57 protein-coding genes (1 of these 57 cut by a window edge) are annotated in these 54,795 nt (G+C 57.6%); 28 read left to right on the top strand and 29 right to left on the bottom strand.

What is annotated here, in order from left to right; genetic code table 11:
• The 4 genes from ffh to ACSQ3H_RS04620 all read left to right on the top strand — a co-directional run.
• A protein-coding gene (gene ffh, locus ACSQ3H_RS04635) for a signal recognition particle protein (RefSeq protein WP_436115963.1) crosses the window boundary here: on the top strand, positions 1-1,406 show its 3' portion. The gene continues 178 nt to the left of window position 1, outside the view; 1,406 of the gene's 1,584 nt are visible here — the last part of the coding sequence; its start codon lies off the left edge, out of view; it ends in the stop codon at positions 1,404-1,406.
• A gap of 2 nt (positions 1,407-1,408) precedes the next feature.
• The gene (locus ACSQ3H_RS04630) at positions 1,409-1,714 is read left to right on the top strand and encodes a chorismate mutase (RefSeq protein ID WP_436115962.1); all 306 of its coding nucleotides are present in this window, start codon (positions 1,409-1,411) and stop codon (positions 1,712-1,714) included.
• An 80-nt stretch (positions 1,715-1,794) separates the two neighbouring features.
• Positions 1,795-2,256 (top strand): 30S ribosomal protein S16, encoded by a 462-nt coding sequence (rpsP, locus tag ACSQ3H_RS04625; RefSeq protein WP_436115961.1) that lies wholly within the window; start codon positions 1,795-1,797, stop codon positions 2,254-2,256.
• Between the two features lie 202 nt (positions 2,257-2,458).
• A complete protein-coding gene (locus ACSQ3H_RS04620) occupies positions 2,459-4,036 on the top strand; it encodes an alkaline phosphatase D family protein (RefSeq protein WP_436115960.1) in 1,578 nt (525 codons plus the stop codon).
• Between the two features lie 118 nt (positions 4,037-4,154).
• Here ACSQ3H_RS04620 and ACSQ3H_RS04615 read toward each other — a convergent pair whose 3' ends face one another.
• The gene (locus ACSQ3H_RS04615) at positions 4,155-4,760 is read right to left on the bottom strand and encodes a TetR/AcrR family transcriptional regulator (protein WP_436115959.1); all 606 of its coding nucleotides are present in this window, start codon (positions 4,758-4,760) and stop codon (positions 4,155-4,157) included.
• A gap of 94 nt (positions 4,761-4,854) precedes the next feature.
• Here ACSQ3H_RS04615 and ACSQ3H_RS04610 point away from each other — a divergent pair, with 94 nt between their 5' ends.
• Complete coding sequence (locus ACSQ3H_RS04610; RefSeq protein ID WP_436115958.1) at positions 4,855-5,601, top strand: SDR family oxidoreductase; 747 nt, start codon at positions 4,855-4,857, stop codon at positions 5,599-5,601.
• 22 nt (positions 5,602-5,623) lie between these two features.
• On the opposite strand, the gene ACSQ3H_RS04605 is transcribed toward ACSQ3H_RS04610, so the two are convergent.
• Positions 5,624-6,013 carry a DUF983 domain-containing protein gene (locus ACSQ3H_RS04605; RefSeq protein ID WP_436115957.1) on the bottom strand — a complete coding sequence of 130 codons (390 nt, stop codon included), beginning with the start codon at positions 6,011-6,013 and terminating at the stop codon, positions 5,624-5,626.
• 199 nt (positions 6,014-6,212) lie between these two features.
• Between ACSQ3H_RS04605 and ACSQ3H_RS04600 the strand changes: the two genes are divergently transcribed.
• Positions 6,213-7,592, top strand: a complete 1,380-nt coding sequence (locus ACSQ3H_RS04600; protein ID WP_436115956.1) for a PLP-dependent aminotransferase family protein — start codon at positions 6,213-6,215, stop codon at positions 7,590-7,592.
• Here the strand turns inward: ACSQ3H_RS04600 and ACSQ3H_RS04595 are convergent.
• Both ACSQ3H_RS04595 and ACSQ3H_RS04590 read right to left on the bottom strand, forming a co-directional pair.
• Positions 7,589-8,155 carry a methylated-DNA--[protein]-cysteine S-methyltransferase gene (locus ACSQ3H_RS04595; protein ID WP_436119348.1) on the bottom strand — a complete coding sequence of 189 codons (567 nt, stop codon included), beginning with the start codon at positions 8,153-8,155 and terminating at the stop codon, positions 7,589-7,591. The two genes, ACSQ3H_RS04600 and ACSQ3H_RS04595, sit on opposite strands and share 4 nt — an antisense overlap.
• Positions 8,156-8,214: 59 nt before the next feature.
• Positions 8,215-8,982, bottom strand: a complete 768-nt coding sequence (locus ACSQ3H_RS04590; RefSeq protein ID WP_436115955.1) for a DeoR/GlpR family DNA-binding transcription regulator — start codon at positions 8,980-8,982, stop codon at positions 8,215-8,217.
• 324 nt (positions 8,983-9,306) lie between these two features.
• Between ACSQ3H_RS04590 and ACSQ3H_RS04585 the strand changes: the two genes are divergently transcribed.
• The 6 genes from ACSQ3H_RS04585 to ppa all read left to right on the top strand — a co-directional run bounded on the left by ACSQ3H_RS04585 (position 9,307) and on the right by ppa (position 17,794).
• A complete protein-coding gene (locus ACSQ3H_RS04585; RefSeq protein ID WP_436115954.1) occupies positions 9,307-10,206 on the top strand; it encodes a phosphotransferase in 900 nt (299 codons plus the stop codon).
• Positions 10,203-12,644, top strand: a complete 2,442-nt coding sequence (locus ACSQ3H_RS04580) for a GcvT family protein (RefSeq protein WP_436115953.1) — start codon at positions 10,203-10,205, stop codon at positions 12,642-12,644. Before ACSQ3H_RS04585 ends, ACSQ3H_RS04580 begins: the two co-directional genes overlap by 4 nt.
• A gap of 449 nt (positions 12,645-13,093) precedes the next feature.
• Positions 13,094-14,479, top strand: a complete 1,386-nt coding sequence (gene mgtE / locus ACSQ3H_RS04575; RefSeq protein ID WP_436115952.1) for a magnesium transporter — start codon at positions 13,094-13,096, stop codon at positions 14,477-14,479.
• Between the two features lie 148 nt (positions 14,480-14,627).
• Complete coding sequence (gene typA / locus ACSQ3H_RS04570) at positions 14,628-16,457, top strand: translational GTPase TypA (RefSeq protein WP_436115951.1); 1,830 nt, start codon at positions 14,628-14,630, stop codon at positions 16,455-16,457.
• A 126-nt stretch (positions 16,458-16,583) separates the two neighbouring features.
• Positions 16,584-17,090: an N-acetyltransferase family protein gene (locus ACSQ3H_RS04565; RefSeq protein WP_436115950.1), complete on the top strand. Its 507-nt coding sequence runs from the start codon at positions 16,584-16,586 to the stop codon at positions 17,088-17,090.
• A 167-nt stretch (positions 17,091-17,257) separates the two neighbouring features.
• Complete coding sequence (gene ppa, locus ACSQ3H_RS04560) at positions 17,258-17,794, top strand: inorganic diphosphatase (RefSeq protein ID WP_436115949.1); 537 nt, start codon at positions 17,258-17,260, stop codon at positions 17,792-17,794.
• Positions 17,795-17,797: 3 nt separating this feature from the next.
• Here the strand turns inward: ppa and ACSQ3H_RS04555 are convergent, their stop codons facing one another.
• Positions 17,798-18,112 (bottom strand): DUF167 family protein, encoded by a 315-nt coding sequence (locus ACSQ3H_RS04555; RefSeq protein WP_436115948.1) that lies wholly within the window; start codon positions 18,110-18,112, stop codon positions 17,798-17,800.
• A gap of 11 nt (positions 18,113-18,123) precedes the next feature.
• Positions 18,124-18,414 (bottom strand): YggT family protein, encoded by a 291-nt coding sequence (locus ACSQ3H_RS04550; protein WP_436115947.1) that lies wholly within the window; start codon positions 18,412-18,414, stop codon positions 18,124-18,126.
• 258 nt (positions 18,415-18,672) lie between these two features.
• On the opposite strand from ACSQ3H_RS04550, the gene aqpZ reads away from it, so the two are divergent.
• Together aqpZ and ACSQ3H_RS04540 are read left to right on the top strand one after the other, a co-directional pair.
• Entirely contained in the window at positions 18,673-19,395 is a 723-nt protein-coding gene (gene aqpZ / locus ACSQ3H_RS04545) for an aquaporin Z (RefSeq protein WP_436115946.1), read from the top strand.
• Between the two features lie 127 nt (positions 19,396-19,522).
• Positions 19,523-20,764 (top strand): MFS transporter, encoded by a 1,242-nt coding sequence (locus tag ACSQ3H_RS04540; RefSeq protein WP_436115945.1) that lies wholly within the window; start codon positions 19,523-19,525, stop codon positions 20,762-20,764.
• A 10-nt stretch (positions 20,765-20,774) separates the two neighbouring features.
• Here the strand turns inward: ACSQ3H_RS04540 and ACSQ3H_RS04535 are convergent, their stop codons facing one another.
• The 6 genes from ACSQ3H_RS04535 to hemC form a co-directional block, all read right to left on the bottom strand.
• Positions 20,775-21,509, bottom strand: coding sequence for a glutamine amidotransferase (locus ACSQ3H_RS04535; protein ID WP_436115944.1), 735 nt, complete (start codon positions 21,507-21,509; stop codon positions 20,775-20,777).
• Positions 21,510-21,520: 11 nt separating this feature from the next.
• Entirely contained in the window at positions 21,521-21,997 is a 477-nt protein-coding gene (locus ACSQ3H_RS04530; protein WP_436115943.1) for a TerB family tellurite resistance protein, read from the bottom strand.
• Between the two features lie 117 nt (positions 21,998-22,114).
• Positions 22,115-23,797: a heme biosynthesis protein HemY gene (locus ACSQ3H_RS04525; protein WP_436115942.1), complete on the bottom strand. Its 1,683-nt coding sequence runs from the start codon at positions 23,795-23,797 to the stop codon at positions 22,115-22,117.
• Positions 23,798-23,807: 10 nt separating this feature from the next.
• Complete coding sequence (locus tag ACSQ3H_RS04520; protein WP_436115941.1) at positions 23,808-25,082, bottom strand: COG4223 family protein; 1,275 nt, start codon at positions 25,080-25,082, stop codon at positions 23,808-23,810.
• Positions 25,083-25,186: 104 nt separating this feature from the next.
• The gene (locus ACSQ3H_RS04515) at positions 25,187-25,897 is read right to left on the bottom strand and encodes a uroporphyrinogen-III synthase (protein WP_436115940.1); all 711 of its coding nucleotides are present in this window, start codon (positions 25,895-25,897) and stop codon (positions 25,187-25,189) included.
• Complete coding sequence (gene hemC / locus ACSQ3H_RS04510) at positions 25,897-26,826, bottom strand: hydroxymethylbilane synthase (RefSeq protein ID WP_436115939.1); 930 nt, start codon at positions 26,824-26,826, stop codon at positions 25,897-25,899. Before hemC ends, ACSQ3H_RS04515 begins: the two co-directional genes overlap by 1 nt.
• A gap of 94 nt (positions 26,827-26,920) precedes the next feature.
• Here hemC and tsaD point away from each other — a divergent pair, with 94 nt between their 5' ends.
• The 5 genes from tsaD to ACSQ3H_RS04485 are packed head-to-tail and all read left to right on the top strand — an operon-like array spanning position 26,921 to position 30,407.
• Positions 26,921-28,000 (top strand): tRNA (adenosine(37)-N6)-threonylcarbamoyltransferase complex transferase subunit TsaD, encoded by a 1,080-nt coding sequence (gene tsaD / locus ACSQ3H_RS04505; protein ID WP_436115938.1) that lies wholly within the window; start codon positions 26,921-26,923, stop codon positions 27,998-28,000.
• Entirely contained in the window at positions 27,997-28,983 is a 987-nt protein-coding gene (locus tag ACSQ3H_RS04500; protein ID WP_436115937.1) for an NAD(P)H-dependent glycerol-3-phosphate dehydrogenase, read from the top strand. Before tsaD ends, ACSQ3H_RS04500 begins: the two co-directional genes overlap by 4 nt.
• A 15-nt stretch (positions 28,984-28,998) precedes the next feature.
• Positions 28,999-29,289, top strand: coding sequence for a YciI-like protein (locus ACSQ3H_RS04495; RefSeq protein WP_436115936.1), 291 nt, complete (start codon positions 28,999-29,001; stop codon positions 29,287-29,289).
• A gap of 8 nt (positions 29,290-29,297) precedes the next feature.
• Entirely contained in the window at positions 29,298-29,726 is a 429-nt protein-coding gene (locus ACSQ3H_RS04490) for an EVE domain-containing protein (RefSeq protein ID WP_436115935.1), read from the top strand.
• A gap of 9 nt (positions 29,727-29,735) precedes the next feature.
• Entirely contained in the window at positions 29,736-30,407 is a 672-nt protein-coding gene (locus ACSQ3H_RS04485) for a class I SAM-dependent methyltransferase (protein ID WP_436115934.1), read from the top strand.
• On the opposite strand, the gene ACSQ3H_RS04480 is transcribed toward ACSQ3H_RS04485, so the two are convergent.
• On the bottom strand, positions 30,404-30,856 hold the full coding sequence (locus tag ACSQ3H_RS04480; RefSeq protein WP_436115933.1) for a L,D-transpeptidase family protein: 453 nt from the start codon (positions 30,854-30,856) through the stop codon (positions 30,404-30,406). The genes ACSQ3H_RS04485 and ACSQ3H_RS04480 overlap by 4 nt on opposite strands.
• A gap of 210 nt (positions 30,857-31,066) precedes the next feature.
• On the opposite strand from ACSQ3H_RS04480, the gene ACSQ3H_RS04475 reads away from it, so the two are divergent.
• The gene (locus ACSQ3H_RS04475; RefSeq protein ID WP_436115932.1) at positions 31,067-31,750 is read left to right on the top strand and encodes a response regulator transcription factor; all 684 of its coding nucleotides are present in this window, start codon (positions 31,067-31,069) and stop codon (positions 31,748-31,750) included.
• Positions 31,751-31,890: 140 nt separating this feature from the next.
• On the top strand, positions 31,891-32,349 hold the full coding sequence (locus tag ACSQ3H_RS04470; protein WP_436115931.1) for a cyclic nucleotide-binding domain-containing protein: 459 nt from the start codon (positions 31,891-31,893) through the stop codon (positions 32,347-32,349).
• Positions 32,350-32,481: 132 nt separating this feature from the next.
• On the opposite strand, the gene ACSQ3H_RS04465 is transcribed toward ACSQ3H_RS04470, so the two are convergent.
• The 6 genes from ACSQ3H_RS04465 to tesB all read right to left on the bottom strand — a co-directional run bounded on the left by ACSQ3H_RS04465 (position 32,482) and on the right by tesB (position 40,497).
• Positions 32,482-33,288: an exodeoxyribonuclease III gene (locus ACSQ3H_RS04465; protein ID WP_436115930.1), complete on the bottom strand. Its 807-nt coding sequence runs from the start codon at positions 33,286-33,288 to the stop codon at positions 32,482-32,484.
• Between the two features lie 200 nt (positions 33,289-33,488).
• On the bottom strand, positions 33,489-34,163 hold the full coding sequence (locus tag ACSQ3H_RS04460) for an outer membrane lipoprotein carrier protein LolA (RefSeq protein ID WP_436115929.1): 675 nt from the start codon (positions 34,161-34,163) through the stop codon (positions 33,489-33,491).
• A gap of 176 nt (positions 34,164-34,339) precedes the next feature.
• Complete coding sequence (locus ACSQ3H_RS04455) at positions 34,340-36,964, bottom strand: DNA translocase FtsK (protein WP_436115928.1); 2,625 nt, start codon at positions 36,962-36,964, stop codon at positions 34,340-34,342.
• A gap of 618 nt (positions 36,965-37,582) precedes the next feature.
• On the bottom strand, positions 37,583-39,007 hold the full coding sequence (locus tag ACSQ3H_RS04450) for an ammonium transporter (RefSeq protein ID WP_436115927.1): 1,425 nt from the start codon (positions 39,005-39,007) through the stop codon (positions 37,583-37,585).
• A gap of 26 nt (positions 39,008-39,033) precedes the next feature.
• Positions 39,034-39,372 carry a P-II family nitrogen regulator gene (locus tag ACSQ3H_RS04445; protein WP_100000921.1) on the bottom strand — a complete coding sequence of 113 codons (339 nt, stop codon included), beginning with the start codon at positions 39,370-39,372 and terminating at the stop codon, positions 39,034-39,036.
• Positions 39,373-39,627: 255 nt separating this feature from the next.
• The gene (gene tesB / locus ACSQ3H_RS04440; protein ID WP_436115926.1) at positions 39,628-40,497 is read right to left on the bottom strand and encodes an acyl-CoA thioesterase II; all 870 of its coding nucleotides are present in this window, start codon (positions 40,495-40,497) and stop codon (positions 39,628-39,630) included.
• 88 nt (positions 40,498-40,585) lie between these two features.
• Here tesB and ACSQ3H_RS04435 point away from each other — a divergent pair, with 88 nt between their 5' ends.
• Complete coding sequence (locus ACSQ3H_RS04435; protein WP_436115925.1) at positions 40,586-41,824, top strand: ubiquinone biosynthesis hydroxylase; 1,239 nt, start codon at positions 40,586-40,588, stop codon at positions 41,822-41,824.
• Here the strand turns inward: ACSQ3H_RS04435 and ACSQ3H_RS04430 are convergent.
• Positions 41,821-42,861 (bottom strand): aldo/keto reductase, encoded by a 1,041-nt coding sequence (locus ACSQ3H_RS04430; RefSeq protein ID WP_436115924.1) that lies wholly within the window; start codon positions 42,859-42,861, stop codon positions 41,821-41,823. The two genes, ACSQ3H_RS04435 and ACSQ3H_RS04430, sit on opposite strands and share 4 nt — an antisense overlap.
• Positions 42,862-43,105: 244 nt before the next feature.
• Between ACSQ3H_RS04430 and ACSQ3H_RS04425 the strand changes: the two genes are divergently transcribed.
• Positions 43,106-43,534 (top strand): OsmC family protein, encoded by a 429-nt coding sequence (locus tag ACSQ3H_RS04425; RefSeq protein ID WP_436115923.1) that lies wholly within the window; start codon positions 43,106-43,108, stop codon positions 43,532-43,534.
• 220 nt (positions 43,535-43,754) lie between these two features.
• Here the strand turns inward: ACSQ3H_RS04425 and ACSQ3H_RS04420 are convergent, their stop codons facing one another.
• The 6 genes from ACSQ3H_RS04420 to ACSQ3H_RS04395 all read right to left on the bottom strand — a co-directional run bounded on the left by ACSQ3H_RS04420 (position 43,755) and on the right by ACSQ3H_RS04395 (position 48,294).
• Complete coding sequence (locus ACSQ3H_RS04420; protein WP_436115922.1) at positions 43,755-44,534, bottom strand: succinate dehydrogenase iron-sulfur subunit; 780 nt, start codon at positions 44,532-44,534, stop codon at positions 43,755-43,757.
• 18 nt (positions 44,535-44,552) lie between these two features.
• Positions 44,553-46,385 carry a succinate dehydrogenase flavoprotein subunit gene (sdhA, locus tag ACSQ3H_RS04415; protein ID WP_436115921.1) on the bottom strand — a complete coding sequence of 611 codons (1,833 nt, stop codon included), beginning with the start codon at positions 46,383-46,385 and terminating at the stop codon, positions 44,553-44,555.
• Positions 46,386-46,387: 2 nt separating this feature from the next.
• A complete protein-coding gene (locus ACSQ3H_RS04410; protein ID WP_436115920.1) occupies positions 46,388-46,615 on the bottom strand; it encodes a hypothetical protein in 228 nt (75 codons plus the stop codon).
• A 43-nt stretch (positions 46,616-46,658) separates the two neighbouring features.
• Positions 46,659-47,042: a succinate dehydrogenase, hydrophobic membrane anchor protein gene (sdhD, locus tag ACSQ3H_RS04405; protein WP_436115919.1), complete on the bottom strand. Its 384-nt coding sequence runs from the start codon at positions 47,040-47,042 to the stop codon at positions 46,659-46,661.
• A gap of 17 nt (positions 47,043-47,059) precedes the next feature.
• Positions 47,060-47,458 carry a succinate dehydrogenase, cytochrome b556 subunit gene (sdhC, locus tag ACSQ3H_RS04400; protein WP_436115918.1) on the bottom strand — a complete coding sequence of 133 codons (399 nt, stop codon included), beginning with the start codon at positions 47,456-47,458 and terminating at the stop codon, positions 47,060-47,062.
• A 362-nt stretch (positions 47,459-47,820) separates the two neighbouring features.
• Positions 47,821-48,294, bottom strand: a complete 474-nt coding sequence (locus ACSQ3H_RS04395) for a GNAT family N-acetyltransferase (RefSeq protein ID WP_436115917.1) — start codon at positions 48,292-48,294, stop codon at positions 47,821-47,823.
• A 190-nt stretch (positions 48,295-48,484) separates the two neighbouring features.
• Between ACSQ3H_RS04395 and ACSQ3H_RS04390 the strand changes: the two genes are divergently transcribed.
• The 5 genes from ACSQ3H_RS04390 (at position 48,485) to queF (ending at position 51,223) form a co-directional block, all read left to right on the top strand.
• Entirely contained in the window at positions 48,485-48,898 is a 414-nt protein-coding gene (locus ACSQ3H_RS04390) for a hypothetical protein (protein ID WP_436115916.1), read from the top strand.
• Between the two features lie 79 nt (positions 48,899-48,977).
• A complete protein-coding gene (queC, locus tag ACSQ3H_RS04385) occupies positions 48,978-49,688 on the top strand; it encodes a 7-cyano-7-deazaguanine synthase QueC (RefSeq protein ID WP_436115915.1) in 711 nt (236 codons plus the stop codon).
• Entirely contained in the window at positions 49,685-50,332 is a 648-nt protein-coding gene (gene queE, locus ACSQ3H_RS04380) for a 7-carboxy-7-deazaguanine synthase (RefSeq protein ID WP_436115914.1), read from the top strand. The genes queC and queE overlap by 4 nt, the downstream gene beginning before the upstream one ends.
• Before the next feature lie 49 nt (positions 50,333-50,381).
• Complete coding sequence (locus ACSQ3H_RS04375; protein WP_436115913.1) at positions 50,382-50,768, top strand: 6-pyruvoyl trahydropterin synthase family protein; 387 nt, start codon at positions 50,382-50,384, stop codon at positions 50,766-50,768.
• 23 nt (positions 50,769-50,791) lie between these two features.
• The gene (gene queF, locus ACSQ3H_RS04370) at positions 50,792-51,223 is read left to right on the top strand and encodes a preQ(1) synthase (RefSeq protein ID WP_436119347.1); all 432 of its coding nucleotides are present in this window, start codon (positions 50,792-50,794) and stop codon (positions 51,221-51,223) included.
• Positions 51,224-51,424: 201 nt separating this feature from the next.
• Here the strand turns inward: queF and leuC are convergent, their stop codons facing one another.
• The 3 genes from leuC to ACSQ3H_RS04355 form a co-directional block, all read right to left on the bottom strand.
• Positions 51,425-52,834, bottom strand: coding sequence for a 3-isopropylmalate dehydratase large subunit (gene leuC / locus ACSQ3H_RS04365; protein WP_436115912.1), 1,410 nt, complete (start codon positions 52,832-52,834; stop codon positions 51,425-51,427).
• Between the two features lie 117 nt (positions 52,835-52,951).
• The gene (locus tag ACSQ3H_RS04360; protein WP_436119346.1) at positions 52,952-53,695 is read right to left on the bottom strand and encodes an amino acid ABC transporter permease; all 744 of its coding nucleotides are present in this window, start codon (positions 53,693-53,695) and stop codon (positions 52,952-52,954) included.
• A gap of 280 nt (positions 53,696-53,975) precedes the next feature.
• Positions 53,976-54,770, bottom strand: coding sequence for a basic amino acid ABC transporter substrate-binding protein (locus ACSQ3H_RS04355; protein WP_436115911.1), 795 nt, complete (start codon positions 54,768-54,770; stop codon positions 53,976-53,978).
• Between the last annotated feature and the right edge of the window lie 25 nt (positions 54,771-54,795).

Genomic DNA, 54,795 nt, shown 5'->3' with positions numbered 1-54,795 from the left:
TTGGCGCTGACATTGTCAAAAGCATCAAGCCCGGCCAGATGGTCGTCAAGATCGTCCATGACGAGTTGGTCGACATGCTCGGCGCCGAGGGCGTCACCATCGATCTGAATGCGCCCGCACCGGTCGTCATCATGATGGTCGGTCTGCAGGGTTCGGGTAAAACCACCACCACCGGCAAGATCGGCAAGCGCCTGACGGAGCGGTCGAGGAAGAAGGTGCTGCTCGCCTCTCTCGATACGCGCCGCCCCGCGGCACAGGAACAATTGCGTCAGCTCGGCGTGCAGACCGGCGTTGATACTTTGCCGATCATCGCGGGCCAGACGCCAGTCGAGATAGCCGCACGCGCCGTGCAAGCGGCCAAGCTTGGCGGCCATGACGTGGTCATCCTCGATACGGCCGGCCGCACCCATATCGACGAGCCGTTGATGATCGAAATGGCCGACATCAAGAAAAAGGCCAATCCGCACGAAATTCTGCTCGTCGCCGATGCGCTGACTGGCCAGGATGCCGTCAATCTTGCGCGCTCCTTCGATGAGCGCGTCGGCATTACCGGCCTTGTCCTTACCCGTATGGACGGCGACGGCCGCGGCGGTGCCGCCCTTTCCATGCGTGCCGTCACCGGCAAGCCGATCAAGCTGATCGCTACCGGCGAAAAAATGGATGCGCTGGAGGAGTTCTACCCCCGCCGTATCGCTGACCGTATCCTCGGCATGGGCGACATCGTTTCGCTGGTCGAAAAGGCAGCCGAAAACATCGATGCGGAAAAAGCCGCGGCGATGGCGAAGAAGATGCAGTCCGGCAAGTTCGATCTCAACGATCTGGCCGACCAGATCGGACAGATGCAGAAGATGGGCGGCATGGGCGGTATCATGGGCATGATGCCCGGCATGGGCAAGATGAAGGACCAGATGGCTGCGGCCGGTCTGGACGATTCCATTTTCAAACGCCAGCTCGCGATCATCTCGTCGATGACCAAAGCCGAGCGCGGCAATCCCGATTTGCTCAAGCACTCCCGCAAGCAGCGTATCGCCAAGGGCTCCGGCACCAATGCCGCCGACATCAACAAGCTTCTCAAGATGCACCGCCAGATGGCGGACATGATGAAGGCGATGGGCGGCAAGGGCAAAGGCGGCATGATGAAACAGATGATGGGCGGCCTTGGCGCGAAGATGGGTCTTGGTGGCCTGGGCGGCGGCATGGGTGGCATGCCTGACCTGTCCAAGATGGACCCGAAGCAGCTCGAAGCCCTGCAGAAACAGGCGGAAGCCGCCGGTTTCGGCAAGGGCGGCGGCTTGCCGGGCGGCCTCGGTGGTCTGCCTGGTGGACTAGGTGGCCTCGGCGGCGGCATGCCGCGCCTGCCTGGCCTCGGTGGTGGCCTTCCCGGCCTGCCTAAGAAGAAAGGGTGAATATGTCGTCCTCGTCCCTCCCCAAGGAATTGCTCCAGCTGCGCGCCTCCATCGACAATATCGATGCAGCGCTGATCCACATGCTCGCCGAACGTTTCCGCTGCACCAAGGCAGTGGGCGTGTTGAAGGCGAAGAACGGTCTCGCACCAGCCGATCCGGACCGCGAAAAACATCAGGTCGAACGTCTGCGCTCCCTTGCCCAGTCGTCCGGCCTCGACCCTGATTTTGCCGAGAAGTTCCTGAACTTCATCGTCAAGGAAGTGATCAGGCATCACGAAACAACAGCCGCCAAGGAAAACGGCGATTAAAGCAATTCCAGGAAAAGTGTAATGCGGTTTTCCGTCCGGAATTGCGCAAACAAAAAAGATCAACTTTAAGGAGAATACCAATGTCACTGAAAATCCGTCTGGCCCGCGCAGGGTCAAAGAAGCGTCCTTACTACCACGTCGTCATTGCTGACGTTCGTTCACCGCGTGATGGCCGTTTCATCGAAAACGTCGGCTCATGGAACCCGATGCTCCCCAAAGACGGCGACCGCGTCAAGCTCGACGCTGACCGCATCAATTACTGGATCGGCCACGGCGCACAGCCGACAGATCGCGTTCTGCGTTTCCTCGATCAGGCCGGTATCGCCAAGCGCGACACCCGCAGTAATCCTGAAAAGGCATTGCCGGGCAAGAAGGCGCAGGAGCGCGTTGCTCTGGCCAAGCAGGCTGAAGAAGATGCGAAGGCCAAGGTTATTGCCGATGCCGAAGCTGCTGCCGCTGCTGCTGAAGCCGCCAAGGCCGCTGCCGCTGAAGCTGCCGCAGCCCCTGCGGAAGAAGCTCCGGCTGAAGAAACTGCAAGCTGATAATCAGCTTCTGCTATTGACGACGAAACGGGTGGCTTTGCCGCCCGTTTTCGTTTTGAGCAAACTTCACAGAACTGCAAAAAAACTGAAACGTTCTCCGCGCAAAGAAGGAGCAGCCAGCCACTTTGAATCGGCGCATAATCCTTCCTAAAACCGGTTCCGGTTTTGGGGTTATGCGTCAGCCAGCCCGGAGAGAACATTCATGACCAGATCGGCTCCCTTCACCCGCCGCAACTTCCTCGTTTCAACCGGAGCCGTTGCGCTGACCGCCGCATCAGGTCTTGCCCTGCCGTCCTTCTCACGCGCAAGTTCCCGCCCGGTCTTTACCCATGGTGTTCAGTCCGGCGACGTCGACGCGACGACGGGCATGATTTGGACGCGTACCGACCGGCCTGCCCGTGTCAATATCGAAGTATCCACCACTGAAAGCTTTGCAAACGCCTACTCATTACCGCCACTCAACGCGTTTCCCGACAGTGATCTTGCGGTAAAGCAGCTGTTGACGGACCTCGTTTCGGATCAGGATATTTTCTACCGCCTGACTGCAGTTGATCTCAGCGACCTCAATGCCGTTTCGGAACCGATTGTCGGCCGTTTCAAAACCGCCCCTATGGAAAAGCGCAATATCCGCTTTGCCTGGTCCGGCGATACGGTGGGCCAGGGCTGGGGTATCGACGAGACTGGCATGAAGACCTATGCGACCATTGCTCGCCACACGCCGGATTTCTTCCTGCACTCGGGCGATACGATCTATGCCGACGGGCCTCTGGTCGAAGAGACCACCTTGAAGGACGGCACCAAGTGGAAGAACCGCATCATCACCGATGAAAAGCGCAAAGTGGCCGAAACGCTGGACGAATATCGCGGCCAGTGGAAATACAATCTGCTGGACGATCACGTCCGGGCCCTGAATGCCATCTGCCCGACTTTCCTCCAGTGGGACGACCATGAGGTACTCAACAACTGGTCTTCCTCCAAAGACCTGACCGCCGACGATCGCTACACGGAAAAGTCCATCGCGCTCCTGTCTGCCCGGGCCGGCCGTGCCTTTCACGAGATGACGCCGATCCGCTACACTCCTGCTGAACCTGGGCGGGTGTATCGCAAGATCGCCTATGGCCCGCTTCTCGACGTTTTCTTCCTTGATTTGCGTTCCTATCGCGGCCCGAATGGTCCGGACATGGAAGATACGATTACGCCGGAATCCTCCATCCTCGGCGAACGGCAGGTTCGGTGGCTGAAACGCGAATTGCTCAATTCCAAGGCGACGTGGAAAGTCATCGCTGCGGACATGCCGCTGGGATTGATCGTCTGGGATAATGGCAAAGACAAGAAAGGCGCGGAAGCCGTCGCCAATGGCGACAATGGTCCGGCAAAGGGCCGGGAGCTCGAGATCGCCGATCTACTGCGCTTCATCAAATCCGCCGGCATCCGCAACACCGTCTGGTTCACCGCCGATGTGCATTACACGGCTGCGCACTATTACAATCCGGACAAGGCGCAGTTCCAGGATTTCGAGCCATTCTGGGAATTCGTTTCGGGCCCAATTCATGCCGGAACCTTCGGCCCCAACGATCTCGATCAGACCTTCGGGCCGGAACTCAAATTCATCAAGGCACCGACAGCCGAACAGGGACAGAACCTGCCGCCCTCAGCCGGGCTGCAATTCTTCGGCCTTGTCGATATCGATGCGACCAGCGAACAGATGACCGTGCGCCTGATGGACCGTGAGGATGCCGAACTTTACAAGGTGACGCTCGATCCGGTCCGCTCGATCTGATGCTGCCACATCTGAATTCAGTCTGATGAGTCAGCTGGTGTGATTTTCGAGAACCGGAGCGCAGTGGACTTTTTCGTCCATGAGCACCGGAAGCGCAGAAAATTGCATCAGATGCCCATCAGGGTGAAGTCAGCCCACCCCAGGCGGCCATAGCGGCATTGGCCGTCTTCATCAATTGCTCCAGCGACGCGCCGTCGCGCGCCGTGATAGACATGCCATGCTGCACGGTCGCGTAGAATTCGGCAACCTGCTGGAGATCGACCTTCTCCGAAAGCTCACCCTCCCTTACCCCGCGCTCCAACCGCTCGCGTAAGAGCGTCACATTGTCGAGGCGCCGTTCACGCAGCAACGAGCACGGCGTATCCGAGCCTTCCTCGCCGTGCAGCGCGCCAAGCACCACCATACATCCGTGCGGCTGATCCGGACTCGTATGCGACAAGGCCGTCTGCATGAGGAAATCTGTAACGCCCTCTTTTGCTGTCGCCGCCATCGGCAGGGCGTGCTTGATGCGCTGCCCGACCTTGTTCGTATAGAGTTCGACAGCTTCCTTGAACAAACCTGCCTTGCTGCCGAACGCAGCATAAAGACTTGGCGCATTGATCTGCATCGCCTCGGTCAAATCGGCCAAGGAAGCGCTCTCGTAGCCTTTCTGCCAAAAAACCCGCATGGCGCGTTCAAGCGCTGCATCGCGATCGAATGCACGTGGGCGGCCCTTCGGCGACATGGATGTTCCTTTCTGTAGCAATCAGTTCATAAATCACTTGACGGCTTGATGCAAGCATTCTAGGGAGTTCTGTATCGATCATTACAAAAAAGGAATGAGCATGTCTGATCTCGCAAACAAGGTGGCTCTGATCACTGGCGGCAGTCGCGGCATCGGCGCCGCGATCGCATTGAAACTGGCGCAGGATGGCGCCGATATCGCTGTCACTTACACAAGCGCCGCCGCCAAGGCAGAAGAGACCGTCAGGGCTATCGAGAAGCTTGGCCGCCGCGCCATCGCCATCAAGGCGGACAATCTCGATGCAGCCGCTGTCGAAGCGGCTGTCAATGAGACCCACGCGAGGCTCGGCAGGCTGGATATTCTGGTCAACAGCGCCGGTGTCTACTCGATGGATACCGTCGATGCGCTGACGCTCGATGAGTTCGACCGTGTCATGTCGATCCACGTCCGGGCGAGCTTCGTCGCTTCGAAGGCTGCAGCGGCGCTGATGGGCGCAGGCGGGCGCATCATCACCATCGGCAGCAATCTCGGCGAGATCGTGCCATTCCCCGGTCTCATCGCCTATTCAACCAGCAAGGCCGCCCTCACGGGTCTGACCAAGGCGCTGGCACGGGACCTTGGCCCGAGGGAAATCACAGCCAACATTGTCCAGCCGGGCTCGACCGATACGGACATGAACCCCGCCAATGGCGATCACGCCGATGGCCAGCGCGCCCGCATGGCGATACCGCGTTTCGGCCAGGCAAGGGATATTGCCGGTCTTGTCGCGTTCCTGGCTGGTGAGGAAGGCCGTTTCGTCACCGGCGCGTCGCTCACCATCGATGGCGGCGCCAACGCCTGATCAACCTGTGCGCGAGGGTGGATCAGATATCACCCTTGCGCACGAGCTTGCCTTCTTCGGCCTTGTGGAAATATTGCGAGCAGACCAGCCAGCCCTTCAGAGGCCGCAACAGCAGCAGGCTGCCGAGCAGTGTCAAGGGTAGCGTCGTGATGAGATGCACCCAGATCGGCACTTCATACGTCGTTTGCAGCCACAGCGCGAACACCAGAGCCGGGACGGCGACGATCGTCATGGCAAAGAAAGCCGGACCGTCGGCAGGATCGGCAAAGGAATAATCAAGCTCGCAAACCTCGCAGGATGGCGCCAGTTTCAAGAAACCGTTGAACAGGTGCCCCTGCTGGCATCGTGGACAGTGCCCCAGGATCCCGGTCTTCATCGGGTTTTCAGTAGGATGATAGTGAACATGTGACATGATTTCTGCCTTTCAACCCGATTGCAACCGTATGGTTCTCAGAAATCCATATCCATACAATCAGTAATCTCGCCCCAAATACATACTCCTTGTAGGGAGGAAACGAAAGAGAATTCGCTTTATCAGCGACAATTCGACTTGCCATCGCCTGAACTCGCCTGTAATTGTATGGATACTTACCCATACAACGAGTCAGACTATGGCCCTCTGGAAGCCTCGCATCGCCGCCACTTCGAGATACAAGCACCAAGGTATCGTCGATGCTTTGAATGCCGATATCGCCGCTCGCCTGCTGACCTCAGGCGATATGCTGCCGTCACAACGTGAGATTGCGCGCCAGCTCGGAATTGACCTTACCACAGTTACGCGGGCGCTGAACGAGGCGCGGCGTCTTGATCTGATCGAAGCGAGGACAGGCTCCGGCACCTTCGTCAAGACATGGCCCACTCAACCAACTCCGGCTGCCCCGGCGGCCGAACTCGACCTCAGCATGAATATACCGCCGCAACCGGCCGAGGCCGATTTGCATAACCGCATCGCCGGAGGCGTCAGTTCATTGCTCGCCGGCACCTCCAGCCAATTTCTTTCCTATCAGGAAACAACCGGAACGGAAGCCGCCCGCCACGCCGCTGCGCAATGGCTCGCCCCGCGCTTTGGCGGCACACCCTCGACCGATAGGCTCCTCGTTGCATGCGGCGCGCAAAGCGCACTCTTTGCCATTTGCAGTCTCGTCGCCGCCAAGGGCTCGATCTGCGCCGGAACGCTTACCTATCCGGGCCTGAAATCAGTCGCCGCGATCCTCGGGCTCACGCTGCAGCCGCTCGCCATGGACGAACACGGCATCGTGCCGGAGGCATTCGAAGAGTGCTGCCGGAGCCATGCACCCAAGGCGCTCTATGTCGTCCCGTCGATCGACAATCCGACCACCGCTACCATGCCGCTGCCACGGCGCCAGGCCATTGCTGAAATTGCCAGCCGATGCAAGATCGCGATCATCGAGGACGACCCCTATGCGGAGCTCCTCGACCAGCCGTTGCCGGCTATCGCATCATTGGCACCTGACCTTACCTGGCACATCGCTACCCTGTCGAAATGCGCGACGCCCGCCCTGCGCATCGCCTATGTCGTCTGTCCGTCGGCGCTGGACGTTTTGAAGCTGGCCTCCAGCCTGCGTGCCAGCAATCCGGGTGCGTCGCCGCTCTTGGCCGCGCTGGCAACAAGCTGGATCGAAAGCGGCACGCTGCAGCAGATCGCCCGTGCCATACGGGAGGAAAGCCGCGCGCGGCAATCGCTGGCGGCCTCCATTCTCAAGGACTGGACCTATGCCGCCGAGCCGGCGGGACACCATCTCTGGCTCACCCTTCCCGCACAACGGAATGCCGCCGAGTTCGCCGCACTTGCCCGCCGTTCCGGTCTTGGCATCGTGCCTGCACCGGCCTTCAGTGTCGGAAGCTCGTCAGACGAGGCGGTTCGCGTCTCACTCGGCGCAGCACCGGATCGTGCGCGTCTCGAACAGGGATTGCGGCTGCTGGACCGGCTGCTGCATGAACCGCAGTTCAGTACAGGCCTGATTGTCTAGAAGAAGCTTCCCTGTGCCGTGATTGGATGGAAGACCGGCCGGTTCGCCATGCTGGCAAAGACCCGGTGTTCGAGATCGAGCAGAAAGCGTTTGCGCCGCTGCCCGCCGCCATAGCCTGTCAGCGAGCCATCCGCACCAATGACGCGGTGGCAAGGGACCACAATGGCGACGCGGTTTTGCCCGTTGGCCGCGCCGACGGCACGGCTCGAACCCGGTTTGCCAAGATCCCGGGCTATGCTGCCGTAGGTGCGTGTTTCACCATAGGGAATTGCCTGCAGCTTCGACCATATCTGCCGTTGAAACGGCATGCCCGGCAGCACAAGCGGTGTTTCGAACTCGGTGAGCTTACCGGCGAAATAGGCGTTCATCTCCGCCTGGATCTGGTCAAGAATGGCGTTGCGACCGGGTTCGATCGAATAGCCGTAGCGTTTGTCGAGCTCCTCTACCTCACCCGGCAAAGCTGGCCGGTCGTCAAACTCCAGCAATGACAATCCTTCATCGCTCGCCATGGCGATCATTGAACCAAGTGGCGTCTGGATGGACCTCCGCAGCAAAATCTTCATCACGTCAATCTCCGATTCACGCGTGATTCTAGCACTCCGGCGCGCGACGCCCACCCGTTTCAGGAATTCTTGCCGGCAATGTTCACAACCGTACCCGCAGCGTGAAGCGCCTGCATGATATCTGCCGGCGGTTCCTGGTCGGTCACCAGTTCACCGAACCCGCCAAAACCGCAGACCTGAACCAGGCCACGCTTGCCGAATTTCGCCGCGTCTGTGATGGCGATCGAGCGTGCACCGCGCGACAGAACCGTGCGGGCAAATTCCGCCTCTTCCAGGTCGTAGTCGGTCAGTCCGCCAACCGCATCCATCGCACCAACGGAAATGACAGAATGGGCGACACTGAAACGGTTGACATACTCGATAGCCGAGACCCCGAAGGCCGCTCCGCTATCGCTGCGCAACTCGCCTCCCGCCATGAAAACCCTGTTGCCATTTACTGTCGCCAGCGTTCGGGCAATATCGGATGAATTGGTTATAACCGTGAGGTTTCGGTGCTGCAGCAACTCGCGGGCGAGAAAGCTCGTGGTTGTACCAGTGTCCAGCATGATGGATTCGCCGTCCTGGATCGTCCGCGCCACCCATTGCGCAATCATGCGCTTGGCGGTGGCGTTTTCGCGCATGCGGATCTCGAACGGCGCCTCGCCCAGGTGCTGCGGCAGGCCGATGGCACCGTGGATTTTGACGATTATGCCTTCATCGGTCATGGGCTTTACGTCGCGCCGGATCGTCTCGAGCGATACGCCGAGTTTGTGCGCCAGGTCCGCGATCGAGATCGTTCCCTCGTCCTGCAGCAGCCGCTTGATCTCACCGTGTCTTTTGGAATTCATGCCCGAAACCCTAAGCAAGAGTAAATTTTCAACAACATTACCACACGATTCATTCAAATCGGTCACCAAAGCCACAAATCACCACAAAAACCTGTTGACATAGGTGAAATAAAGGCAGAATATCACATTATTAGATAAATGCGTGGTTCGACAGGCTCATCATGAGGGGGAAGTATCCCTGCAAAATAACCAAGAAGCAGATATGGGGATGCATAATAGAAGTCTTTGCCACAGACGGATTCCTGTTCTTGGAGAGCCCACAACCCTCCTTAAACAGACCAGCTTCGTCATGGTGAGTCTGTCGAACCACGCATTTATCAGCCGATGACACCACCTTCCGCTATCAAACAGCGCATCGCCGCCCTGCCTCTCTGGCAAGGCGATATTCATATTGCGCTGTTGAAAGGCGGGATCAGCAATGAGAGCTATGTGGTAGAGGATGCACGGCGCAAATATGTCGTGCGCTTCGGGACGGACTATCCGTTTCACCATGTATTCCGCGACCGCGAGGCGATGACGGCCAAGGCGGCCCATCGCGCCGGTTTTGCCCCCGAACTGTTCCATGCAGGCGACGGCGTCATGGTTACCGCCTTCCTTGGCGCGAGAACCTACGATGCCAGCGATGTCCGCTCCAATATTCCGCGTATCGCCGAAATGATCCGGCAATTCCACACGACCATGCCCGAACATATTCTCGGGCCCGGCTTCATGTTCTGGGTCTTCCACGTCATCCGTGATTATGCCCGGACACTGCAGGCGGGCAACAGCCGCATGGTGCCACATCTCGCCACCTATCTCGCCATCGCGGCGGAAATGGAGGCGGTGCAAAGGCCGCTGCCGATCATCTTCAGCCATAACGATCTCTTGCCCGCCAATATACTCGACGACGGAAACCGCCTCTGGCTGATCGATTTCGAATATGCCGGCTTTTCCACCGGCATGTTCGATCTTGCAGGCCTCAGCTCCAATGCCGGACTCAGCGAGGACGAATCCGAAGCGCTGCTTGAAGCCTATTTTCAAGGCGCCCCCGACCGGGAACTCAAACGCGCCCACGCCGCCATGCAATGTGCCTCGTTGCTGCGCGAAGCCATGTGGAGCATGGTTTCTGAACTCTACCTCGAAGCACCGGGCGTCGATTACGTCGCCTATACCACCGAGAACCTGCAGCGGCTGGATCAGGCGCTTGATCACTATAGAACCACCTACGGAAAGACTGCCCTATGACATTGCCTTCCCATGCCCAGATCGTCGTCATTGGCGGCGGTATTATCGGCTGCTCGACTGCCTACCACCTTGCCAAGGACCACAAGGCCGATGTGGTCCTCCTGGAGATGGGGCAGCTCACCTCCGGTTCTACCTGGCACGCGGCGGGTCTGGTCGGGCAGTTGCGTTCCTCCGCTTCGATTACCCGCGTGCTCAAATATTCCGTTGATCTCTACAAACGCCTCGACGAGGAAACCGGCCTTGCCACAGGCTGGAAGATGACCGGCTGTTTGCGCCTTGCCACCAACCAGGACCGCTGGACCGAGTTCCGCCGCCTCGCAACCACTGCGGGAAGTTTCGGCATGGAAATGCACCTCCTGTCGCCGCAGGAGGTCAAGGCCATGTGGCCGCTGATGCGCGTCGACGATCTCGTCGGCGCGAGCTGGCTGCCAACCGATGGACAGGCCAGCCCCTCTGACATCACACAATCCTTGGCGCGCGGCGCCCGCATGCATGGCGCGAAACTCATCGAGAACATCCGCGTCACCGGCTTCGAGATAGATGGCGACAGGATCGTCAAGGTGAAGACCGATCAGGGCGACATTGCCTGCGAAAAAGTCGTCAACTGCGCCGGGCAATGGGCACGGCAGGTCGGCGAGATGGCTGGCATCAATGTGCCGCTGCAGCCGGTCAAGCATCAATATATCATCACCGAAAAGATCGACGGCCTGTCCTCGAATGCGCCGACCATCCGCGATCCCGACCGGCGCACCTATTTCAAGGAAGAAGTCGGTGGTCTGGTCATGGGCGGTTACGAGCCCAATCCGCAGGGCTGGATGACCGGCGACGTACCCAATGACTGGCAGTTCCGCCTGTTCGACGATGATTTCGACCATTTCGAACAGCACATGCTGCAGGCGATCGAACGTATTCCGGCGCTGGAAACCGCCGGTGTCAAGCAGATGATCAACGGCCCGGAAAGCTTTACGCCCGATGGCAATTTCATTCTCGGCGTCGCGCCGGAGTGTTCCAACATGTTCGTCGGCGCGGGCTTCAACGCTTTCGGCATTGCTTCCGGTGGCGGTGCAGGCTGGGTACTGGCACAATGGGTCGTCGATGGCGAAGCGCCGCTGGATCTCTGGACCGTCGATATCAGGCGCTTTTCCAATTTGCATCGGGACCGCGAATGGGTGCGTGATCGCACGCTGGAAGCCTATGGCAAACACTACACTATCGGCTTTCCGCACGAAGAATATGTGTCAGGCCGTCCAGCCATCGTCTCGCCGCTCTATGAACGGCTTAAAAAGCATCGCGCCGTCTTTGGTTCGAAGCTTGGCTGGGAGCGCCCGAACTGGTTTGCACCGGAAGGCACGCCAGCGGAAGACGTCTATTCCATGGGCCGCCAGAACTGGTTCGACGCGGTCGGCGGGGAACACCGGCAGGTGCGCGAAAAGGTCGGCATTTTCGACCAGTCGTCCTTCGCCAAATTCGAACTGACCGGCAAGGATGCAGGCAAGGCGCTGGACTATATTTGCGCCAATGATGTGGCGAAACCATCGGGTCGCCTCACCTATACGCAGCTCCTCAACACGCGTGGCGGCATCGAGTGCGACCTGACTGTGGCGCGACTTGCCGATGAGAAATTCTACATCGTCACCGGCACCGGCTTCCGCACTCACGACTTCGCCTGGATCCGGGACCATATCGCCAAAGGCCTCGAGGCTAAACTGACCGACATAACCGAGGACTTCGGCACACTGTCGCTGATGGGGCCGAAAGCCCGCGATGTCTTGCGCCAAGTCACCAACACCGATGTCGGCAATAACGCTTTTCCTTTCGGCCATGTCCGCGACATCGAGATCGCCGGGACCGTCGTCCGTGCGTTACGCGTCACCTATGTCGGCGAACTCGGCTGGGAGTTGCATGTGCCAATCGTTGCAACCGGAGCGGTCTTCGACGCCCTGATGCTGGCCGGCGAAGAATTCGGCATCAGGCCGGTCGGCTACCGCGCCCTTGAGTCGTTACGTCTGGAGAAGGGCTACCGCGCCTGGGGTTCCGACATCACGCCGAATGACTCACCTTTCGAGGCAGGGCTCGGCTGGGCGATGAAGCTGCGCAAGGACACTGATTTCCTTGGACGTCAGGCGAGCGAGGCCATCCATGCCGCTCCGCTCAAAAAACGCCTCGCAACATTCACGGTCGTGGACAAGGACGTTGTCCTGCTCGGCCGCGAGACCATCCTGCGCAATGGCCAGCCTGTTGGATATCTCACCAGCGGCGGCTACGGCTATACGATCGATAGCCCCCTCGGATTAGGCTATGTACGCAACGCCGACGGAGTCAGCGATGCGTTCCTCGCCGACGGCAAATATGAGCTCATCGTCGCCAATGAACGCTACGCCGCCGAGATACATCTGGAGCCGCTTTATGATCCCGAAAATGCAAGGGTAAAATCCTAGGGAACTGCCGATCAGCGTACCGGCCGTTACACTTGACCGCATTGAACGTGGAATGAAGCTCTTCATCTGGAGACTTTGAACACACGATCGCGATCCCTCCGCGATTTTTGCGCAAGATGAGTCGAATCTTGTATAAGAATCGGCAAAACCCACACAACAATTGGCGATTCTGGTGCAAGTTTATCAACCGGAACGCGAATTTTACGTGCACGAAGTTGTGTTTTAACGAGCGAATCAAAGGGCTTGACTTTGGCTTTCGACAGGACCAAATGACATCACGCAGACCTGTGTTTACAAGTCCGTGTATCTTCAACCGGAGTTTAATCTCTCATGCCCAACGACGACAGTAGTAGTCGATTGTTTGCGCCGTCAACGGCGATCGTGGCCTGATCTGAGATCAGCTCGCCTCGATCCCCTGTGACGGCGGATCGATAGAAAGGCGAGCTAAAATGAACGATCTTCGCTTCCGTGATGTTGCGGTCAACGCCGAGCCGGCGCCCGCACCAACCATCGCAAAACAGCTTGCAATCATGCATGCTGCCGATGCAATCGAGCTTCTCAACGAGCTCGAACTCCCTGAATCCATTGAGATTCTTGCCGAGATGCCGCATGAGCCCGCCGTCTTGATCCTTGATCAGCCGGAGCTGCATGAGGCTGCCAATATCATAAAGGGCCTGCCCGCTGCCACCGCACGGGAACTGCTCGACGCCATGTCGATCGACCGCGTCACCGACATCTTCCAGCAGTTCGATGCGCAAACGCGTGTCCGGCTTGGCGTCGGTCTCGGGCCCGAGACAACGGCAGCCCTGCGCAAGCTCCTGCGCTATCCGCCACATACGGCAGGCAGCCTGATGACGACCGAATTTGTCAGCGTACCGTCCAACTGGACCGTCGCGCAGACGCTGCAGCACATTCGCGAAGTCGAGCGTTCGCGCGAAACCATTTATGCCATCTATGTCATTGATCCAGCAACGAAAAACCTGCTGCGAGCTGTTGCCCTGCGCCGCCTGATCACCAGCGAACCGGACGCCTCGATCATGAGTGTTGGTCGCGATGTCGCACCGGTAACGGTCGGTCCATTGACCGACCAGGAAGACGTGGCACGGCTCTTCCGCAAGCACGATCTGCTTGCCGTTCCGGTGGTCAATGACAGCAACCAGATCATCGGTATCGTCACCGTCGATGATGTGATCGACGCCATGACCCAGGAGATGACTGAGGATACGCTGAAGTTCGGCGGTATGGAGGCTTTGAACAAGCCTTATATGCAGATCGGCTTCGTGCAGATGCTGCGCAAGCGGGCCGGCTGGCTCGGCGTATTATTTTTGAGCGAAATGCTGACCGCCAGCGCCATGCAGCATTTCGAGGGTGAACTCGAAAAAGCGGTCGTTTTGACCCTTTTCATCCCGCTGATTATGAGTTCCGGCGGTAATTCCGGCTCTCAAGCCACATCTTTGCTCATCCGCGCCCTGGCCTTGCAGGAATTGCGGTTGAAGGATTGGTGGCGCGTTGCCTTGCGCGAAATACCAACCGGCCTCGTGCTCGGCTCTTTCCTCGGGCTGATTGGCGTTGTTCGCATCACGACCTGGCAGATGCTTGGTCTCTTTGATTATGGCCAGCATTGGCCGTTGGTCGCGGTAACTGTCGGCACGGCGCTGGTCGGCATCGTGACGTTCGGATCTCTTGCCGGCTCGATGTTGCCATTTGCCATGCAGAAGCTCGGCTTCGATCCGGCCAGCGCCTCGGCCCCGTTTGTGGCGACACTTGTTGATGTCACGGGGCTGGTGATTTATTTCAGTATCGCCCTGGTGATCCTGTCGGGGACTTTGCTCTGACTTTGCTTCTCAGCCAGAGGCCTGCATGGCTGCCATGCAGGCCAAAACGCTTTGCCCCCTTTCGCAATTGCGAAAAAACATGTATGGAGCGCGCAAATGTAAAGCGGCGCAGCTCAAGTGGCGTCCACAATCCTCCAAAGAGAACCTTATGAAACTGCGCAATATCGCGATCATCGCACACGTTGACCATGGCAAAACCACGCTTGTTGACGAACTATTGAAACAGTCCGGCAACTTCCGTGATAACCAGCGCGTCGGCGAACGGATGATGGATTCCAATGATATCGAACGCGAGCGCGGGATCACGATCCTTGCCAAGGCAACTTCGGTCATATGGAAAGACACCCGTATCAATATCGTCGATACCCCGGGTCACGCCGATTTCGGCGGGGAAGTCGAGCGTATCCTTTCCATGGTCGATGGCGCTATTGTTCTCGTCGATGCAGCCGAAGGCCCTATGCCCCAGACGAAATTCGTTGTCGGCAAAGCACTGAAGGTTGGCCTTCGTCCGATCGTTGCGATCAACAAGATCGATCGTCCCGACGCCCGCCACGAAGAAGTCGTGAACGAGGTCTTCGACCTCTTCGCCGCTCTCGACGCGACTGACGAACAGCTTGATTTCCCGATCCTTTATGGTTCCGGCCGTAATGGCTGGATGGCAACGAACCCGGAAGGTCCGAAGGATCAGGGTCTGGCAGCGCTTTTCGACATGGTTCTCGATCATGTCCCTGCGCCGACCGTTGGTGAAGGTCCATTCAAGATGATCGGCACGATCCTGGAAGCCGATCCTTTCCTTGGCCGCATCATTACTGGCCGTATTCATTCCGGTACCGTCAAGTCGAACCAACAGGTCAAAGTGTTGCACGGAGATGGCGCCCAGCTCGAAACGGGCCGTATCTCCAAGATTTTGGCATTCCGCGGTCTTGAACGCCAGCCAATCGAGGAAGCTCATGCCGGTGACATCGTTGCTATCGCAGGGCTGCAGAAGGGCACCGTCGCCGACACATTCTGCGCGCTTGAAGTGACCGAAGCTCTGCACGCCCAGCCCATCGATCCGCCGACCGTTACCATGTCCTTTATCGTTAATGACAGCCCGCTTGCCGGTACTGAGGGGGACAAGGTAACGAGCCGCGTTATCCGCGACCGCCTGATGAAGGAGGCCGAAGGCAATGTCGCTCTAAAGGTTGAAGAATCCGACGACAAGGATTCGTTCTTCGTCTCCGGACGCGGCGAATTGCAGCTTGCGGTTCTCATAGAAAACATGCGCCGTGAAGGTTTTGAGCTTAGCATATCGCGCCCCCGCGTCGTTCTGAAGAGAGACGAGACCGGTACTTTGCTCGAGCCGATCGAGGAAGTGCTGATTGACGTCGACGAGGAATATTCCGGCACCGTTGTGCAGAAGATGTCCGAACGCAAGGCTGAAATGGTCGAGCTTCGTCCGTCCGGTGGCAATCGCGTCCGCATGGTATTCTACGCCCCGACACGTGGTCTCATTGGCTATCAGTCTGAGCTTTTGACCGATACGCGCGGTACGGCTATCATGAACCGCCTGTTCCGTGCGTACGAGCCCTTTAAAGGCGAAATTGCCGGCCGTACCAATGGCGTTCTGATTTCCAACGACCAGGGCGAGTCCGTAGCCTTCGCCATGTGGAACCTCGAAGATCGTGGCGCAATGATTATCGAAGCTGGTATCAAGGTGTATGCCGGCATGATCATCGGCATCCATTCGCGCGACAACGATCTCGAAGTGAACATCCTGAAAGGCAAGAAGCTGACGAACATTCGTGCCGCAGGCAAGGATGAAGCTGTCAAGCTGACCCCGCCGATCCGCATGACACTTGAACGTGCTCTTGCCTGGATTCAGGACGATGAGCTGATGGAAGTAACGCCGAAATCCATTCGCCTTCGCAAGCTCTACCTCGATCCGAATGAACGCAAGCGCTTCGAAAAGAGCAGCAAAACCGCGGGCGCAGCCTAAATTCAACTGCTATACGTGAAGAAAAAGCGGCGGTCTTCGCCGCTTTTGTTTTTTCGTGCACACCATAAAAAACGTTTCCAATCATAGTTGCGAAACCGCCGGTTGCGGGTCTATGGTTAAAGGACCATGAACACCCATGTGATCGAGATAAGACGAGCCGAATTGGCCGACGCTGTGGCGATCTCAGCCATTCATCTGGCTGCGTGGAAGGGCGCTTATACGGGTATTATCCCGCACCGCGCTCTCAATACCATGTTGGAGCGCCGGAGCGCCAATTGGTGGGCCAAAGCCATCCAGCGCTCGACCCAGATCCTCGTTGCCGATGTCGGCGGCGTCGTTGCCGGTTATGCCACTCTCGGACCCAACCGGGCTCGCCAGTTGCCACAAAAAGGTGAAATCTATGAGCTTTATATCAGGCCGGAGTATCAGGGCTTTGGCCTTGGTTCGCGACTTCTCGGTGCTGCCCGCCGCAACCTTGGTGATCAGGGCCTGAAAGGTATGGTCGTCTGGGCACTAGAAGACAATGATCTCGCTGTTTCATTCTATCAGGGTGCAGGTGGCCGCGACGTTGCCGAGGGCGTCGAGTGTTTTGAAGGCAAGACTCTGAAGAAGATCGCTTTTGTCTGGAACTGATGCCGTATCAGATTCTTGATTCACTGCTCAAGTCGAGAGTTGTGTTTTGCCATTCGCACTCAATGAGCCTATCAATCGCTTCCCTGAACCCCAAGAAGCGACGGCATTGTTGCGCCGCGGCATAAAAATCAGTACAGGACTTCCATACTAACAAGGACACTGAAAATATGCGCATCGATGCCATTTCTGTCGGCAACAATCCCCCTGAAGATGTCAACGTAATCATCGAGGTTCCGGTCGGTGGTCAACCGATCAAGTACGAGCTCGACAAGGATTCGGGCGCGCTGTTCGTAGATCGCTTCCTGCACACGCCCATGACCTATCCAGGCAATTACGGCTTCGTGCCGCATACCCTGTCGGATGACGGCGATCCCATCGATGTGCTGATCTGCAATACCCGCGCGCTCATGCCTACCAGCGTAATCAATGTGCGCCCGATCGGCGTTCTTGTCATGGAAGACAACAAAGGACAGGACGAAAAGATCATTGCCGTTCCTTCGCCTCACCTGACGTTGCGCTACGAAAAGGTGCACAACTACACCGATCTGCCGGACATCACCCTGAAACAGATCCAGCATTTCTTTGAGCACTATAAGGATCTGGAGCCCGGCAAATGGGTGAAGATCGGGGATTGGGGCGATGAAGATGCCGCCCGCCAGCTCATCACCGAAGCAATCGAACGTCACAACGCCAAGAAGGTCTGATAATCAGACTTCGGGCGGTGCGAGAATCGCAAGCTTCAAAGCCAGTTCCTCCGGATCGCCCGAAATTCTTACCTGCTTCAGCCGCGAAGTTGCTCCGGTGGCAATCATTACGTCTCGCGGCGCAAGACCCAGCCATTTTGCCAGCAACTTTACCAGCGCGGCATTGGCCTTTCCGTCTTCGGGAACCGCACGCACCCGTGCTTTCAGGTGACCGCGCCCGTCGTCCGTCGCTTCCACCCCTTCAATCGCATCCTTTGCAGATTTCGGTGTCAGGCGCACAAGGAGCGTGATCCCGTCACGCTCCTTGCGAAAATACAATGGCGTTCTCGTCAAACCAGAATCGGTGCGATCGTGGTCCAGAGAAACTGGCGAACGAAGAAGATAATCAGTAATAGGACTATCGGAGAAATATCGATCCCGCCGAGATCAGGAAGAAAGCGGCGGATGGGCCGAAGGGCCGGCTCGGTGACGCGATAAAGGAAGTCCCCTACAGAAGCAACAAACCGGTTGCTCGAATTGATCACGTTGAACGCGTAGAGCCATGAGAAGATCGCGCTGGCGATAAGGATCCAGGTATAAATGTCGAGGGCCAGATCGATGGTGCGGATGAGGGCGAGCATACAGGTCTCCTAAGATTTCCACGACATGTAGCGATTGGCTGGCTCACGAGCAAGAGGGCGTGATAAACGCGGGCGCTAAACACCCCATCCAGATGCTATCACGACAGTATTCGTTGTTTGACTATTCAGGCTATCGACGGTGCCTATGGTATTACGATCTGTTGATCTTGACCGATATTGTTGAATTTAAAAAACAGGAATAAATTTGCGTTTGTGATTCGGGCTATCCCGGCCTGCTCTCCATCCTAGGGGGTTTCCATGCTCAATAAACTGTCGGCCGAATTCTTCGGCACATTCTGGCTTGTCTTGGGCGGCTGCGGCAGCGCTGTTATTGCCGCTGCATTTCCGGACGTCGGTATCGGTTTGCTTGGTGTTTCCTTTGCGTTTGGTCTTACGGTTCTAACCATGGCCTATGCGGTCGGCGGAATTTCCGGCGGCCATTTCAATCCCGCTGTTTCGCTCGGCCTTGCCGTTGCGGGACGCTTCGACTTCAAGGATCTCATTCCCTACTGGATCGCGCAGGTTGTCGGCGCCATTGTTGCTGCTGCCGTTCTATATCTGATTGCATCAGGCAAGGCCGATTTTACAGCGGGTGGCTTTGCTTCCAATGGTTATGGCGACCTTTCGCCCGGCAAGTATGGCTTGACCGCTGCGCTTGTCGCGGAAATCGTGTTCACTGCCTTCTTCATCATCATCATTCTCGGCGCGACGTCTGCTTCAGTTCCGGCTGGCTTTGCGCCAATCCCCATCGGTCTTGGCCTGACGCTGATCCATCTGGTTTCGATTCCGGTGACAAATACCTCCGTTAATCCGGCTCGTTCCACAGGCGTCGCTCTTTTTGCCGAAACCGCCGCGCTCGGCCAGCTTTGGCTGTTCTGGGTTGCCCCGCTCATTGGCGCGGCACTCGGCGCTATCATCTGGAAATCCCTGCTCGGTAAAGATTCGGAAACTTCTGTTACAGCAGCTGCAAGCGCAGCTTGATAAAAATGGGCCGGTTAAAACCGGCCCATTTCATTTGCCCAATCGTATAATATTTCTGATTTGCTTATCCCTTTTCACGGCAAACTCGTCTAAAAGAAGCCTCCCGATTCCGGAGCCTTTCAACGAAATGACCATCTCCGAAACGAATGCGGCTCACGATCGTTATGCCGCGTTTCGCCATTCGTCCTTTACCCGCTATTGGCTGGCACGCTTCTTCGGCTCCTTTGCCATACAGATCATCAGCGTTTCCGTCGGCTGGCAAATCTATGATTTGACGCGCGATCCCTTCTATCTTGGCATCGTCGGGCTCGTACAATTTGCGCCATCGCTGCTGCTGGTGCTCGTTACCGGTGCGGCTTCCGACCGGTTCGGGCGGCGATTGATCATGGGGCTTTCGTTGTGCGTCGAGGTGATCTGTGCCGCTCTGCTGCTCCTATTGACAACAACCCACCTGTTTGCGCCGGGGCTCGTTTTCATCATTCTGGCGGGCTTTGGCATTGGCAGAGCGTTCCTTGGACCCGCATCCTCGTCGTTAGTCGTCAATCTCGTGCCAACGGAGACATTTTCCAACGCCGTGTCGTGGAATTCCTCAGCCTGGCAGATTGCAACGATCGTCGGCCCGGTTGCGGGCGGCCTTCTCTATGGCGTTTCACCCATCGCCGCCTATGGGGTGGCCTGTGTCATGCTCATTACTGCTGCCATCAGCACGTTTTCCATTCCAAAACCGGCCCAGCACACGCTACACGAAAAGAGGTCGCTCCGGACTCTGTTGGCGGGCTTCCACTACATCTGGAAAGAAAAAGTGGTCCTCGGTGCGATCTCGCTCGATCTGTTTGCTGTGCTTTTGGGCGGAGCCGTGGCACTCCTGCCGGTCTATGCGCGCGATGTATTGCAGCTCGGCCCATGGGGGCTTGGCATGCTGCGTGCTGCGCCTGGCATCGGTGCCATCCTGACTGCCGTCTGGCTGACCGGCCATCCCATTCGCGACCATGCGGGTATTATCATGTTCGCGTTCGTCGCTCTTTTCGGTTTGCTGACGGTAATGTTCGGCATATCCGATATTGCCTGGTTGTCGATCATGGTGCTTGCGTTGATGGGTGCGGCCGACATGATCAGTGTCTATATCCGCGAAACGCTGCTGCAATTGTGGACGCCCGACCACGTGCGGGGCCGTGTCAACGCCGTGAACATGGTTTTTGTCGGCGCCTCCAATGAGCTTGGCGAATTCCGTGCTGGCGTCATGGCTTCGCTCATTGGAACCGTGCCGGCAGTCGTCTTCGGTGGTCTGGGAACAGTGGCTGTTGCCGGCCTTTGGGCCTATTGGTTTCCGCAATTGCGCAAGGCGCGCAATTTGCAGGGCAGGACCTGAGTGGTCCATCTCAAACCAGTACAGGCTCTCCAAAAATCGTCGCTAGGAAGCGATGCAGCCACGCCTTGAGAACCGCGTCATGGATCATCCTGCCGTCCAGATGATCCCGGCCCTGCTGCGCGCCGCATAAGGTAAATCGTTCCGAGCCTCGCACGACCCAACGATGCATCATGGCGCGTGTCAGTTCCGCATGGAACTGGACGCCCCAGGCATTCTTGCCATAACGGAACGCCTGGTTGGGATAGGAACTGCCGGTCGCGAGCAAAGTTGCAGTCTGCGGCAGCTCAAAGCCTTCGCGATGGAAATGATAGACCATCGACGGCCAGTCCATTAGGGCGCGACCGGCTTCCGTCGGTTCGAGGGGATACCAGCCGATTTCGACAAGACCATCCGGATGAGGACCAACGCGGCCGCCGAGGTGGTTGGCAAGCATTTGAGCACCGAGGCAAATGCCGAGAAAGGGCTTGTCCTCGGCAAGAGGCACGGACAGCCAATCTGTTTCCGCTTGCACAAAATCTTCGGGATCATTGGCGCTCATCGGACCACCGAAGATGATGGCTCCTGCATGGTCTTCTAGTGTTTCCGGCAATGGATCGCCGAGGGGCGGGCGGCGAATGTCGAGGGCAAAACCCGCTTCGAGCAGCAATTGGCCGACGCGGCCGGGACTGGAACGTTCCTGGTGCAGCACCGTCAGGATTTTGGGACGCTGCGACTGTCCACCTTCCATCCAGCCAGTTTGGTACATGCGCCTTGGTCCTATTCCTCTTGCACCGTCTGTTTGGCGCGAAGCGCCGCCCTTTGCTTCACGGTCACCCGGTCGCGGGTCGATACGCCGATCAACTCCGCCACACGCCAGACGACATTGTCCTCGAGTTCGTGCGCGCTTCCGTCGGCAAAGACAACGTCCCACATGAGCTCAATGAATCTGATGCGAGCCTCTTCGTCAAGATTGCGCTTGATGATGCTGGTGAAACTGTAAAGGTCGACCGCCTCCTGGTCGGCCTGTTCGCCATCGTCGAGAAGACGCTTTAGCGCCTCACCCTTCAGGCCATAGGCTTCGGAGATCAGTTGTGAGACGCGTTTGCGTTCCACCTTGCCGCGCTCGCCATCTGCGTCCATCACATGGAACAGCAAGGCCGCTGCCGCAAGACGCGGATCTTTCCTGGAGAAATGCTCCTTACTGTTTTCGCCGGACGGTAAGGATTTGAAAAACGTCACGAGACGGTCGAGCATAAAGGAAATCTTTCGGGGTCTATTTGAATGGCACTGATCCACCCATATAGCTGTTTATGCGCCTGAACCACTGTACATCTTGCCGCAAAGACGACACAGACCTTCACGTTTCGATGATTAGAAAAGCCGGAACTTCTTGTTTGACCGCTCCGCTCCATCTTCAGGCCGAACGCCCGGGTCATCTGGTACAGGGAAGGCGAGTTCCTCGTTCTGCTCCTTGGATTTCATCGGCTTTTCCGGAAAAGCAGGCAAAACGGAAGCAATTCTCTCCGGATTGACCGTTTCTGTCGGCTTCGAGACCGACCGTTCCCCAGGCTTTGCCGGTGATTCAAATTGCACGATTTCGGCATCCACGACATCCGCATGGTCGCGATCTTCCTTGGAAATTGGTTTTTTCGCTTCCAGAACCACTGGCTTGGCCGGTATGAGCGGCTTCACTTCTTCGCGAGGTCGCGCTGGTTCTGTTGCCAACGCCCTGTCGAAATCATCGCCGGAATCGATGACTGGACCGAGCTGTTCGACCGGAACCTTCCATTCGAAGGCATTGAGTCTGCCCGTTACCGGAGATGCAGGCGCCCAGCGTTCGGACACATAGCCGTCTGCCGTCCACGCTGGATCGCGTGGCGCTTTGACGGCACGCGACAGCCATTGCCGGACGCGGCCCTGATCGCCGGTTTGCGCTTCTTCGATGTCAGCCAGCAGAAGGTAGGCACTCTCGCGCGGTGCAGTGCGGAGCACCGCTTCCGCCGCCTCCCGCGCTTCCTTCAGTTCGCCAGCCGCCAGCGCGGAGTGGGCGATGGCGAGGCTCGATTCGGGATGATGCGGATAGAGCGATGCAAGATGCCGGGCGCGTTTCAGACGATCGATCACCGAATCGCCAAGCCGTGCGTGCACATAGGTTTCTGCAACCTCCGGATGCGGTTCCTTCTTCCAGCTGTATTCCAGGATTTTGGATCCTTTGCGCAAATCGCCTTGGCTGAACAGCGCCTTTGCCGCGATAATAGCAGCCGGTATGAGATCAGGCGCGAGTTTGTTGGCCTCGATGGCGATCGGTTTGGCACTCGCCGGATCGCTTTCGAAGGTTTCGATCGCCTTGGCCGCCAGGAGTGCAGCGCGCTCACGCTTGGCCTTCTCCTTGTCGATCTGCTTGGTCGCTTTCTGCTTTTCGAGCAGCAGGAGCGCTCCGTCCCAGTCGCCATAGGTGGTTTTCTGGCCAAGTGCGGCCGACGCTGCCCATTCGACATTGGGAGCCAGCAAAGCAGCTTCCTCGGCGTAATGTCTTGAGGCATCGCGTGCGCCAAGGCGCTGCGCTTCGAGGTAAAGTCCCCGCAGCCCGAGGAGCTTCGTTTCGGGATCGTCGAGCATAGTTTCGAACTTGGCCCGCGCAGCCTCGGCGCGCCCCTCCAGCATGGCCGCCTGCGCATCGAGCAGCTTGATGAGCGGCTCCTGATCGACGTTCAGCAACTTTTCCGCCTGCTTGATCATTCGGCGTGCGGTCTCGCCATCACCAGCACCTGCTGCGATCAGGCCTGTCGACAGCGACTGATAGCCCCGATCACGTTTGCGCGCACGGAAATGACGGCGCAGCGCGTAGGGCGATGTGACGAGGCTCTTGACAATCCACCAAGTCAGCATGACTGCAGCGACAATCGCGACAATCGCAGACGCTGCCACCATTAGAGTGACCTTGTATTGCATGCCGGCAAGGGTAACGACGAGATCGCCCGGCCGATCGGCTAGCCAAGCAAAACCAACACCGAGTGATAGGACAACGAGGAAGAAGAACAGAATACGGATCATGATCTTGCTCCTAGTTAGCCGTTGCCGGGGACTTTATGCCAGTCAAGGCATCGGACAAAACCTTCGACACGACCTCTCCGGCCCTTTGACGCGCCTTCATGGCGTTGGCAAAGTCGCCCGAGACCGCCTTGGCATTTTCCGGCAGCTTTTCCCATTCGGCAACAGCGGCGCCAAGATCGCCTACGTTCAAGTGCGCTTCAATTCGGGCAGTAATCGCGTCAACGCCCTCGCCCTCGACCATGCCAACAGGACGCGCCTGCACCAGGCTCGTCGCGCTTGCCCATAAGCGATCGACCACTCCGGCATTGGGATCGACTGTATGAGCGCTTGCGATGATTTTGGGAGCGACTTCAGCGAATTGGCCTGCCAGCATGCCGACCGTCGGAATGCCTTTTGTAGCAGAGGCACGAAGTATCTCAACGTCTCCCGCTGCTGGCGCGACCGCGAGATAGGTGTCAAGCTCGGCCGCGAAGGGCTCACCACGATCGATAGCGGCTTTCAGCCCCGTTGCGGCCATAGCCAGCGCCATATTAGTTTGATCAGACTTGTCGTTGACCTTTGCCTCCAGGGCGTTCAGACGTTCCGTAGCGCCCGCTGCGGCGCCGCCAGCCTGCTCTGCCTGCTGCTGACTGCTGTTGAGCTTCGTTTCCAGAGCGGCAATGCGCGCATCGATGGCGTCAGTGTCAACGGGAGAGGCGGAGCCAGCACTTTTCTGGATATCTGCGACACTTTGCTTGATCGTGTTGAGCTCAGCGGAGAGGCCCGAAACTTGGCCTACCGCCTGCTTGGCGTTTTCCACGGCACCATTCAGCGCCACCTGCGCGCCTTCATCCAATGTCTGCGTCACTGCTGGCACGTTGCGCAATTCAGCTATCTGCTGCTCGAGCGCCGAAGTATCCGCCTTTGGTGACGGCAGCACACCGGCCCACTGCAGGACAGCAGCGCCGACAAGGGCTACAACGCCGCCAATGAATCCCGACGCCAGGCGGCCAAGAGGATCGTTTGCCTTTTGGTTCGATCGGGCTGAGGCTGACACGGGTTTCGAATCGCCAGAGAATTCCTCCCGTCCGAACGCCTGTGTTTCGTCCGGCGCGCTGGAAATCGCCGGTTGCGCCTCTTCGACAGTTTTATGTTCTGCCTCCACCATCGGCTCGAAGCCAACCGGCTCCGGTTCCGGTACATTTTTTGACTTGAGTGATGTCTCTATCACGGAGGACGGCACCAGTTCGATCGTCACCGGTTTACGGGCAGATTTCGAATGACGCGGAACTGAGGATTTGGCCATGAAAACTCTCTCAAAACGGATGGTTCGATGCAAATCCAAAGCTAGCAAGGAAGTTCTGTTAGTGGAACCATCCGTTTGCTTTGCTGGCAAGACAGCAAATGGTACTACGCTGGAAGCAGATCAAACAATGCGGCCTCGTTCGGTCGCTTTGCAACAGAAATAGATGTAATTTTTTTGCCCTCCAGAACATCGGCAATGCGATTGGATAGACAAATAAACTTTGTATTTTCAAAAAGATAATCAAATTCTACTCGTTCCAACAATTGCAAAAAAGCCTCTGCCCCCCTGCGGGAATAGAGCAGGCAGATATTAACGCCCCGATTGCTGAAAAAATCGATCAAAAAATCAGTTGAGTAACTGACTGAGTCCGTGCCGTAAACGGGAAGTGGATCAATTTGCCTTCCGTGTGCCAAAATGGATTCCTCGAAATCCGGCGCCCGCACCCGGCCAGTGAGATAAAGGATGCGAGCGCCCGGTTTCACCGAAATATCGAGCGTTTCACCGAGGGAGTCGCCGTCGCCATCACCGACCGACACATTTTTGAAGCCTATCCTCCGCGCCAAATCGGCGGTCACATCGCCCACGACGAAACAGGGCAGATCGAGGATAGAACCGAGAAACTCCTCCGGAGCGTGCCGAAGTGCGTTGGCGCTGGTTATCGCAACCGCATCGAATGACCTGGCAGGCAGAGTAACAGGCACTGGCGCAATTTCGGTTAACGGCAAGACAAGCGGCTCATAACCCAGGCCACGCAGGCGCTCGGCGGTTCTGGTCGCGCCCGGCTGTGGCCGTGTGACCAAAACCGTTTTCGCCATCAGAACCAGTCCGTGAAGAAATGTTGCCCGGCGAGCTTGCGCACTCGCAACGCTGCATCGCGCCCGATCTCAGCAGCATCAGAGAACGCACCCTCACCTGTGACCTCATGCGCCTCACTGCCATCTGGCAGGAGAATCATACCGTGGAACTGAAGCCTCTCTCCCGAGATTGTTGCGAGGCCGGCAATCGGCGTACGGCAGGAGCCGTCGAGAGCCCCAAGGAACGCGCGTTCGCACGCGAGCGCCGTTGACGTTGGCAGGTGGTTGAGGGGTGCTAAGAATGTATCGATGCGATCATCGCCAATACGGCTTTCCACCGTAATCGCGCCTTGTCCCGGTGCTGGCGGAAAAGCTTTGGCATCCATCAATTCGTTAGCCACATGGCCAAGGCCGAGGCGCTTCAATCCGGCATAGGCAAGGAATGTCGCATCCACCTCGCCATCCGCGAGCTTGCGCAGACGTGTTTCGACATTGCCGCGGAAATTAACAACCTTGAGGTCAGGACGAGCACGCAGGATCAGGGCCTGCCGCCGCAGGGATGCGGAACCGACGACTGCCCTATGCGGCAGGTCGAGCAACCTCTTGACGTCCCGGCCAATAAAGGCGTCGCGCGGGTCTTCGCGTTCGAGGAAGACAGAGAGGTGCAGCCCTTGTGGCAGAAAGGTCGGCATATCCTTTGACGAATGCACAGCGAGATCGATGCGCCCGTCGGCAAGCTGTTCCTCGATTTCGAGCGTGAACAGGCCTTTTCCGCCGACTTCAGCCAAGGGCCGATCCTGTATCCGGTCACCACTGGTAGAAATAATCACGATTTCGATGTCTTCTTCGCGAAGTCCGTGGGCCTTTATCAGAAGGTCACGCGTCTCACGGGCTTGTGCGAGCGCCAGCGCACTCCCACGTGTACCGATCTTGAGCGTTTTTGTTTGCATTAGCCGCTGTCCGTGTTACGCGAATTCGAGTTAAGCGTTCTACTAACGACCTTTTATCAGGTCGACAATGCGGCGAAGGATATCAGGTTTATCGATGCGGGTACTAGGTATTGAGACAAGCTGTGACGAAACGGCAGCGGCGATAGTCGAGCGCGATGATCAAGGCCGCGGCCGTATCCTGTCGAACGTTGTCCTGAGCCAGATTGATGACCATGCGCCCTATGGCGGTGTGGTACCGGAAATTGCCGCGCGCGCCCATGTCGAGGTGCTTGATCGATTGATCGGCCAGGCGTTGCACGAAGCGCAAATAACATTGGACGATGTCGATGCGGTGGCTGCCACAGCCGGTCCGGGCTTGATCGGCGGATTGATTGTCGGTCTGATGACCGGAAAGGCGATCGCAATGGCCGGTCAGAAGCCTTTTTACGCCATCAATCATCTCGAAGGCCATGCGCTGACCCCGCGCCTGACTGACCGCATTGATTTTCCTTATTTGCTGCTGCTGGTCTCCGGCGGCCACACACAGATGGTTCTGGTCAAGGGGCTAGGCGATTATGAACGGCTAGGCACGACCATCGACGATGCTCTCGGTGAGGCATTCGATAAAACCGCCAAGCTGCTCGGCCTGCCCTACCCGGGCGGTCCCGAGGTGGAAAAAGCGGCTTTGCTCGGCGATCCCGGCCGCTTCACCCTGCCGCGTCCCCTGAAAGGTGAGGAGAGACTGGATTTCTCCTTTTCAGGTCTAAAAACAGCTGTGCGGCAACTGGCGACGACGTTGGAGCCGCTATCACAGATCGACGTCAATGATATTTGCGCCGCCTTCCAGACTGCAGTTGCCGATACCTTAAATGATCGCGTTTCGCGCTCATTGCTGCGGTTTCGCGCTAGTTTCCCGAACGTGAAGGAGCCCGCATTGGTTGTTGCCGGTGGTGTTGCCGCAAACACGGTCCTTCGCGACTGCCTGCAGCGCCTATGTTCGGATAATGGCTTCCGCTTCATCGCGCCGCCCATGGCGCTGTGCACCGACAATGCCGCCATGATTGCCTGGGCAGGTGCCGAACGGGCTGGTGTCACGCCCGCCGATTCGCTCGATATTGCGCCGCGCTCGCGCTGGCCGCTAGACATGCATTCAACCCCTTTGATCGGCGCAGGCCGCCGCGGAGCCAAGGCATGAGCCGCAAGCCGTCGATTGCCGTAGTTGGAGGCGGCGCCTGGGGCACTGCGCTCGGGACAATGGCTGCCCGTAACGGCAACGCTGTCAGGCTTTATGCACGTGATGCCGCTGTCGTTAAGTCCATCAATACCGACCATCGCAACGATGCCTATCTACCGGGAATCGAACTCCACCCCACGCTCACGGCAAATACGAACGCTCGGGAAGTTCTAAACAATAGCGACCTCATTTTATGTGTTATTCCAGCGCAAGCGCTCGCTGGCGCTATGCAGCAATTGAAAGACCTGATTCCGTCCTCCACGCCGTTGGTGATCTGTGCCAAGGGCATCGAGCGCCATAGCGGTCTGCTGATGTCCGATCTGGTCGCCAAGATTATGCCCGATCAGGCTCTTGGAGCCCTCTCAGGGCCAAGTTTCGCAACCGACGTGGCAAAAGGATTGCCAACCGCGGTCACAGTCGCGGCACGCAGTCAGGCGCTTGCCGACCGCATTGCCCTAATGCTGTCTGGCCCGACTTTCCGCTGTTATTCGACCGATGATCTCACCGGTGTGGAAATCGGTGGTGCACTCAAGAATGTGCTCGCCATTGCCGCCGGGGCAGCGATAGGCCGCGGTTTTGGCGCCAGTGCTCAGGCGGCGCTCGTCACCCGCGGTTTTGTCGAATTGCGCAGGATCGGCCAGGCTATGGGCGCAAGGCCGGAGACGATCATGGGGCTGTCCGGTCTCGGCGATCTCATGCTTACTTGCTCTACGCCGCAATCGCGCAATTATTCCTATGGGCTCGCGCTCGGACGGGGCGAGGATCTGACAGGCCGACCGTTAGCGGAAGGCGTGGCCACGGCTGCCATCGCTGCGGAACTTGCCGCCCGTAACAATATCGAGGCGCCGATCATTGCGGCCGTCGCGCAGATACTCGACCGCCACATCACCATCGACGAGGCCATGGAGGCGCTGCTGGCGCGGCCGCTCAAGAATGAGAGTTAAACCAGGAGACTACGAATGCTCTATGCCCTTCTGTGCAACGACAAGCCTGATCATTTGCAATTGCGCCTCGACACGCGCGCCGTTCATCTGGATTATTTGAACAGCCTGGGTGATCGCCTGAAATTTGCCGGGCCGTTCCTTGGCGATGATGCCAAGCCGAACGGCAGCCTGGTTGTTATTGAAGCCTCCGATCTGGCTGTTGCGAGGGAGATGGCGGCTAACGACCCCTATGCCAAGGCTGGGCTTTTCGCCTCTGTCGACATCCGTCCCTGGAATTGGGCAATCAAGAATCCGGACAACAAATAGGACCTAAAATGGCATTCTGGCTATTCAAATCCGAACCTGACTCATGGTCTTGGGAAAAACAAAAGGCTGCAGGTGCCAAGGGCACCGAGTGGACCGGCGTGCGCAACTATCAAGCACGCAACAATATGCGCGCCATGCAGATCGGCGACAAAGGCTTCTTCTACCATTCGAATGAAGGGCTGGACGTCGTCGGCATCGTCGAGGTTTGTGCCCTCGCCCATCACGATTCGACCACTGACGACCCACGCTGGGAATGCGTCGATATCCGCGCCGTCAAGGATGTGCCAATTCCAGTAACCTTGAAGGACGTCAAGGCTAATCCAAAGCTGGAAAAGATGGCGCTGGTTACGTCCATGCGGCTATCGGTACAACCGGTAACGCCGGACGAATGGAAAGAGGTTTGCCGCATGGGCGGGCTGGTTCCAGCACCCGAATGACCTCATCCCGTGGTTGAGCCTGCTCTCGATCCTGACAGCGACCGCTATCGCCGGTTCGTTCTGGCGAATACCACTTTGCAATCACCCCCGCATGTGCCGGAGATCAAGCTCTATCTCGCCGATGAAGCCCATGACCTCTGGCACCGTACAGAAGACGAACTGGCAACAATCGGCCTGCCGCCACCTTTCTGGGCCTTTGCCTGGGCTGGTGGCCAGGGCGTGGCGCGCTATGTGCTCGACCATCCCGAAACAGTTGCAAACGCTGTTGTCCTCGATTTCGCTTCTGGCTCCGGTCTGGTCGGCATTGCTGCTGCTCAGGCGGGAGCGAAGCGTGTCATCTCCTGCGATATCGACCCGTTTGCCCGCCCGGCGATCGCTCTGAACGCCGGTGCAAATCATGCAACAGTCGAGATTCGAGTCGATGATCTGATTGGCAGCGACGACAATTGGGATGTCGTTCTGGCCGGTGACGTTTTTTATGACAAGCTACTGGCCGACAGACTTATACCTTGGTTCACTGCGCTGGCTGCCCGCGGTGCGAACATCATCGTCGGCGATCCAGGCCGTTCCTATTTCCCGAAGAACCTATTGGAATCACTTGCAGTCTACACAGTTCCAGTGACCCGGGTCCTCGAAGACGCTGATGTGAAACAAACAACCGTTTGGCGCTTCGAGCGCTAGCACAGTACGCGAATGACCGTCTGAGCTGAAAGATAAGGCAAGAGCCTGTCCATATCGGCGCGGCTCAACGCTATACAGCCCTCCGTCGGCGTGTAGCCCGATCGTGCAAGGTGAAAGAAAATGGCGCTACCCTTGGCTCGGCGCCGCTGATTGATGTTCCAGTCCATGACGATGCAGATGTCGTACAAATTATCCTTGCGCCACATGGTTTCGTGACTTGCACCATAGGGAATCCGGACTTTCCGGTTGTAATTGCGATCATTGCTGACCTCGCACCAACCGTCGTCGCGACGTAGAGCTCTCAGCGGCAGTGTACATGAACTGTGCACCTTCTTGTCGGGCCGTTTGAAACCATAGAGGAGACGCATCCGTGCCAATGGCGTTGCGCCGTCGCCTTCGCGCTTGAAGGCAGTAATTCCGCCCTTGCCCAGCGCACAGCGCAGAACCATGTTGCCTGCGATCAGCTGACCTTGGCTTGCATGGCCCGGCCTTCGACGAACATCAATTATTTTCAAGGACCTGCGACTCACACTTGCCTCATAAAAAGCATTTTTATGTCAGACTGATGCGCCGCATAACCAATATCAAGTCGATCCCCTTTCTTTCCTGTACTATTCGACTTAAATTCCAACGACTTCTTTCCATCTGCGGGAGATCCGATGACAGCGCGCACCATTCTTATCGTCGATGATGATGCAGACCTACGAGCCATTCTGGTCGAACAGCTTAGCCTCTATGAAGAATTCCAGATCATCGAGGAAGACAATGCCACCAAAGCCATTCAGACAGCGAGAAACGGCGTCGTCGATCTCCTGATCATGGATGTCGGATTACCCGACATGGACGGGCGCGAGGCGATCAAGCTTTTGCGTAAAGGCGGCTTCAAAGCCCCGGTCATCATGCTGACCGGCCATGACACTGATTCGGACACCATCCTTGGCCTTGAATCAGGCGCCAACGACTATGTGACCAAGCCTTTCCGCTTCGCCGTCCTGTTGGCGCGCATTCGGGCACAACTCCGCCAGCATGAGCAAAGCGAGGACGCAACATTCGTTGTCGGGCCTTATACGTTCAAGCCCGGACAGAAGATGCTCATCGATGCAAAGGGGGGCAAGATACGGCTGACTGAGAAGGAAGTCGCTATAATCAAATATCTTTACCGCGCGGGCGGCAAGGTCATTACAAGGGATGTCTTGCTTGAAGAGGTGTGGGGATACAACTCTGGGGTGACGACGCACACGCTGGAGACGCATGTGTACCGGTTACGGCAGAAAATCGAGCATGATCCATCCAATTCAACCATACTCGTCACCGAAAGCGGGGGATACAAGCTCATTCCTTGATGCCGCTTGCTGCGCCATGCCTCTTTTTTGAGGCATAAAGGACGCAGCACATTAATGATTTGCGCATAATCCCTTCAAAAATCGAAGGTGATTTTTTGGGGTTATGCGCGGCGCCAATCTAGGTATATGTCTGTTATTGCATGGCAATTGAAGATGATATTCGCATTCTGGAGACGGTGGGGCTGTTCGAGACGTTTACGCGCGACCAGTTGCGTCTGCTCGCCTTCGGCACAGAGCGGCTGGTTTTGCGCGAAGGCCGTGAACTCTACCGCGAGGGTCAGGCCGCAGATTGCGCCTATGTCATTGATCGTGGTGACATTTCCCTGTTTCGCGAAGGACCATCCGGCCGCATAATCCTGAAGACAGTCGGTCCTGGCGCCGTCCTCGGCGAAATGGCGATCATCGCCCAGACCAAGCGCCTGACCAGCGCCATGGCCGAATCCGAGACCGAGGTCATCCGGCTCAATCGTTCGCTTTTCCGGCGTATTCTCGAGGAATACCCCGAAATCGCTGCCGCGCTGCACGATCAGATATCTGCGGACCTCACCGAGATGATCGAGGCAATCACCAAGTACGAGCATTTGTTCGACGAACGCTGACTCGCGTCAACACAACCAAATTACCCGCATTGATTGAATTTCTTGCACCAGAATCGAGGATTCTTGCATAGGATTCGGGTAAGTTCGTGCAAGATTCGAATATTCTTCTGCAATTCTTGTTCCGGATCAGGCTCAGTCCAAATCAAAACGTGCAATGACCGGAACATGGTCCGACGGTCTCTCCCATCCGCGTGCCTCGCGAAGGATGGTGATGTCGGTCAGATCGGTTTCGAGATCCGGCGAACCCCAGATGTGATCCAGCCGCCGTCCTCGATCGGCCGCCGCCCAATCGGCGGCGCGATAGCTCCACCATGTATAGATCTTCTCATGCGGCGGAATGTGGTGGCGCATAAGATCGCTCCAGCCGCCATTCTTGCGCAGTGCTTCCAGTCCCTCGGTCTCGATCGGCGTATGGCTGACGACCTTCAAAAGTTGCTTGTGCGACCAGACGTCGGTTTCGAGCGGTGCAATGTTGAGATCGCCGACCAGCAGAGAGGCATGGCCGTCACCATGGACAGCATTCATCGCCTTCATCTCGTCGATGAAACCAAGCTTGTGCTTGAACTTCGGATTGATCTCCGGGTCCGGCTCATCGCCCCCGGCAGGAACGTAGAAATTATGGATGCGCAGCCGCTTCGACCCGGCAGTCACCACCGTGCTCAAATGCCGGCAATCGGCGATATCGCAAAACCCGACGCGCGCCGGTTCGGTCAGGGCGCGGCGCGATAGGGTCGCGACACCATGGTAGCCTTTCTGGCCGCTGATCTCGATATGCTCATAGCCAGCCATATGAAAAGCTTCGCGCGGGAAGAGATCGTCCGGGCATTTGGTTTCCTGAAGGCACAGCACATCCGGTTGATATTCACGCAGAAATTGCAGAACCAACGGCAAGCGCAGGCGCACCGAATTGATGTTCCAGGTAGCAACGGAAAAGGGCATGGGGACTCGCAAGATGGATGGACGGCACTGTTTGCAGTGCGTGGTTCGACAAGCTCACCATGAGGAATGTGGTTGTCTGGCATCGACAGTCGCCAAAGTTGGCGCTCTAAACGTTGCGAGCTCGACTTCCCTCATGGTGAGCTTGTCGAACCACGCAATCCGGTCATGCCAAAAGATTTCGCAAACCGCAAGGCCGGTCGCTATCTCTTCATCGCGATGCGGGTGTAATCGATCTTGAACATGTCATCGGCGAAGCGCACGCCAGTCCGCACATCGGTAATCATCACCGTGGTATCCAGACCTTGGGCGTCGGTGATCGTCCACTGACGTAGATCGGACGTTTTGGGATCGAACATCATGGAAATCGTCGAGTTGCCGAAGATCGACTTGTCGCCAAGCACGATCGTCGTCATGTCCGACTCCTGTTTCACCGATTTGACCGACTTGGCCGATAGATCGATCTGGTCGCTGAGGAGCAGTTTCAACGGGGTTTTAGACAGCGGATAGAGATCCCAGGTGTCGAGCTTGCGGTTGTTGATGACCACGGACTGGCCATCGGAGATGACGCGGATCGGCGATGGCTTGTTGTAGTTGAAGCGGATCTTGCCCGGGCGCTCGATATAGAACGTGCCCTCGGTCTGATCCCCACGGGGGCCGAACTGGACAAAATTACCGGTCAGGGTTTTGACGCTGGAGAACTTGTTTGCGATGTCCTGTGCTGCATTGACGGCGGCTGGCGCGGCTTGTGCCAAGGCCGGCGTTGGCAGCGCGATATTCGCGGCGCCCAGCAAAAGACCGAAGCCGACCATGGAAGCGACGGCAGAGCTCTTCACAAATGAGCTAACGGCGCGAAACGGGGCTTTTGTCGGTGTCATGGTCGTATCTCCTGTCCTCGCTTTTGTACGAAGCCAGTTAGGCTTCACTATGGCCAAGAAACGGCAGGAAGTCGTTTCTTGTTCCCTTGTGCTGTTACGTAACCCGCACTTGAGTCGTTATGTAATGCTCCGTCCCGTATTGTTCCATAACGGCCTGCAAAATCGTTACGTCACGGCTAAAACTCGTCATCCTGTGTCGGCACGAGGATCTCGCGTTTGCCCGCGTGATTGGCAGGGCCGACAAGCCCTTCCTGTTCCATGCGTTCGATGATCGACGCGGCGCGATTATAACCGATACCAAGACGGCGCTGGATATAACTGGTCGAAGCTTTCTTGTCGCGCAGCACGACAGCAACTGCCTGATCGTAGGGATCATCCGAGTCTTCGAGATTCGACGTACCCGACGGCCCGCCACCGCCCTCATCCTCGTCATCCTCTTCGGTGATGGAATCGAGGTATTCCGGAACGCCCTGCAATTTCAGATGCTGGACGATTTTTTCCACCTCGTCGTCGCCAACAAATGGTCCATGCACGCGTTGAATGCGGCCGCCACCTGCCATGTAGAGCATATCGCCCATGCCGAGCAGCTGCTCGCCGCCCTGCTCGCCAAGGATCGTCCGCGAATCGATCTTGGACGTAACCTGGAAAGAAATACGCGTCGGGAAATTCGCCTTGATCGTGCCGGTAATGACATCCACCGATGGGCGCTGCGTCGCCATGATCACGTGGATGCCAGCGGCACGCGCCATCTGCGCCAGCCGTTGCACCGCACCTTCAATGTCCTTGCCGGCAACCATCATCAGGTCAGCCATTTCGTCGATGATGACGACGATATAGGGCATTGGTTTCAGGTCGAGCTCTTCGGTCTCATAGACCGCTTCGCCGGTCGCGCGGTCGAAACCGGTCTGCACCGTCCGGGCAATGCGCTCGCCCTTCTTGTGCGCCTGCTCGACGCGCTGGTTGAAACCGTCAATATTGCGCACGCCGACTTTCGACATCTTGCGGTAGCGGTCTTCCATCTCCTTGACCGTCCACTTCAGCGCGACGACCGCCTTTTTCGGATCGGTGACAACCGGGGTCAACAGATGCGGAATGCCATCGTAAATGGACAATTCCAGCATCTTCGGATCAATCATGATCAGGCGGCACTGCTCCGGCGTCATCCGGTAGAGCAGCGACAGGATCATCGTGTTGATAGCCACGGATTTACCCGAGCCCGTCGTTCCCGCGACCAACAGATGCGGCATTTTCGCAAGGTCGGCGATAACCGCCTCGCCGTTGATCGTCTTGCCGAGCGCGAGTGCCAACTTGGTCTTTGTCTGCTCGAAGTCGCGGCTTGCCAGAAGTTCGCGCAGATAGACCATCTCGCGGGTCTGGTTCGGCAACTCGATACCGATGGCATTGCGACCGGGGACCACGGCGACACGTGCTGCAATCGCGCTCATCGAGCGGGCGATATCATCAGCAAGAGTGATGACCCGCGACGATTTGATACCCGGCGCTGGCTCCAGTTCATAGAGCGTCACGACCGGACCCGGACGTACATGGATGATTTCACCGCGCACGCCGAAATCTTCAAGCACCCCTTCCAGCAACCGTGCGTTCTGCTCCAGCGCTTCCTTGGAAAGGCCCGGATTGCGGACGACATTCTTTGGCTCACTCAGGAAATGCAACGATGGCATCTCATATTCGTCGGATTTGATCAACGACGCCTGTGCCTCGCGCTGGACGCGCGCGCCGGCCCGTGGTGCAGGTGCCGGTGTATCGATGCGTGCGGCGACAGGCCTGTTCGGGATTGCGGTCGGTCTGGCCGGGGCTGATTGCGGTGCCCAATCGTCGATATCCTCATCATCACTGAAGGCAACCGGATCGAAGCGGTCGTCGAAATCATCATTACCGATATCGATCGAAGGGGCTTCGACATGCGGCGCCTCGTCATGGAAGCCAGGCTCGCGCCGTCCATCAGTCTGGCCGTTTTTCTGACGCGAAACCGGAACGTCAAGGAAATCGCCGTCATGGCGCGTGCCGATACTGCGTGCACTGTTATAGAGCCCGGCGCTACGACCTGAAACCCGACGGAACAGGGCCTTTGTGCTCAGGAACCAATGGGTCAACGCGCCGAGAGCGAGCAGGCCGCCGCCCTCACGCTCGTCATCATCATCCTCATCGTCGTAATCATCCTCGGCGACATGGCGCGTGGACTTCTTGGCGACAGCCGGTTCGCTGTCACGATAGGTGATGCCGCTGGCAAAGCCAAAAATCCAAAGAGTTGGGATGGCCAGGGCGGCAACCATGATCATGGCAAGACCACCACGCGGGAATGTTCCAATAAAGATGCCGGGGATCTTGAGGACCATATCCCCGAAGACACCGCCGAGACCGATAGGCATAGGCCAGCTTTCGGGTATAGCGAAGCAGCCGGCCATTGCCGCGGCCAGAAGCGAGGCGCAAAGCCAGGCGGTGATGCGACGCGGCATGCGGTCGACGCCGCGTCCTGTGAGGAAAAGCCCGCCCCAGAAAAGCGCCGGCATCAGTGCTACGACCATGGAAAGACCAAAAAACTGCATGGCAAGATCGGCGAAAACCGCGCCAGGATAGCCGAGTGCATTGTGCGTCGGATTCGACGTGGCGTGACTGAAGCTCGGATCGAGCACGTTCCAGGTGGCGAGACTGCCGATGGCAAAGGCCACGAAGCCGATAAGCCCCAGCCCCCAGAGGATATGTATCTGCCTGCGGAACAGGGTGGATAACCCGGTTCGCTGATCTTCAATGGCATAGGAGGATGAGTATCCTTGACGCATGAAATCCGGTCCCGCGTGAACGCATACAAAACGGCTGCGACCAGCCGCAAGTTCGAGAGTTGATTCTGACGTTACGGCGCGGATGGTTAAGGGGCCATTAACCATGGAAGGACCAGACGAGGTATTTAGCGGGAACGGAATGGAAAAGTTATGCTCCGCAATTTCTCTAATGGTTGTACTCGTGCCCGTTTTATAACCTTTAAATTATCAATCCCGTTTGTGTTTTATAACCGATAGGTTATTTTTTGGCGGTATACCCGAATAGGTTGACCCAAATAGAGTCAAAGTGCCTTTGCCACTTTGTGGTACCAAGGCAGTGGCTTTTGTCGAATTGCCAACAATCCAAACAAAGCCTCGCTTAGCGGTCGTCGAAGCGTCGGAGTCAACTCTGAACAGATTTGGGTCGCAAGTTTGTCTTGTTCTTTGGCTGTTAGCGTCATGTTACGTCTCCGCGAAACAATACTAACGATCCATAAAGGAATGCTCGCATTTTCCAGGAGTTAGCTCTTTCCCCAAAAATCACAAGCGCGTCGCTTTTGGCGCAAAGTTGCTGCTGGTCCATTCACGAAAAAGGGCCCGGAAAACCGGGCCCTTTTCGTTCTTTCAAAGGTTATTCTATCAGCTGTGATAGGCAGCTTCACCATGCGAGGTGAGGTCGAGACCTTCACGCTCGGATTCGGGCGATGCACGCAGGCCGACGACCAGATCGACGATCTTGTAAAGGATCGCGCTGCCAATACCGGACCAGAGCAACGTAATCACCACGCCCTTGAACTGCGCCCAGACCTGGGTCGCCGTACCCGCATAGCTGGCAGCGAAGTCGGCCGTCGAGTAATCGACGATGCCAGCGCCACCCAAGGCCGGATTGACCAGGATACCTGTGCCGAGAGCACCGATAATCCCGCCGACGCAATGGATGCCGAAAACATCGAGGCTGTCATCATAGTCGAATGTATTCTTCACCACAGCGACGAAGAAGTAGCAGATGAAAGTAACGACCGCGCCGAGCACGATGGCGCCCATCGGACCAACGAAACCGGCAGCCGGGGTAATGGCAACCAGACCCGCAACCGCACCCGATACCGCACCGAGCATGGAGGCCTTTCCGCGCAGGAAAGATTCAAGGATGATCCACATCACCGCAGCGGCAGCTGTGGCGACGAAGGTGTTGATCATGGCAAGACCGGCATAGGCATTGGCTTCAAGGTTGGAGCCCGCATTGAAACCGAACCAGCCGACCCACAGCAGGGAAGCACCGACCATCGTCATTGTCATGGAGTGTGGCGCCATGATGTCTTTCTTGTAGCCGACACGTTTGCCGATCATCAGGGCGCCGACGAGACCGGCAATACCCGCATTGATGTGAACGACCGTACCACCGGCGAAGTCGATCGCACCGAAGCCGAAGATCAGACCCGATGGATCGGAATAGGCGCTTGGGCCGCCCCAGAACCAGACCATGTGAGCGATCGGGAAGTAGACGAAGGTAACCCAGAGAATGACGAACAGGATGACTGCCGGGAACTTGACGCGCTCGGCGAAGGCCCCGACGATCAGCGCGGGTGTGATGCAAGCGAAGGTCATCTGGAAGACGACGTAGACGAGCTCGGGTATGGCGACGCCCTTCGAGAAGGTTTCGGACATCGTCGTCACGTCGACGCCGTGCAAGAACGCCTTGGACAGGCCACCGACGAAGGGATTGCCGGAGGTGAACGCCAGGCTGTAGCCGTAGAACACCCAGATCAGCATCACGACAGCCGTAATGGTAAAGACCTGCATGAGAACCGAGAGCATGTTCTTTGAGCGAACGAGGCCGCCATAGAAGAGTGCAAGGCCGGGAATGGTCATCAACAGCACAAGCACCGTTGAGATCATCATCCAGGTTGTATCACCCTTATTAACCGTAAAGGCTGGCGCTGCGGCGGCGGGAGCTGCTGGCGCGGCCTCCTGAGCGAAAGCGGCCAGCGTACCGATAGCGACCAGTGCCAGCGACCCGAGAAGGGTGCTGCGCGCCGCAGATGTCAGACTGGTTGGAATTTTCATTACTGTCTCCTTGAACCCCAAATAACTCACAGCGCGTCGGTGTCGGTCTCGCCCGTGCGGATACGGACGGCCTGTTCGATGCTGAGAACGAATATCTTTCCGTCACCGATCTGACCGGTCTTGGCAGCCGTGGTGATGGCTTCAACGGCGGTGTCGACGAGTTCGGATGCGACCGCGACTTCTACCTTCAATTTGGGAAGGAAGCTGACGGCATATTCCGCGCCGCGATAAATCTCGGTGTGTCCCTTCTGGCGTCCATAACCTTTCACCTCGGTGACGGTCAGGCCCTGGATGCCGACAGCGGTGAGTGCTTCACGCACTTCGTCCAGCTTGAACGGCTTGATGATGGCCATCACAATTTTCATTGACTATACCCCTGCGCTAGCGCGGCACCCTTCAGGTGGAATTACTCGAAAGGCAGCAATCCGCGTTGAACCCATCGCCTAAAGCCGCTTGTGGCCATCGGTGACTGCTAAAGAGTATTCAAGTTCCGTGCCAGAATCGCAATATAATGCCAAGCTATTGATTACAAATAGATATTTTTAACGATATGAGACGTGATGAGGCAATGCGCAGCAACATGCATAAAAATTAGGCAAATGTGAAGAATGTGTTAAACGTCACTGCATAGGATGCACACGAATTAGGCCTTCCTGGGCTGTGGAGGCAATCAACGTGCCGTCGCGGCTATAAAGTGCGCCACGATTGAAGCCCCGGGCGCCGGAGGTGCTGGGGCTGTCTGCCGTGTAAAGCAGCCAATCGTCGAAGCGGCACGGCCGATGAAACCACATGGCATGGTCGAGACTCGCGACTTGCAGGTCCCGGTCAAAAATTGACCTTCCATGCGCATAGAGTGAGGTGTCGAGCAGCGTCATGTCCGAAAGATAGGCCAGCACCGCCGCCTGAACGGCGCGGTCATCCGGCACGGGACCTGTGGTCTTGATCCAGACGTTCTGCTCCGGCGGCAGCTTCTCGCGGGAAAAATAGTGGGTGAGAGACAGCGGCTTCATCTCGATCGGCCGGTCCTGCTCCCAGTATTTGCGGATAGCGCCGGGTGCATTTTGCAAATATTGCTCTTTCAAGTCCCTGTCGCTGATCAGTTGCTCCGGTTCGGTGACGTCGAGCGGTTTCGGCTTCTGGTGTTCGAGCCCCGCCTCCTCGATCTGGAACGATGCTTCCAGCGAAAAGATCGCGTGACCATGCTGGATGCCGACGACACGCCGCGTGGTGAAGCTCGAGCCGTCGCGAATGCGGTCGACTTCGTAAATGATCGGCACTTTCGGATCGCCGCCCCGCATGAAATAGCCATGTAGCGAATGCACATGCCGTAGGGGATCGACGGTGCGCTGCGCTGCGACCAATGCCTGGCCGATCACCTGCCCGCCGAAGACGCGCTGCCAGCCGGACTGGGGACTGCGACCTCGAAACAGGTTGTGTTCAAGCGTTTCAAGGTCGAGTATGGACAAAAGCTCATTCATGGCGTCAGACATGATCGGCGTCTCCCGTTCGCGCGTTCAACGCTTGCAACAGGAACAGAGGCACAAGTCAAGCGCCGCATAAGGGTACCCGGAGGCAAACATGGTTGAACGAAGTCCCTCTCAACAAAATACCGATATCATTATCGCCGGCGCAGGCTATGTCGGGCTCGCGACGGCTGTCGCGCTGAAATCATCGGCGCCGCACCTCTCCGTCACCGTTATCGACGCGGCGCCCGCCGGCGTCTGGCGTAACGATACGCGCGCCTCGGCGATCGCCGCCGCAGCAAGCCGCATGCTCGATCGGCTCGGATGCTGGGATGCGATCCTGCCCGAAGCCCAACCCATCACCGAGATGATTGTCACCGATTCGCGCACTTCCGATCCCGTGCGGCCCGTATTCCTCACCTTCAACGGGGAGGTCGAGCCCGGCGAACCCTTCGCGCATATGGTGGAGAACAGGGTGCTCAATGCATCCCTGCGCGCCAAGGCCGAAGAGCTTGGGGTAAGCTTCATCGAAGGCGCATCCGTGAGCGGCTTCGAACACGGCGAGGCACATCTGACGGTGCACTACGCGGACAATAAGAGTCTGCGAACCCGCCTGCTGGTCGCGGCCGACGGCGTCAAGTCGCGCCTGCGTGAGATGGCAGGGATCAAGACCGTCAACTGGGAATATGGCCAGTCCGGCATCGTCTGCACCGTCGCGCACGAGCGCCCGCATCATGGCCGGGCCGAGGAACATTTCCTCCCAGCCGGACCCTTTGCGGTGCTGCCGCTCAAGGGCAACCGCTCTTCCCTGGTCTGGACCGAACGAACCGCTGATGCGGAGCGGCTGATCAAGGAAGACGATTTCGTTTTCGAAGCCGAGCTCGAACAACGTTTCGGCCTGAAGCTCGGTGAACTTCACGTCGAAGGCGCGCGCAAATCGTTTCCGCTGGGACTTACCCTGGCGCGTGACTTCATCAAGCCGCGTTTCGCGCTGGTTGGCGACGCGGCGCATGGCATCCACCCGATTGCTGGACAAGGTCTCAATCTCGGCTTCAAGGATGCGGCAGCTTTGGCGGAAACCATCGTCGATGCCGATCGGCTCGGGCTCGATATCGGATCAATGGCCGTACTCGAGCGCTACCAGATCTGGCGCCGCTTCGACACGGTGCAGATGGGTGTCACCACGGACGTTTTGAACCGGCTGTTCTCCAACGACAATTTGCCGGTGCGCGCGCTGCGCGATTTCGGTCTCGGCCTTGTCGAGCGGATGCCGCGGCTCAAGGGATTTTTCATCCGCCAGGCCGCGGGATTGTCGACGACAGCGCCGAAATTGCTGCAGGGCCAACCGATTTAGAGCGGGCGCGGATACTTGCGGTAGATCGCGTCGATTTCCTTGAGGAGTTCTGGCGACAGCGTGATCTGGCTTGCCCAGATATCAGTCTTCAACTGTTCCATCGATGTGGCGCCGATAATGACCGAGGTCAGGAACGGCCGCGTCAGTGCAAAGGCAATCGCCATCTGCGCCACATCGAGACCATGCTTGCGGGCAAGATCAATATAGGCCTTCACTGCAGGCGCGGAGTATTCATTGTTGCGCCAGAGGCCACCCGGCTGAATGGCGCCGCGCGTGCCCGCCGGCATTTTCCCATCGAGATATTTGCCGGTCAGCACACCGGAGGCCAATGAGGAATAGGCGAGAAGGCCGACATCCTCGTGATGGCTAAGCTCGGCAAGATCGAGATCGAATACGCGCTGGATCAGGCTGTATTCGTTCTGCACCGAAGCAACGCGGGGCAGGTCATCGCGCTCTGAAAGCTTCAGCCATTGACCGATGCCCCAGGCCGTCTCGTTGGAAAGACCGATGTGGCGGATCTTGCCTTCCTTGACCATATCGCCAAGCCCGTGCAAAGCCTCTTCGATCTGTGCGACGACCTGCGACTTGTCCTGATTTTGCGGCGCATACTGCCATGCGGAGCCGAAATGATAATGACCGCGGGCGGCATAGTGAATCTGATAGAGGTCGATATAATCGGTCTGCAGGCGCTTCAGACTGCCTTCCACGGCTTCACGCACCGTCTTGCGATCGGGGCGGGTCCCATTGCGGATCCAGCTGTTTCCGCCGCCGGAAATCTTCGACGCCAGCACGAACTTGTCGCGCTTGCCGGTTTTCTTGAACCACGTCCCGATATAGCTTTCGGTCTTGCCGTAGGTGTCCGCGCTCGACGGAATTGCATAGACCTCCGCCGTATCCATGAAATTGATGCCCGCATCCAGCGCATAGTCGATCTGGCTGTGTGCATCGGCTTCGGTGTTCTGCACACCCCAGGTCATGGTGCCGAGGCAGATTTCGGTAACGTCGATATCGGTCCTGCCGAGTTTCTTCAGTTTCACGAGTTGATTCCAGTTCTGGCGATGAGGATTGAAATAGTCTGGGCGGAAGCTTGGGAGACCCTTCCGCAAGGGAATTGTTTTTTAGCCTGATCGCCGGATTTCATCAATAAGGGATTGTCTTTTGTAACCGGAGGTTGGGCAAAATTCCCGACATGCATCTGTCTCGGAACTGCACTATGCTCGGCGCGTTATGCTCTTATCGATGGCCAGCCGGCTCGATATTTCAACCACGAGGGAGACGAAAATGGACAGACAAGCAACAGCAATCTGGAAAGGCGCGCTGAAAGATGGCCAAGGCACGCTCGACACCCAAAGCGGCGCGCTGAAAGGTCTTCCCTATAATTTCAAGGCCCGTTTCGAGGACGCAAGCGGCACCTCTGGAACCAACCCCGAGGAATTGCTCGGCGCGGCCCATGCGGGTTGCTTCGCCATGCAGCTTTCGCATTTCCTCGCGGACAATGGCACGCCAGCGGAAAAGCTCGAGGCCAAGGCAGTCGTGACGCTTGATCCGGCCAAAGGCGCAATCACCAAGAGCGCGCTGACATTGGTCGGCAATGTTCCGGGTATAGATGCGGCGACTTTCAGCGAGTTGGCCACCAAAGCCAAGGCCAATTGCCCCGTATCAAAAGCGCTCGGTGCGATTGAAGTCACGCTGGATGCGAAGTTGGTTTGATCCTTGAAGGTTAGTAATTGAATCAAAACGGGCGCGATGGCGCCCGTTTCATTTGCGTCGCTCCTGTGCGTGGTTCGACAAGCTCACCATGAGGGAGGTGAGTGGATTGAAGAGAGCCAAGTTCTGGAGCGCAGGTGACAATCGTTGCAGCTTGCAGCACAACAACCTCCCTCATGGTGAGCTTGTCGAACCTCGCACAACGACGCTGCAAGCAAGCAGATCAAACCCGCCGTTCGACCATCATCTTCTTGATTTCGGCGATTGCCTTGGCGGGGTTCAGACCCTTCGGGCAAGTCTGCGCACAATTCATGATCGTGTGGCAGCGGTAGAGCCGGAAGGGGTCTTCCAGATTATCCAGGCGCTCGCCGGTCGCCTCGTCGCGGCTGTCGATCAGCCAGCGATAGGCCTGCAGGAGAACAGCAGGGCCGAGGTAGCGATCGCCATTCCACCAGTAGCTCGGGCAGGACGTCGAGCAACAGGCACACAGGATGCACTCGTAAAGGCCGTCCAGCTTGGCGCGGTCCTCATGGCTCTGCAGCCATTCCTTGGCCGGTTCAGGCGAAACCGTCTTCAGCCATGGTTCGATCGAACGATGCTGGGCGTAGAAATTCGACAAGTCCGGCACGAGATCCTTGACCACCGGCAGATGCGGCAGCGGATAAATCTTCACCGCGCCCTTGATCTCGTCCATGCCCTTGGTGCAGGCAAGCGTGTTGGTGCCATCGATATTCATCGCGCATGAACCGCAAATGCCTTCGCGGCAGGAGCGGCGCAGAGTCAACGTCGGATCGATCTTGTTCTTGATCCACAGCAAGCCATCGAGAACCATCGGGCCGCAATCGTCGAGATCGACATAATAGGTGTCGATGCGCGGATTTTCGCCATCGTCCGGCGACCAGCGGTAAATTCGGTACTCGCGCAGATTGTTGGCACCCTGCGGGCGGGCCCAGGTCTTGCCGGGACGCATCTGCGAGTTCTTGGGAAGTGCAAGTTCAACCATGATATCCTGGTTCCCTGATCAATAAACGCGCGCTTTAGGCGCGATCTTGGCGAGGCTGATGCCGCCGTCCTCTTCCTTGAGCAGCGGCTCAAGGTGAACAGGACGATAGCCGAGCGTGACCTTGCCATCCGGAGCCAGCCAGGCAAGGCTGTGCTTGCGCCAGTTGACGTCATCGCGATTGGGGAAATCCTCGTGCGCGTGGGCGCCGCGGCTTTCCTTGCGCGCTTCGGCGGCAACGACCGTGGTGATGGCATTGGCCATGAGGTTTTCGAGTTCCAGCGTTTCCACCAGATCGGAGTTCCAGATCATCGACCGGTCGGTGACCTTGAGGTCGGGCAGTTCGCTCCAGATCTGCTCCATACGGTGAACGCCGGACTTCAGCGATTCCGAGGTGCGGAACACCGCGGCGTCTTCCTGCATGGTTTTCTGCATCTTTTCGCGCAACGCAGCGGTTGGCGTGCCGCCATCGGCATGACGCAGACGGTCGAAGCGATCCATGATCTTCGTCACAGAAGCTTCGTTGATGTCCGGGATCTTGGCGTTGCGGTCGATCACCTGACCGGCGCGGATCGCAGCTGCCCGGCCGAACACCACGAGGTCGATCAGCGAATTGGAGCCGAGACGATTGGCGCCATGCACCGAGGCGCAGCCCGCTTCGCCCACGGCCATCAGACCGGGTTGGATGCGATCAGGATTCTCGGCGGTCGGATTGAGCGCTTCGCCCCAATAATTGGTCGGAATGCCGCCCATATTGTAATGGACCGTCGGTATAACCGGGATCGGTTCCTTGGTGAGGTCAACGCCAGCAAAAATCTTCGCCGATTCCGAAATACCGGGCAGGCGCTCGTGCAGGACAGCCGGATCGAGATGATCGAGATGCAGGAAGATATGGTCCTTGTTCTTGCCGACACCGCGCCCTTCGCGGATCTCCAGCGTCATGCAGCGTGAAACCACGTCGCGCGACGCCAGATCCTTGGCGGAAGGCGCATAACGCTCCATGAAGCGCTCGCCTTCGGAGTTGACCAGATAGCCGCCCTCGCCGCGCGCCCCTTCAGTGATGAGGCAGCCGGCGCCGTAAATGCCGGTTGGATGGAACTGCACGAATTCCATGTCCTGCAAGGGCAAGCCGGTGCGCGCAACCATGCCGCCGCCATCGCCGGTGCATGTATGCGCCGAGGTTGCGGAAAAATAGGAACGGCCATAGCCGCCCGTTGCCATGACCACCATCTTGGCGGCAAAGCGATGGATTGTGCCGTCATCGAGATTCCACGCGACAACGCCGGTGATCGTGCCCTCTTCATCCTGAATGAGATCGAGCGCGAAATATTCGATGAAGAACTGCGCATTGTGGCGCAGGCTCTGGCCATAAAGTGTATGCAGGATGGCGTGGCCGGTACGGTCGGCCGCGGCGCAGGTGCGCTGCACGGGCGGGCCATCGCCGTAGTTCATCATGTGACCGCCGAACGGGCGCTGATAGATCTTGCCCTCTTCGGTACGCGAAAACGGCACACCATAATGTTCAAGCTCATAGACGGCGGCCGGCGCTTCCCGCACCAGATATTCCATGGCGTCCGTATCGCCAAGCCAGTCGGACCCCTTGACGGTGTCATACATATGCCACTGCCACGAATCGGGACCCATATTGCTGAGCGAGGCAGCAATGCCGCCCTGCGCCGCCACCGTATGCGAGCGGGTCGGGAAAACCTTGGTGATGCAGGCTGTCTTCAAGCCTTGCTCCGCCATGCCGAGCGTTGCGCGCAGGCCAGCGCCACCCGCGCCGACAACGACCACATCGAATTTGTGATCCACGAATGTGTAGGCCTTGCCGCCCGTCTTATCTGTTGGTGCCATGATTAGAGCCTTTGCCGGCCATATTGGCCGTATTCTGTTTCTCGGCTGACGAGACAATCCACGCGGATGGTGGCGAGGTCGATGTGGTTCATCGGACGAAGTCGCCTGACAAAGTGGGTGTCCGTCAGCCGGAAACCCGAAGGGACGGGTCCTGTTGGGCCAATATCGGCGCAAAGCCACTCGCCCGCACGCAAAGTGCGGGTCTTCCTGTCTTTGCTTGATCTTGTCACAACATGCCTCCGTCAGAATAGGTCAATATGATCGGCAAAGGCTCTAGCCTCCGAAGCTCAGCTTGAGGATCGCAAAGATGCAGACAATACCGACGCCAAGGGCGAAGAAAGTATTGAGCATCAAAAGCACGACCTTCGCGCCTTCGCCGTGTACATAATCTTCAATGATAACCTGCATGCCGAGGCGCATATGATAGAGACCGGAGATGATCACCATCAACAGCACCAGCGCAGTCAGCGGGTGCGACAGGGCGGCCCTTGTCTCAGCATAGCCCGCGCCATGCAATGACAGGATCAGCCCGATGAAAAACAGAAGCAGCGGAATATTGGCGACGGCCGTCAGCCGCTGACGCCAGAAATGCTCTGTGCCTTCTTTCGCGGAGCCAAGTCCGCGAACCTTCTTAAGCGGCGTGCGCATGTCGCTCATCGTTCCGCCTCCTTTACCTAGGCTATCGTGAATGCGGCGATCCAGACCAGGATCGTCAATGCGACTGAGAGAATGAGTGAACCCCAGGCCATCTTCGTGGTCGTGTCCTTTTCAAGGCCCCGGCCGGTGTCCCAGATCAGGTGACGTATGCCGCCGATCATGTGGTGGATGAGCGCCCAGGTGTAACCAAGCAGGACCAGAAGCCCGATCCACGAACCATAAATCGCACTAACGAAATTGAAGTATTCTTCATTTGTCGCCGCCGCGATCAGCCACCATGCGACCAGCAACGTGCCGACATAGAGTGCCGAACCGGTGATGCGGTGGACGATGGACATGACCATGGTTGGAATTGGCTTGTAGATTTGCAAATGCGGCGACAACGGCCGGTTTGCATGCAAATTTGTCTTGCTCATAGCGTCCCCAATGATAAGCGCTCGCCTGGGCTGGCGGGCAGGGCCGAAAAGGCTGGATAGAGGCAATTTAGAGGGGTTTTAATCCGGTTTTTGCACTGCGTCAAAGCCCCATTCCGCACCCTCATGCGGCGAATTGGCTTGAATAGCAAGTCAATAAGGTTTTTGCTTAAAATTCAATCGTTTAAAGCGGTAAAAACGCCTGTTTCAGTGGCCAAATCTGGCACGCGTGCCCCGCAAAAATAAATCGCGTGAGTCTCGAATAGCGAGGTTCGAAGCGGGAATTTATACGATAGTCGTACGCGACGCGACGGGTCGTTCGCAGGATATTGCATCATGCGATAACAACCCGGAGTTGATCCGGATTATTGATTGCCGAAGCGTATGATGAAACTGGTCCAGTCAGCGGGCGCCGCGACCTGTTCGTAGAGCTTGCGGCCGTCTTCGGGAACACGCGGCGCATTGAGCGAGAGCTTGGTCCAGCCGCGCTCTTCCGCCTTGTCGGCGAGCACGTCGATCAGTGCCTTGGCGATGCCCTTGCCGCGATGATCATGATGCACATAGATATGATCGACCTGACCGGCACGCATGCCGGAAACCGGCTCCGGAAGATCGTAGAAAATGACGAAGCCGACAAGAACGCCGTCGAGCCGCGCCCCTGCGATTTCCGCCGCGCGATCCCGCAACAGGTTCTCCGCGTAATAATCGTCCGGACGGCGCGGTGCGCCCCGCTTCAACGCCTGAGCGTAACTGGCAAGGAGAGGCGCAAACTCATGGGCATGGCTGAGATGCAGCAAGGAAATGTCGATGGCGTGCTCATCTGCGGTTTTCTTGGTCATGGTCGCATCCGTCCCTTTGTGACTGCCTGAGAGAGGTGTTCTTATACATCCGAGGATTGGTTGATTGTGGCGCGCCCGTCAACCTGCGGCCCGGATGAAAATCGATTTGATTAGGTTTTGGGCGGATGACAATTGTTAATAAAAGGTTAATCTGTTCGAAGAACAGTTCGATCGTTAAAGGGAACGCGTCATGCCGGCTAAGAAAACTGCCTTTTCCAAGTGGCCGGTTATTGCTTCGGCGGTGCTCTCGATCGGTTTGGCTGCCCCGGCTTTCGCAGACAACAGGATCAATGCCAGCAACTCCTTTGGCGATGAGTACGGCAACATCGTCTATTATGAAGCGGGCGGGTCCAAGATTATCTTCGTCGGCGGTGCGGCGGCAAAATCCGATGTCATCGGGCGCAAGATCAGGCGTGAGGTTCCGGTCTACAAGCGTGGCAAGGGACCATCGGTGATCTATGCGGTGAGCGATCCGGTCGTCCTTGGCGTTGTCCCGGCACCCAATACGGGTTGCAACAGTCCTTTTCTCATTCAGGGGCGCAGTTACATGTATGGGGTCGACCGCAATGAAACGCCGGTTATCGGCCACCCCGGCTGCGAGTAGCACCGACCAATCGGAGATTTGATTTGCCTCGGTGACCCGCGCCCTGTAAGGGGGCCGCTTCATCGAAGAGGTAGTAATTATGGCTCGCAGCTCCGACGGCGCACTCGTCCTGTTTTCCGGCGGGCAGGATTCTGCAACTTGTCTCGCCTGGGCACTATCCCGCTTCGACCGCGTTGAAACGGTTGGTTTCGACTATGGCCAGCGGCACCGGATCGAGCTTGAGGTGCGCGGCGAATTCCGTGGCGCCCTTGCCGAAAAGTTTCCGGATTGGGCAGAACGGCTCGGTGATGATCATTTGCTGGATGCAAGCATTATCGGCCAACTTGGATCTACAGCCATGACGCAAAACATCGCTATCGAAATGGCCGAGAACGGCTTGCCCAACACCTTCGTGCCCGGTCGCAATCTGCTGTTCTTTACGCTCGCAGGTGCACTTGCCTATCGTCGCGGCCTGCGGGTTATTGTCGGCGGCATGTGCGAAACCGATTATTCCGGTTACCCCGACTGCCGCGATGACACCCTGAAGGCCCAGCAGGTGGCGCTGTCGCTTGGGCTGGACCGCCGTATAACGATCGAAACGCCCTTGATGTGGCTCGACAAGGCCGAGACCTTCGCGCTCGCACAAGACCTTGGCGGCGAACCTCTGCTCGACCTGATCGTCGAGCACACCCATACATGCTATCTCGGTGATCGTTCGCAACGGCATGAGTGGGGCTATGGCTGCGGCAGTTGTCCGGCGTGCGAATTACGTTCAAATGGCTGGCACAAGTTCAAGGCGGAAGAGGCATGACCTACGCGGTCAAGGAAATCTATCTGACCCTGCAAGGCGAGGGCAACCACACGGGCCGCGCTGCAGTATTCATGCGTTTTGCCGGCTGTAACCTGTGGTCAGGACTTGAGCGCGATCGCGAAGAGGCAGTCTGCAAGTTCTGCGATACGGATTTCATCGGTGTAAATGGGCCCGGCGGCGGCAAGTTCAAAACGGCAGACGCTCTGGCTGATGCTGTGGCATCTGCGTGGCCTGGTGGCGGCAAACCCTATGTCATCTGCACTGGCGGCGAGCCCTTGCTTCAACTCGATACACCGCTGATCGACGCCTTTCACATGCGCGGTTTCGAGGTGGGTATCGAGACCAATGGCACGATTGCGGCGCCGGCGAATATTGACTGGATTTGTGTATCGCCCAAGGCGGCCGCACCGCTCGTCCAGACCAGTGGCAACGAGCTCAAACTGGTCTATCCGCAAAAGGAGAGCGAGACCCATCCTTCGCGGTTCGAGCAGCTTTCCTTTGAGCATTTCTATTTGCAACCTCTTGACGTCATCGGTGATCCGGCGCAAACCGCCGCACATGTGGCATCTGCAGCGGCCTATTGCCTCGCCCATCCGCTTTGGCGGCTGAGCACGCAGACACATAAATTGATCGGCCTGCCCTGAGGCGGGCCTTAGCGGGCGCCTGTATTGCGCCAGAGCTGACGGAGCACTCATGAGAATCTTCAACGAATTCACGTTTGAAGCGGCGCATCACTTGCCGCACATCTTTCCCGACGGGCATGTCAATACGCGTCTGCACGGACACAGTTTCCGTGTGCGGGTAACCCTGGAAGGAAAACCCGATAGCAGGACGGGCCTGATTTCCGATCTCGGCGCAGTGAAGAGCGCCTTCGACAGTGCGCACGAGAAACTTGACCACCGCTATCTTAACGAGATCGAAGGCCTGGAAACGCCGACGCTTGAAAATATTGCCATGTGGCTGTGGCGGCATTTTGCGTCGGGTCTTCCCGACTTGGCACAGGTCGGGGTCTACCGGGATACTTGCGGCGAGGGCTGCGAGTATCAGGGCGAGTTCGAGATGGAAAGGACAGCAGCATGAGTCATTATGCAGAAACATCAACCATGCTCGGCAAGGATGTCAAAATCCCGCAGCATCCAGATGAGGCTATCCTCGATGCCGTCCCGAACCCCCAAGCGGGAATGCTTTTCCTGGCGCGCTTCGCCTGCCCGGAATTCACCTCGCTGTGTCCGGTGACCGGCCAGCCGGATTTCGGCCATCTGGTCATCGACTATGCGCCTGATCAGAGTCTGGTCGAATCCAAATCGCTTAAACTGTTTCTCGGCAGTTTCCGCAACCACGGCGCTTTCCATGAGGATTGCACCGTCGGGATCGGCAAGCGCATTGTCGAAGCGGTCAAGCCGCTGTGGCTGCGCATCGGCGGCTACTGGTATCCGCGCGGCGGCATTCCGATAGATGTGTTCTGGCAGACCGGGCCGGCACCGGAAGGCCTATGGCTGCCGGATCAGGGTGTCCCGGCATATCGCGGACGGTGATTATCCTGGGCTGGAAGATAGGGCGTGAATGGTCCCACATTACCCTCCCCTTGTGGGGAGGGAGGCTGCGAAGCAGCAGGGAGGGGCCTTCTGAAGCTTTTACCCTGGATCGTCGATGTCTTTTAGCAAAAAGGAGGAACCCCCTCCCCGGACCTGCGGTCCGTCCCTCCCCACAAGGGGGAGGGCTAGGGCAGAGCTAGTTTATTTCCACTCGCGGATGTCGACGAAGTGACCGGCAATCGCCGCGGCTGCTGCCATGGCCGGCGATACGAGATGGGTGCGGCCCTTGAAGCCCTGACGGCCCTCGAAATTGCGGTTCGATGTCGAGGCACAGCGCTCGCCCGGCTTCAAACGGTCATCGTTCATCGCAAGGCACATCGAGCAGCCCGGCTCGCGCCAGTCAAAACCGGCAGCCTTGAAAATCTTGTCGAGCCCTTCGGCTTCCGCCTGTTGCTTGACGAGACCGGAACCGGGCACGATCATCGCATCGACTGTTTCAGCGACCGTGCGGCCCTCGACCACCTTGGCGACTTCGCGCAGGTCCTCGATACGGCCATTGGTGCAGGACCCGATAAAGACACGATCAAGCTTGATATCGGTGATCGGTGTGCCGGGCTTGAGCCCCATATAGTCGAGCGCGCGCCACTTCGATGAGCGCTTTGTCTCGTCCGGAATCTCGTCCGGGTTCGGCACGGCGCCAGTGACGGCAATCACATCCTCTGGCGAAGAGCCCCAGGATACGATCGGCGGCAGATCGGCGGCATTCAGAACGACGACCTTGTCGAAATGCGCACCTTCGTCGCTCTGCAGTGTCTTCCAATAATCAAGCGCCATGTCCCAGGCTTCGCCCTTCGGTGCACGTGGCTTATCCTTCACATAAGCGAAGGTCGTTTCGTCCGGTGCGATCAAACCTGCGCGGGCACCGCCTTCGATCGACATGTTGCAGATGGTCATGCGGCCTTCCATCGACAGCGCGCGAATGGCTTCGCCAGCATATTCGATAACATAGCCGGTGCCGCCTGCGGTGCCGATTTCGCCGATGATGGCAAGGATGATGTCCTTGGCGGTCACGCCAGCCGGCAATACGCCGTCGACACGTACAAGCATGTTCTTGGCTTTCGACTGGATCAGCGTCTGGGTCGCGAGAACATGCTCGACTTCCGATGTGCCGATACCATGCGCCAGTGCACCGAAAGCGCCATGCGTGGACGTGTGGCTGTCACCACAGACGATCGTCATCCCCGGCAAGGTAAAACCCTGTTCCGGTCCGATAATGTGGACGATACCCTGACGGATGTCTTTCTCGGAATAGTATTCGACGCCGAAATCCAGCGCGTTCTTGGCAAGGGCTTCGACCTGGATACGGCTCTCGTTATTCTCGATGCGCTTGGTCCGATCCGGCGAAGTCGGTATGTTGTGATCGACGACGGCAAGCGTCTTTTCCGGATGCCGAACCTTGCGGCCGGTGAGACGCAGTCCTTCAAAAGCCTGCGGGCTGGTCACTTCATGGACAAGATGGCGATCGATATAAAGGAGGCAAGTGCCATCCTCCTGACTATCGACCAGATGGTCATCCCATATCTTGTCATAAAGTGTGCGTGGCGCAGACATTTTAGTATCCTCGGACTTTCCAATTATTTCGTGGACATATGCACTCGAGGTCCACTTACGTCAAGAAACAAGCGAAAAAAGTAATAATCCGGCGACAAAGCGCCGCTGTTTCCTGGATTAACGGCGATTCAGACGGCGTTCCAGCCAGCGCAACCCAAGCGACAGGCTAATTGTCAGAATGAGGTATATATAGGCAACAACGGAATAAGTTTCAAAGAAGCGGAAGGAACCCGAGGCATAGACCTTGCCCATCTGCGTGACGTCCACGACGCCCAGCACCGAGACAAGCGAGGAATCCTTCACCATCGAGATAAAATCATTGCCATAGGGCGGCAGAATAGTGCGGATGGCCTGTGGCATGACAATCAGCCGGAACCGCTGAAACCGCTTGAGCCCTAGCGCCTTCGCAGCTTCGATCTGCCCCGTGTCCACGGCTTGTATGCCCGCACGGAAAATTTCGGCGAGAAAGGCTGCATAGGCCAGCATCAACGCGATGATCGCGCGCCAGAGCAGCGAGAAATCGCGAACTTGCAGTGGATCGAGAAGACCTGCCGACTGCAGGGGTTGCGTAGCGAAATTCCATAGCCAGACAGCGGCTGGCGCGCCGACAAAAGCGATATAGAACAGCAGCACGAGCAGCGGAATGCCACGTACAATCTCGACATAAAACCGCGCGATCTGCCGGACAGCCACATATTCCGAAAGGCTCATCACCGCGAGAAGCAGACCGAACGCGGACGCGAGGAAGAAGGCCAGCAGCGAAACCCAGACCGTTATCCAGATACCTTGCGAGACCGTTGTGAAAACCTGCCCGTAAATGGGACTGACGAGAATGGCGATTCCGAGTGCAACGGCAATCATTGCGGCCACAAGCAGCCACCACGGAAAGTCGGGTTTGGGTTGAGAAGAACCCGGCTCCTTCCCGCGATCAGGCAAGTTGTCGCGTCCAAGCCAGATTGCAACGGCGCCACTTCTTACCCTCCCCCTTGTGGGGAGGGAGGCTGCGGAGCAGCAGGGAGGGGTCTCTTACGCTTGTCCAAGCAATGGCTGCACACTCTTCAATATTCAAAAAAGACCCCTCCCCGTCGCTTCGCTCCGTCCCTCCCCACAAGGGGGAGGGTAAAGAACAAGCGGCACTTGCTTACTGCCCGAGCTTGTAGTCGAGGAACCACTTCTTGTTGAACGCATCGAATGTGCCGTCAGCCTTGAGCGCAGCAATGGCCGCATTGACCGGCGCAACGAGATCCGAACCCTTCGGGAAAATGAACCCGAAATCCTCGGCGCCGAGCGGTCCGCCGATCAGTTTCAAGGCACCATCCGATGCATCGACATAGCCCTTGCCAGCCGTGCTGTCGGTAAGGACAAGATCGACATCGCCGGTCTTCAGCGCCTGGATTGTCGCGCCGAACGTCTCGAAAAGCTTGATGCGCGGGTTCTGTTCGTTGCCATCAAGCACATTATAGACGGCGACATAGAAATTGCTGGTGCCGGGCTGTGCGCCGACAAGGGTATCTTTCGCATCGGCGAAACTCTTCGGGTCGGTGAAGCGTTTCTCGTCGCCGCGCACCAGCATGAACTGTTCCGAGCGCATGTAGGGTTCGGAAAAATCCACTTTCTGCTTGCGTTCGTCATTGATGGTGATGCCGGTCATGCCGATCTGGTACTGGTTGTCCGAAACGGCCTGGATCATCGCGTCCCAGCTTGTGTTGAGATATTCGACCTTGAAATTCAGACGCTTGGCGATCTCGTTCATGGCGTCATATTCCCAGCCGACCGGCTTGCCGGTCTTCGGGTCGACGAATTGCAGAGGCGGATAGGCATTTTCCGTAACGACGGCGACCTTTCTGCCGCCAAGATCGGGCAGATCCGCCGCCAAAGCGGAAAATGGCGTCATGGCGAGCATCAAACCCGCCAGAAGAACGGACCGCAGATTCATATCAACCCCCTGTCTATCTTGTCCT

The sequence above is a fragment of the Phyllobacterium sp. LjRoot231 genome (genome assembly GCF_964253365.1).
Classification (GTDB): domain Bacteria; phylum Pseudomonadota; class Alphaproteobacteria; order Rhizobiales; family Rhizobiaceae; genus Phyllobacterium.
This window is presented reverse-complemented; position numbering and strand designations above follow the sequence as displayed.

Excerpts from the sequence above, each read along its gene's own strand:
- typA (WP_436115951.1), top strand. The coding sequence starts at position 14,628 with ATGAAACTGCGCAATATCGCGATCATCGCACACGTTGACCATGGCAAA.
- ACSQ3H_RS04620 (WP_436115960.1), top strand. The coding sequence starts at position 2,459 with ATGACCAGATCGGCTCCCTTCACCCGCCGCAACTTCCTCGTTTCAACC.
- ACSQ3H_RS04435 (WP_436115925.1), top strand. The coding sequence starts at position 40,586 with ATGGTTGAACGAAGTCCCTCTCAACAAAATACCGATATCATTATCGCC.
- tsaD (WP_436115938.1), top strand. The coding sequence starts at position 26,921 with ATGCGGGTACTAGGTATTGAGACAAGCTGTGACGAAACGGCAGCGGCG.
- ACSQ3H_RS04530 (WP_436115943.1), bottom strand. The coding sequence starts at position 21,997 with ATGCTCGACCGTCTCGTGACGTTTTTCAAATCCTTACCGTCCGGCGAA.
- queF (WP_436119347.1), top strand. The coding sequence starts at position 50,792 with ATGCTCGGCAAGGATGTCAAAATCCCGCAGCATCCAGATGAGGCTATC.
- ACSQ3H_RS04470 (WP_436115931.1), top strand. The coding sequence starts at position 31,891 with ATGGCAATTGAAGATGATATTCGCATTCTGGAGACGGTGGGGCTGTTC.
- ACSQ3H_RS04600 (WP_436115956.1), top strand. The coding sequence starts at position 6,213 with ATGGCCCTCTGGAAGCCTCGCATCGCCGCCACTTCGAGATACAAGCAC.
- ACSQ3H_RS04455 (WP_436115928.1), bottom strand. The coding sequence starts at position 36,964 with ATGCGTCAAGGATACTCATCCTCCTATGCCATTGAAGATCAGCGAACC.
- ACSQ3H_RS04490 (WP_436115935.1), top strand. The coding sequence starts at position 29,298 with ATGGCATTCTGGCTATTCAAATCCGAACCTGACTCATGGTCTTGGGAA.
- ACSQ3H_RS04615 (WP_436115959.1), bottom strand. The coding sequence starts at position 4,760 with ATGTCGCCGAAGGGCCGCCCACGTGCATTCGATCGCGATGCAGCGCTT.
- ACSQ3H_RS04515 (WP_436115940.1), bottom strand. The coding sequence starts at position 25,897 with ATGGCGAAAACGGTTTTGGTCACACGGCCACAGCCGGGCGCGACCAGA.
- ACSQ3H_RS04425 (WP_436115923.1), top strand. The coding sequence starts at position 43,106 with ATGGACAGACAAGCAACAGCAATCTGGAAAGGCGCGCTGAAAGATGGC.
- rpsP (WP_436115961.1), top strand. The coding sequence starts at position 1,795 with ATGTCACTGAAAATCCGTCTGGCCCGCGCAGGGTCAAAGAAGCGTCCT.
- sdhD (WP_436115919.1), bottom strand. The coding sequence starts at position 47,042 with ATGAGCGACATGCGCACGCCGCTTAAGAAGGTTCGCGGACTTGGCTCC.
- ACSQ3H_RS04595 (WP_436119348.1), bottom strand. The coding sequence starts at position 8,155 with ATGAAGATTTTGCTGCGGAGGTCCATCCAGACGCCACTTGGTTCAATG.
- ACSQ3H_RS04585 (WP_436115954.1), top strand. The coding sequence starts at position 9,307 with ATGACACCACCTTCCGCTATCAAACAGCGCATCGCCGCCCTGCCTCTC.
- ACSQ3H_RS04475 (WP_436115932.1), top strand. The coding sequence starts at position 31,067 with ATGACAGCGCGCACCATTCTTATCGTCGATGATGATGCAGACCTACGA.
- ACSQ3H_RS04420 (WP_436115922.1), bottom strand. The coding sequence starts at position 44,534 with ATGGTTGAACTTGCACTTCCCAAGAACTCGCAGATGCGTCCCGGCAAG.
- ACSQ3H_RS04360 (WP_436119346.1), bottom strand. The coding sequence starts at position 53,695 with ATGATTGCCGTTGCACTCGGAATCGCCATTCTCGTCAGTCCCATTTAC.
- ACSQ3H_RS04550 (WP_436115947.1), bottom strand. The coding sequence starts at position 18,414 with ATGCTCGCCCTCATCCGCACCATCGATCTGGCCCTCGACATTTATACC.
- leuC (WP_436115912.1), bottom strand. The coding sequence starts at position 52,834 with ATGTCTGCGCCACGCACACTTTATGACAAGATATGGGATGACCATCTG.
- hemC (WP_436115939.1), bottom strand. The coding sequence starts at position 26,826 with ATGCAAACAAAAACGCTCAAGATCGGTACACGTGGGAGTGCGCTGGCG.
- ACSQ3H_RS04535 (WP_436115944.1), bottom strand. The coding sequence starts at position 21,509 with ATGTACCAAACTGGCTGGATGGAAGGTGGACAGTCGCAGCGTCCCAAA.
- ACSQ3H_RS04520 (WP_436115941.1), bottom strand. The coding sequence starts at position 25,082 with ATGGCCAAATCCTCAGTTCCGCGTCATTCGAAATCTGCCCGTAAACCG.
- queE (WP_436115914.1), top strand. The coding sequence starts at position 49,685 with ATGACCTACGCGGTCAAGGAAATCTATCTGACCCTGCAAGGCGAGGGC.
- ACSQ3H_RS04450 (WP_436115927.1), bottom strand. The coding sequence starts at position 39,007 with ATGAAAATTCCAACCAGTCTGACATCTGCGGCGCGCAGCACCCTTCTC.
- aqpZ (WP_436115946.1), top strand. The coding sequence starts at position 18,673 with ATGCTCAATAAACTGTCGGCCGAATTCTTCGGCACATTCTGGCTTGTC.
- ACSQ3H_RS04355 (WP_436115911.1), bottom strand. The coding sequence starts at position 54,770 with ATGAATCTGCGGTCCGTTCTTCTGGCGGGTTTGATGCTCGCCATGACG.
- ACSQ3H_RS04605 (WP_436115957.1), bottom strand. The coding sequence starts at position 6,013 with ATGTCACATGTTCACTATCATCCTACTGAAAACCCGATGAAGACCGGG.
- ACSQ3H_RS04540 (WP_436115945.1), top strand. The coding sequence starts at position 19,523 with ATGACCATCTCCGAAACGAATGCGGCTCACGATCGTTATGCCGCGTTT.
- ACSQ3H_RS04500 (WP_436115937.1), top strand. The coding sequence starts at position 27,997 with ATGAGCCGCAAGCCGTCGATTGCCGTAGTTGGAGGCGGCGCCTGGGGC.
- sdhC (WP_436115918.1), bottom strand. The coding sequence starts at position 47,458 with ATGAGCAAGACAAATTTGCATGCAAACCGGCCGTTGTCGCCGCATTTG.
- ACSQ3H_RS04460 (WP_436115929.1), bottom strand. The coding sequence starts at position 34,163 with ATGACACCGACAAAAGCCCCGTTTCGCGCCGTTAGCTCATTTGTGAAG.
- ACSQ3H_RS04375 (WP_436115913.1), top strand. The coding sequence starts at position 50,382 with ATGAGAATCTTCAACGAATTCACGTTTGAAGCGGCGCATCACTTGCCG.
- ACSQ3H_RS04610 (WP_436115958.1), top strand. The coding sequence starts at position 4,855 with ATGAGCATGTCTGATCTCGCAAACAAGGTGGCTCTGATCACTGGCGGC.
- ACSQ3H_RS04395 (WP_436115917.1), bottom strand. The coding sequence starts at position 48,294 with ATGACCAAGAAAACCGCAGATGAGCACGCCATCGACATTTCCTTGCTG.
- sdhA (WP_436115921.1), bottom strand. The coding sequence starts at position 46,385 with ATGGCACCAACAGATAAGACGGGCGGCAAGGCCTACACATTCGTGGAT.
- ACSQ3H_RS04565 (WP_436115950.1), top strand. The coding sequence starts at position 16,584 with ATGAACACCCATGTGATCGAGATAAGACGAGCCGAATTGGCCGACGCT.
- mgtE (WP_436115952.1), top strand. The coding sequence starts at position 13,094 with ATGAACGATCTTCGCTTCCGTGATGTTGCGGTCAACGCCGAGCCGGCG.
- ACSQ3H_RS04480 (WP_436115933.1), bottom strand. The coding sequence starts at position 30,856 with ATGGTTCTGCGCTGTGCGCTGGGCAAGGGCGGAATTACTGCCTTCAAG.
- ACSQ3H_RS04390 (WP_436115916.1), top strand. The coding sequence starts at position 48,485 with ATGCCGGCTAAGAAAACTGCCTTTTCCAAGTGGCCGGTTATTGCTTCG.
- ACSQ3H_RS04580 (WP_436115953.1), top strand. The coding sequence starts at position 10,203 with ATGACATTGCCTTCCCATGCCCAGATCGTCGTCATTGGCGGCGGTATT.
- ppa (WP_436115949.1), top strand. The coding sequence starts at position 17,258 with ATGCGCATCGATGCCATTTCTGTCGGCAACAATCCCCCTGAAGATGTC.
- ACSQ3H_RS04495 (WP_436115936.1), top strand. The coding sequence starts at position 28,999 with ATGCTCTATGCCCTTCTGTGCAACGACAAGCCTGATCATTTGCAATTG.
- ACSQ3H_RS04445 (WP_100000921.1), bottom strand. The coding sequence starts at position 39,372 with ATGAAAATTGTGATGGCCATCATCAAGCCGTTCAAGCTGGACGAAGTG.
- ACSQ3H_RS04590 (WP_436115955.1), bottom strand. The coding sequence starts at position 8,982 with ATGAATTCCAAAAGACACGGTGAGATCAAGCGGCTGCTGCAGGACGAG.
- ACSQ3H_RS04525 (WP_436115942.1), bottom strand. The coding sequence starts at position 23,797 with ATGATCCGTATTCTGTTCTTCTTCCTCGTTGTCCTATCACTCGGTGTT.
- ACSQ3H_RS04465 (WP_436115930.1), bottom strand. The coding sequence starts at position 33,288 with ATGCCCTTTTCCGTTGCTACCTGGAACATCAATTCGGTGCGCCTGCGC.
- ACSQ3H_RS04630 (WP_436115962.1), top strand. The coding sequence starts at position 1,409 with ATGTCGTCCTCGTCCCTCCCCAAGGAATTGCTCCAGCTGCGCGCCTCC.
- queC (WP_436115915.1), top strand. The coding sequence starts at position 48,978 with ATGGCTCGCAGCTCCGACGGCGCACTCGTCCTGTTTTCCGGCGGGCAG.
- tesB (WP_436115926.1), bottom strand. The coding sequence starts at position 40,497 with ATGTCTGACGCCATGAATGAGCTTTTGTCCATACTCGACCTTGAAACG.